Source organism: Thermus aquaticus (genome assembly GCF_001280255.1).
Taxonomy (GTDB): domain Bacteria; phylum Deinococcota; class Deinococci; order Deinococcales; family Thermaceae; genus Thermus; species Thermus aquaticus.
Genome location: NZ_LHCI01000106.1, coordinates 2,013,832 through 2,068,586, shown reverse-complemented (window position 1 = coordinate 2,068,586; position 54,755 = coordinate 2,013,832). Strand labels below are relative to the sequence as shown.

At 68.4% G+C, this 54,755-nt stretch carries 52 protein-coding genes and 2 pseudogenes (1 of these 54 running past the window's edge); 29 read left to right on the top strand and 25 right to left on the bottom strand.

All coding sequences use genetic code 11. The features are described 5' to 3' along the window. The 3 genes in view from BVI061214_RS11885 to BVI061214_RS11875 are tightly spaced (at most 8 nt apart) and all read left to right on the top strand, a layout consistent with a single transcriptional unit that may run on beyond the window. Positions 1-774, top strand: partial view of an RluA family pseudouridine synthase gene (locus BVI061214_RS11885; protein ID WP_156303321.1) — the 3' portion only. The gene continues 141 nt to the left of window position 1, outside the view; the window shows 774 of its 915 coding nt (coding positions 142-915); its start codon lies beyond the left edge, outside the window; its stop codon occupies positions 772-774. A gap of 8 nt (positions 775-782) precedes the next feature. Then, positions 783-1,673: a DNA-methyltransferase gene (locus tag BVI061214_RS11880; RefSeq protein WP_053768536.1), complete on the top strand. Its 891-nt coding sequence runs from the start codon at positions 783-785 to the stop codon at positions 1,671-1,673. Between the two features lie 2 nt (positions 1,674-1,675). Beyond that, positions 1,676-2,338: a hypothetical protein gene (locus BVI061214_RS11875; RefSeq protein ID WP_248841770.1), complete on the top strand. Its 663-nt coding sequence runs from the start codon at positions 1,676-1,678 to the stop codon at positions 2,336-2,338. Here the strand turns inward: BVI061214_RS11875 and BVI061214_RS11870 are convergent. Further along, complete coding sequence (locus BVI061214_RS11870) at positions 2,335-3,429, bottom strand: 5-(carboxyamino)imidazole ribonucleotide synthase (RefSeq protein WP_053768535.1); 1,095 nt, start codon at positions 3,427-3,429, stop codon at positions 2,335-2,337. The genes BVI061214_RS11875 and BVI061214_RS11870 overlap by 4 nt on opposite strands. Then, complete coding sequence (gene purE, locus BVI061214_RS11865; protein WP_053768534.1) at positions 3,426-3,920, bottom strand: 5-(carboxyamino)imidazole ribonucleotide mutase; 495 nt, start codon at positions 3,918-3,920, stop codon at positions 3,426-3,428. Before purE ends, BVI061214_RS11870 begins: the two co-directional genes overlap by 4 nt. Positions 3,921-3,967: 47 nt before the next feature. Here purE and BVI061214_RS11860 point away from each other — a divergent pair, with 47 nt between their 5' ends. Both BVI061214_RS11860 and BVI061214_RS11855 read left to right on the top strand, forming a co-directional pair. After that, positions 3,968-4,924, top strand: a complete 957-nt coding sequence (locus tag BVI061214_RS11860; protein WP_003045054.1) for a sodium-dependent bicarbonate transport family permease — start codon at positions 3,968-3,970, stop codon at positions 4,922-4,924. 3 nt (positions 4,925-4,927) lie between these two features. Then, positions 4,928-5,230 carry a P-II family nitrogen regulator gene (locus BVI061214_RS11855; protein WP_003045051.1) on the top strand — a complete coding sequence of 101 codons (303 nt, stop codon included), beginning with the start codon at positions 4,928-4,930 and terminating at the stop codon, positions 5,228-5,230. A 98-nt stretch (positions 5,231-5,328) separates the two neighbouring features. On the opposite strand, the gene BVI061214_RS11850 is transcribed toward BVI061214_RS11855, so the two are convergent. After that, on the bottom strand, positions 5,329-6,024 hold the full coding sequence (locus BVI061214_RS11850; protein WP_053768533.1) for a TerC family protein: 696 nt from the start codon (positions 6,022-6,024) through the stop codon (positions 5,329-5,331). 159 nt (positions 6,025-6,183) lie between these two features. Between BVI061214_RS11850 and BVI061214_RS11845 the strand changes: the two genes are divergently transcribed. The 8 genes from BVI061214_RS11845 to gcvPB all read left to right on the top strand — a co-directional run bounded on the left by BVI061214_RS11845 (position 6,184) and on the right by gcvPB (position 15,371). Continuing rightward, positions 6,184-6,534 (top strand): metal-sulfur cluster assembly factor, encoded by a 351-nt coding sequence (locus tag BVI061214_RS11845; RefSeq protein ID WP_003045045.1) that lies wholly within the window; start codon positions 6,184-6,186, stop codon positions 6,532-6,534. Between the two features lie 50 nt (positions 6,535-6,584). Continuing rightward, positions 6,585-8,315, top strand: coding sequence for an NAD-dependent malic enzyme (locus tag BVI061214_RS11840; protein WP_053768532.1), 1,731 nt, complete (start codon positions 6,585-6,587; stop codon positions 8,313-8,315). A gap of 4 nt (positions 8,316-8,319) precedes the next feature. Beyond that, positions 8,320-9,204 (top strand): DNA double-strand break repair nuclease NurA, encoded by an 885-nt coding sequence (locus BVI061214_RS11835; RefSeq protein WP_053768531.1) that lies wholly within the window; start codon positions 8,320-8,322, stop codon positions 9,202-9,204. Continuing rightward, a complete protein-coding gene (locus BVI061214_RS11830) occupies positions 9,204-10,928 on the top strand; it encodes an ATP-binding protein (RefSeq protein ID WP_053768530.1) in 1,725 nt (574 codons plus the stop codon). Before BVI061214_RS11835 ends, BVI061214_RS11830 begins: the two co-directional genes overlap by 1 nt. A 146-nt stretch (positions 10,929-11,074) precedes the next feature. After that, positions 11,075-12,124 (top strand): glycine cleavage system aminomethyltransferase GcvT, encoded by a 1,050-nt coding sequence (gene gcvT / locus BVI061214_RS11825; RefSeq protein ID WP_053768529.1) that lies wholly within the window; start codon positions 11,075-11,077, stop codon positions 12,122-12,124. 18 nt (positions 12,125-12,142) lie between these two features. After that, positions 12,143-12,526, top strand: a complete 384-nt coding sequence (gene gcvH / locus BVI061214_RS11820; RefSeq protein WP_003045028.1) for a glycine cleavage system protein GcvH — start codon at positions 12,143-12,145, stop codon at positions 12,524-12,526. A gap of 110 nt (positions 12,527-12,636) precedes the next feature. Further along, positions 12,637-13,962 (top strand): aminomethyl-transferring glycine dehydrogenase subunit GcvPA, encoded by a 1,326-nt coding sequence (gene gcvPA / locus BVI061214_RS11815; protein WP_053768528.1) that lies wholly within the window; start codon positions 12,637-12,639, stop codon positions 13,960-13,962. Beyond that, positions 13,947-15,371 (top strand): aminomethyl-transferring glycine dehydrogenase subunit GcvPB, encoded by a 1,425-nt coding sequence (gcvPB, locus tag BVI061214_RS11810; RefSeq protein ID WP_053768527.1) that lies wholly within the window; start codon positions 13,947-13,949, stop codon positions 15,369-15,371. The genes gcvPA and gcvPB overlap by 16 nt, the downstream gene beginning before the upstream one ends. Here the strand turns inward: gcvPB and ribF are convergent. Together ribF and BVI061214_RS11800 are read right to left on the bottom strand one after the other, a co-directional pair. After that, a complete protein-coding gene (ribF, locus tag BVI061214_RS11805; RefSeq protein WP_053768526.1) occupies positions 15,368-16,252 on the bottom strand; it encodes a riboflavin biosynthesis protein RibF in 885 nt (294 codons plus the stop codon). The genes gcvPB and ribF overlap by 4 nt on opposite strands. Beyond that, positions 16,230-16,718 carry an NUDIX hydrolase gene (locus BVI061214_RS11800; protein ID WP_053768525.1) on the bottom strand — a complete coding sequence of 163 codons (489 nt, stop codon included), beginning with the start codon at positions 16,716-16,718 and terminating at the stop codon, positions 16,230-16,232. The genes ribF and BVI061214_RS11800 overlap by 23 nt, the downstream gene beginning before the upstream one ends. A 115-nt stretch (positions 16,719-16,833) precedes the next feature. On the opposite strand from BVI061214_RS11800, the gene BVI061214_RS11795 reads away from it, so the two are divergent. Then, positions 16,834-18,207 (top strand): amidohydrolase, encoded by a 1,374-nt coding sequence (locus tag BVI061214_RS11795; RefSeq protein WP_053768524.1) that lies wholly within the window; start codon positions 16,834-16,836, stop codon positions 18,205-18,207. Positions 18,208-18,224: 17 nt separating this feature from the next. Next, entirely contained in the window at positions 18,225-18,719 is a 495-nt protein-coding gene (locus BVI061214_RS11790; RefSeq protein WP_053768523.1) for a 2'-5' RNA ligase family protein, read from the top strand. A 97-nt stretch (positions 18,720-18,816) separates the two neighbouring features. Here BVI061214_RS11790 and rpoD read toward each other — a convergent pair whose 3' ends face one another. Together rpoD and BVI061214_RS11780 are read right to left on the bottom strand one after the other, a co-directional pair. Beyond that, the gene (gene rpoD / locus BVI061214_RS11785) at positions 18,817-20,133 is read right to left on the bottom strand and encodes an RNA polymerase sigma factor RpoD (RefSeq protein ID WP_053768522.1); all 1,317 of its coding nucleotides are present in this window, start codon (positions 20,131-20,133) and stop codon (positions 18,817-18,819) included. Beyond that, on the bottom strand, positions 20,130-21,254 hold the full coding sequence (locus BVI061214_RS11780; protein WP_053768521.1) for a class I SAM-dependent methyltransferase: 1,125 nt from the start codon (positions 21,252-21,254) through the stop codon (positions 20,130-20,132). The genes rpoD and BVI061214_RS11780 overlap by 4 nt, the downstream gene beginning before the upstream one ends. 87 nt (positions 21,255-21,341) lie before the next feature. On the opposite strand from BVI061214_RS11780, the gene BVI061214_RS11775 reads away from it, so the two are divergent. Together BVI061214_RS11775 and BVI061214_RS11770 are read left to right on the top strand one after the other, a co-directional pair. Further along, the gene (locus BVI061214_RS11775; protein WP_053768520.1) at positions 21,342-22,559 is read left to right on the top strand and encodes an aspartate kinase; all 1,218 of its coding nucleotides are present in this window, start codon (positions 21,342-21,344) and stop codon (positions 22,557-22,559) included. A 38-nt stretch (positions 22,560-22,597) separates the two neighbouring features. Then, a complete protein-coding gene (locus tag BVI061214_RS11770) occupies positions 22,598-22,891 on the top strand; it encodes a hypothetical protein (protein ID WP_428843229.1) in 294 nt (97 codons plus the stop codon). A gap of 100 nt (positions 22,892-22,991) precedes the next feature. Here BVI061214_RS11770 and BVI061214_RS11765 read toward each other — a convergent pair whose 3' ends face one another. The 8 genes from BVI061214_RS11765 to BVI061214_RS11730 are packed head-to-tail and all read right to left on the bottom strand — an operon-like array spanning position 22,992 to position 32,894. Further along, complete coding sequence (locus BVI061214_RS11765; protein WP_053768519.1) at positions 22,992-23,975, bottom strand: malate dehydrogenase; 984 nt, start codon at positions 23,973-23,975, stop codon at positions 22,992-22,994. 40 nt (positions 23,976-24,015) lie between these two features. Continuing rightward, the gene (gene dnaG / locus BVI061214_RS11760; RefSeq protein WP_053768518.1) at positions 24,016-25,749 is read right to left on the bottom strand and encodes a DNA primase; all 1,734 of its coding nucleotides are present in this window, start codon (positions 25,747-25,749) and stop codon (positions 24,016-24,018) included. Then, the gene (locus BVI061214_RS11755) at positions 25,728-28,313 is read right to left on the bottom strand and encodes a zinc-ribbon domain-containing protein (protein ID WP_053768517.1); all 2,586 of its coding nucleotides are present in this window, start codon (positions 28,311-28,313) and stop codon (positions 25,728-25,730) included. Before BVI061214_RS11755 ends, dnaG begins: the two co-directional genes overlap by 22 nt. Before the next feature lies 1 nt (position 28,314). Then, positions 28,315-28,725: a hypothetical protein gene (locus tag BVI061214_RS11750; RefSeq protein WP_003044988.1), complete on the bottom strand. Its 411-nt coding sequence runs from the start codon at positions 28,723-28,725 to the stop codon at positions 28,315-28,317. A gap of 9 nt (positions 28,726-28,734) precedes the next feature. Next, on the bottom strand, positions 28,735-30,936 hold the full coding sequence (locus BVI061214_RS11745; protein ID WP_053768516.1) for a DEAD/DEAH box helicase: 2,202 nt from the start codon (positions 30,934-30,936) through the stop codon (positions 28,735-28,737). Next, complete coding sequence (locus BVI061214_RS11740) at positions 30,937-31,146, bottom strand: heavy-metal-associated domain-containing protein (protein WP_003044982.1); 210 nt, start codon at positions 31,144-31,146, stop codon at positions 30,937-30,939. A gap of 4 nt (positions 31,147-31,150) precedes the next feature. Continuing rightward, positions 31,151-31,576: a DUF1999 family protein gene (locus BVI061214_RS11735; protein WP_003044980.1), complete on the bottom strand. Its 426-nt coding sequence runs from the start codon at positions 31,574-31,576 to the stop codon at positions 31,151-31,153. A gap of 7 nt (positions 31,577-31,583) precedes the next feature. Continuing rightward, positions 31,584-32,894, bottom strand: coding sequence for a vWA domain-containing protein (locus BVI061214_RS11730; protein WP_053768515.1), 1,311 nt, complete (start codon positions 32,892-32,894; stop codon positions 31,584-31,586). Positions 32,895-32,945: 51 nt separating this feature from the next. Between BVI061214_RS11730 and tsaD the strand changes: the two genes are divergently transcribed. Both tsaD and secA read left to right on the top strand, forming a co-directional pair. Then, on the top strand, positions 32,946-33,914 hold the full coding sequence (gene tsaD / locus BVI061214_RS11725; protein ID WP_053768514.1) for a tRNA (adenosine(37)-N6)-threonylcarbamoyltransferase complex transferase subunit TsaD: 969 nt from the start codon (positions 32,946-32,948) through the stop codon (positions 33,912-33,914). 38 nt (positions 33,915-33,952) lie between these two features. Further along, positions 33,953-36,946, top strand: a complete 2,994-nt coding sequence (gene secA, locus BVI061214_RS11720; RefSeq protein WP_053768513.1) for a preprotein translocase subunit SecA — start codon at positions 33,953-33,955, stop codon at positions 36,944-36,946. Between the two features lie 40 nt (positions 36,947-36,986). On the opposite strand, the gene BVI061214_RS11715 is transcribed toward secA, so the two are convergent. Together BVI061214_RS11715 and BVI061214_RS11710 are read right to left on the bottom strand one after the other, a co-directional pair. Then, on the bottom strand, positions 36,987-37,721 hold the full coding sequence (locus tag BVI061214_RS11715; RefSeq protein ID WP_053768512.1) for a YebC/PmpR family DNA-binding transcriptional regulator: 735 nt from the start codon (positions 37,719-37,721) through the stop codon (positions 36,987-36,989). Beyond that, the gene (locus BVI061214_RS11710; RefSeq protein WP_053768511.1) at positions 37,708-39,243 is read right to left on the bottom strand and encodes a cation:proton antiporter family protein; all 1,536 of its coding nucleotides are present in this window, start codon (positions 39,241-39,243) and stop codon (positions 37,708-37,710) included. The genes BVI061214_RS11715 and BVI061214_RS11710 overlap by 14 nt, the downstream gene beginning before the upstream one ends. 64 nt (positions 39,244-39,307) lie before the next feature. Between BVI061214_RS11710 and BVI061214_RS14235 the strand changes: the two are divergent. The 3 genes and pseudogenes from BVI061214_RS14235 (at position 39,308) to BVI061214_RS11695 (ending at position 42,691) form a co-directional block, all read left to right on the top strand. After that, positions 39,308-39,968: pseudogene (locus tag BVI061214_RS14235) on the top strand (transposase family protein). A 51-nt stretch (positions 39,969-40,019) separates the two neighbouring features. Beyond that, positions 40,020-41,144: a BMP family lipoprotein gene (locus BVI061214_RS11700; protein WP_053768510.1), complete on the top strand. Its 1,125-nt coding sequence runs from the start codon at positions 40,020-40,022 to the stop codon at positions 41,142-41,144. Positions 41,145-41,200: 56 nt separating this feature from the next. Continuing rightward, entirely contained in the window at positions 41,201-42,691 is a 1,491-nt protein-coding gene (locus tag BVI061214_RS11695) for an ABC transporter ATP-binding protein (RefSeq protein ID WP_053768509.1), read from the top strand. Positions 42,692-42,788: 97 nt separating this feature from the next. Here the strand turns inward: BVI061214_RS11695 and BVI061214_RS11690 are convergent, their stop codons facing one another. Genes BVI061214_RS11690 through BVI061214_RS11670 form a run of 5 tightly spaced genes read right to left on the bottom strand, consistent with a single transcriptional unit; the run spans position 42,789 to position 46,930 of the window. Beyond that, on the bottom strand, positions 42,789-43,706 hold the full coding sequence (locus tag BVI061214_RS11690) for a hypothetical protein (RefSeq protein WP_053768508.1): 918 nt from the start codon (positions 43,704-43,706) through the stop codon (positions 42,789-42,791). Next, positions 43,706-44,563, bottom strand: a complete 858-nt coding sequence (locus BVI061214_RS11685) for an LptA/OstA family protein (RefSeq protein ID WP_053768507.1) — start codon at positions 44,561-44,563, stop codon at positions 43,706-43,708. Before BVI061214_RS11685 ends, BVI061214_RS11690 begins: the two co-directional genes overlap by 1 nt. After that, positions 44,560-45,126, bottom strand: a complete 567-nt coding sequence (locus BVI061214_RS11680) for a hypothetical protein (RefSeq protein WP_003044947.1) — start codon at positions 45,124-45,126, stop codon at positions 44,560-44,562. The genes BVI061214_RS11685 and BVI061214_RS11680 overlap by 4 nt, the downstream gene beginning before the upstream one ends. A gap of 28 nt (positions 45,127-45,154) precedes the next feature. Beyond that, a complete protein-coding gene (locus BVI061214_RS11675; protein WP_053768506.1) occupies positions 45,155-46,177 on the bottom strand; it encodes a lipid II:glycine glycyltransferase FemX in 1,023 nt (340 codons plus the stop codon). Between the two features lie 3 nt (positions 46,178-46,180). Continuing rightward, on the bottom strand, positions 46,181-46,930 hold the full coding sequence (locus BVI061214_RS11670; RefSeq protein WP_053768673.1) for a response regulator: 750 nt from the start codon (positions 46,928-46,930) through the stop codon (positions 46,181-46,183). Between the two features lie 53 nt (positions 46,931-46,983). Between BVI061214_RS11670 and pheA the strand changes: the two genes are divergently transcribed. Further along, positions 46,984-47,805 (top strand): prephenate dehydratase, encoded by an 822-nt coding sequence (pheA, locus tag BVI061214_RS11665; protein ID WP_053768505.1) that lies wholly within the window; start codon positions 46,984-46,986, stop codon positions 47,803-47,805. Here pheA and BVI061214_RS11660 read toward each other — a convergent pair. Next, positions 47,802-48,434 carry a CBS and ACT domain-containing protein gene (locus BVI061214_RS11660; RefSeq protein WP_053768504.1) on the bottom strand — a complete coding sequence of 211 codons (633 nt, stop codon included), beginning with the start codon at positions 48,432-48,434 and terminating at the stop codon, positions 47,802-47,804. The genes pheA and BVI061214_RS11660 overlap by 4 nt on opposite strands. An 87-nt stretch (positions 48,435-48,521) precedes the next feature. After that, the gene (locus BVI061214_RS11655; protein WP_248841767.1) at positions 48,522-48,932 is read right to left on the bottom strand and encodes a hypothetical protein; all 411 of its coding nucleotides are present in this window, start codon (positions 48,930-48,932) and stop codon (positions 48,522-48,524) included. Positions 48,933-49,060: 128 nt separating this feature from the next. Between BVI061214_RS11655 and BVI061214_RS11650 the strand changes: the two genes are divergently transcribed. The 5 genes from BVI061214_RS11650 to BVI061214_RS11630 are packed head-to-tail and all read left to right on the top strand — an operon-like array spanning position 49,061 to position 54,211. Then, on the top strand, positions 49,061-49,552 hold the full coding sequence (locus BVI061214_RS11650; RefSeq protein ID WP_053768502.1) for an OmpH family outer membrane protein: 492 nt from the start codon (positions 49,061-49,063) through the stop codon (positions 49,550-49,552). 58 nt (positions 49,553-49,610) lie between these two features. Then, complete coding sequence (locus BVI061214_RS11645; protein WP_053768501.1) at positions 49,611-52,199, top strand: DNA translocase FtsK; 2,589 nt, start codon at positions 49,611-49,613, stop codon at positions 52,197-52,199. Positions 52,200-52,218: 19 nt separating this feature from the next. Further along, a complete protein-coding gene (gene speD, locus BVI061214_RS11640; RefSeq protein WP_040684224.1) occupies positions 52,219-52,617 on the top strand; it encodes an S-adenosylmethionine decarboxylase in 399 nt (132 codons plus the stop codon). A gap of 2 nt (positions 52,618-52,619) precedes the next feature. Continuing rightward, positions 52,620-53,564: a polyamine aminopropyltransferase gene (gene speE, locus BVI061214_RS11635; protein ID WP_053768500.1), complete on the top strand. Its 945-nt coding sequence runs from the start codon at positions 52,620-52,622 to the stop codon at positions 53,562-53,564. A gap of 20 nt (positions 53,565-53,584) precedes the next feature. Beyond that, on the top strand, positions 53,585-54,211 hold the full coding sequence (locus tag BVI061214_RS11630) for a DsbA family protein (RefSeq protein WP_053768499.1): 627 nt from the start codon (positions 53,585-53,587) through the stop codon (positions 54,209-54,211). A 59-nt stretch (positions 54,212-54,270) separates the two neighbouring features. Here the strand turns inward: BVI061214_RS11630 and BVI061214_RS13025 are convergent. Continuing rightward, positions 54,271-54,501 (bottom strand): annotated as a pseudogene (locus BVI061214_RS13025) (IS701 family transposase); the annotation flags it as partial. Between BVI061214_RS13025 and BVI061214_RS11625 the strand changes: the two are divergent. Beyond that, a partial coding sequence (locus tag BVI061214_RS11625) for a DUF4277 domain-containing protein (RefSeq protein ID WP_156303320.1) occupies positions 54,471-54,755 on the top strand: 285 nt, incomplete at its 3' end. The pseudogene BVI061214_RS13025 and the gene BVI061214_RS11625 overlap by 31 nt on opposite strands.

Here is a 54,755-nt window from a genome sequence, read left to right as displayed (position 1 = left end):
CGCCTCAAGGGGGAGGAGGTGGTGGTGGAGCCCAAGGAGGAGCGCCCCCTGGTGGTGCCCGAGGACCTGCCCCTTCCCATCCTTTACGAGGACGAGGACCTCCTGGTCCTCAACAAGCCCCCGGGCCTCCTCACCCACCCCGCCCCCGGGGTCTACACCGGCACCGTGGTCAACGCCCTTCTGGGCCGCTACTACGAGCCCCAGGCGGTGGAGCGCCCGGAGATGATCCGCCCCGGCATCGTCCACCGCCTGGACAGGGACACCAGCGGGGTCTTGGTGGTGGCCAAGCACGGGGGGGCCCTCGAGGCCCTCTCCCGGGCCTTCCGCGACCGCCTGGTCATGAAGCGCTACCTGGCCCTCACCGAGGGCCACCCCAAGGAGGGGACCCTCATCGCCCCCATCGGCCGCCACCCGGTGGAGCGGCACAAGATGCACGTGGGGGGCGTGGCCCCCCGCTACGCCGAGACCCACTTCCGGGTCCTGGCCACCGCCGGCCCCCACGCCCTGGTGGAGGCCAGGCCCCACACCGGCCGCACCCACCAGATCCGGGTCCACCTCAAGCACCTAAGGGCCCCCATCTTAGGGGACGAGGTCTACGGCAAGAAGAGCCCCGTCATCCCCCGCCAGGCCCTCCACGCCTACGAGCTCCGCCTGCCCCACCCCCGCACGGGGCGGATCCTGGAGTTTCTGGCCCCCGTCCCCGCCGACATGGCCCGGGCCTGGGAGGCCCTGGGGGGCGCGTGGCCGGAGGGGATCGCCCTGGAAGGGGTATAATCCCCAGGATGGAAGCCGCCGCGGACCTCTTCGCCCAGGAAGCGGCCCCCTCCTACCCCAGGGCCCGCCTGTACGTGGGGGATGCCCGGGAGGTTCTGGCCCGCCTTCCCGAGGCCTCCGTCCACCTGGCCATCACCTCGCCCCCCTACTGGACGCTAAAGCGCTACGAGGACGTGCCCGGCCAGATGGGCCATATTGAGGACTACGAGGCCTTTCTGGACGAGTTGGACCGGGTCTGGCGGGAGGTCTTTCGGCTTCTGGTGCCCGGGGGGCGGCTCATCATCGTGGTGGGGGACGTGGCGGTGGCCAGGAAGCGCTTCGGGCGGCACCTGGTCTTCCCCCTTCACGCCGACATCCAGGTGCGGTGCCGGAAGCTGGGCTTTGACAACCTGAACCCCATCATCTGGCACAAAAAGACCAACGCCACCCTCGAGGCGGACCGCCCCGGCTTCTTCCTGGGCAAGCCCTACGAGCCCGGGGCCATCATCAAGACCGAGATTGAGTACATCCTCATGCAAAGGAAGCCCGGGGGCTACCGCAAACCCACCCCCGAGCAGAGGGAGAAAAGCCGCATCCCCAAAGAGGACTTCGCCCGCTTCTTCCGCCAGATCTGGGACGACATCCCCGGGGAGAGTACCAGGGCCCACCCGGCCCCCTTCCCCCTGGAGCTCGCCGAAAGGCTGGTGCGCATGTTCAGTTTCGTGAGGGACGTGGTCCTAGACCCCTTCGCAGGCACCGGCACCACCCTGCTGGCGGCCCTCAAGTGGGGGAGGGAGGCCATAGGGGTGGAGCTCGTCCCCCGGTACGCGAAGCTGGCCGAGGAGCGCTTGGCCCGGGAGCTTCCCGGGGCGGAGCTCAAGGTAGCCCCTACGGGGCGGACCCAGGTGGTGGAGGGTTAGCCGTGGGCACCGGGGCCCTAGTCCTTGAGCTTCAGGAGGCCCTGGGGAGGGTTCTCCACGCCGCCAAGCAGAGTAGCGGCCGCCAGGATCCCGTGGCGGACTACCTGCTAAACCGCCTCCGCCATCGGCTTCCCGCCCACCTCCACGCCCATCTGGGGCGGGAGGTTCAGGTGCCCGGCCTGGCCCGGTCCAAGTCCTGGGACCTGGGCCTGGTCTACCCCGAGGGGCCGGTGCGCAAGCCCAGGCTTCTCCTTTCCCTGAAGTCCATCCTGAAAAACCCCTCGGGGTCCTGGCCCAACCGCTTGGACGACCTGGTGGGGGAGGTTTCCTCGGTCCAGATGCTTTTCCCGGAGGTGGTGGTGGGCTACGTGGCGGTGCTGGACTACGGGGCCCCCACCAAGCGGAAAGAGGGGTACAAGTACCCGGTGGGGGACGAGCTCAAGCCCCTATACGAGCGCTTTGTGGAGGGCCTGCGCGCCCTCTCCCAAAGAAGGCCTCCCCTCTGGGCCCAGGGCCTGGTGGAGGGGCACTGGGTGGTCTTCGTGGACAGCCGGAAGGAGGCTTTCCTGCTGGACCCCGAGGCCACCGTGGAGCGGGGGGAGGCCTTCCTGGACGCTCTGGTAAGCGCCTTGCGGGAGCGGGAACCCCTTCTCTTCGCCAGCTAAGCGCCCTGGGCCAGCTGGAGGAGAAGGGGCAGGGCCTCCTCCGGGGCCTCCCGGCTATCCCGCCTCAGGGTGATGTGCCCCACCTTCCGCCCCGGGCGCACCGCCTTGCCGTACCAGTGGAGGTGGGCCCCGGGCACCTTCAGGACCTCCTGGAAGTCGGGCCTGAGGCCGATCAGGTTCACCATGGCGCTGTGACCCCTGGGGGCGGTGCTCCCCAGGGGGAGGCCCAGGAGGGCCCGCAGGTGGTTCTGGAACTGGCTGGTCTCCGCCCCCTCAATGGTCCAGTGGCCGGAGTTGTGGACCCGGGGGGCCATCTCGTTGAAAAGAAGTTCCTCACCCACCTGGAAGAACTCCAGGGCCAGGACCCCCACGTAGCCCAGGGCCTCGAGGGCCTTCCTCGCATACCCCTCCGCCTTCTTCCGCAGGGCCTCGGAAGCCCCCGGGGCGGGGGCCAGGGAGAGGCGGAGGATGCCCCCTTGGTGGCGGTTTTCCACCAGGGGGTAAAAGGCCACTTCCCCGGTGGTTCCCCGCGCCGCCAGGATGGAAAGTTCCCGGTCAAAGGGCACGAAGCCCTCCAGGATGAGCCCCTTCCCTCCCAGGGCATGGAAGGCGGCCTCCGCCTCCCCCCACGACCGCACCAGGGCCTGCCCCTTGCCGTCGTAGCCGCCCCTTCGGGTCTTGAGGAGGGCGGGAAGCCCTACGTGCCTCAGGCCCTCCTCCAGGTCAGGGAGGCGGTCCACCGGGTGAAAGGGGGGCGTGGGCACCCCTAGACCCCGGAAAAAGGTCTTCTCCAAAAGGCGGTCCTGGGCCACCTCGAGGGCCTTGGGCGGCGGGTAAACGGGAAGGAGGCCTTCCAGAAACCGCGCCGCCGCCACGGGCACGTTCTCAAACTCGTAGGTGACGAGGTCCAGCCCCTGGGCGAAGCGCTCAAGAAGGCCCTTGTCCTCAAAAGGCCCCACCAAAAGCTCCCCCACCTGGCCCGCGCAGGCCTCGGGCGAGGGGTCCAGGAAGCGGAAGGTAAGCCCCAAGGGGTAGCCCGCAAGGGCCAGCATCCGCCCCAGCTGGCCCCCTCCCAGAACACCGATCCTCACGCCTCCTCCCTGGGGTCGGGGTGGGCCAGGACGGCCTCGGTCTGGGCCTGGCGGTAGGCCTTGCCCCTTTCCAGCCCCCCCGGGTGCCTGAGGCCCACGATGCTGGCGGCAAGCAGGGCGGCGTTCACCGCCCCCGCCTTGCCGATGGCCAAGGTGCCCACCGGTACGCCTGCGGGCATCTGCACGATGGAAAGGAGGGAGTCTAGGCCCTTCAGGGCTTGGCTTTCCACGGGCACCCCTAGGACCGGCAAGGGGGTGTGGGCTGCGGTCATTCCCGGGAGGTGGGCGGCCCCCCCGGCCCCGGCGATGATGACCATAAGGCCCCGGGCCTCCGCGGTTTTGGCGTACTCCGCCATGAGGTCCGGGGTGCGGTGGGCGGAGACCACCCGCACCTCGTAGGGGACCCCCAGGGCCTCGAGGGTCTCCGCCGCGTGGCGCATGGTGGCCCAGTCGGAGCGGGAGCCCATGATGACGCCTACCAAAGGCCGCATCGTACCGGATTGTACAAGGGCGGGCCCTCTGGTAGAAGGGGAAGGCTATGGACGCCCTGGAACTCCTCCGGCAGAACCTCCTTTCCCCCATGGTCCTGGCCTTCTTCCTGGGGGTGGCGGCGAGGCTCTTAAGGAGCGACCTGGCCTTCCCGGAGGCCATGTACACCGCCCTTTCCATCTACCTCCTCTTCGCCATCGGCCTGAAGGGCGGGGTGGAGCTCGCCAAGACCCCTCTCGCCCTTCTCCTTCTGCCCCTCCTGGCTACCCTTTTCTTGAGCCTGGTGAGGCCCCTTGTGGGCTACCTGGCCGCCAGGAGGCTTCTTGGCGTGGGCCGGGCGGACGCCGGGGCTCTCGCCGCCCACTACGGCTCGGTCTCCGCCGTCACCTTCCTGGCCGCCCTCACCTTTGCCCAGGGGGCGGGCCACCGGCCCGAGGGGTTTTTGCCCACCCTGGTGGCCTTTTTAGAGGTGCCGGGCATCGTCTTGGCCCTTCTCCTCGCCAACCGGGGTAGGGGTAACCTGAAGGAGGCGGCCCGGGAGGTCCTGACGGGCAAGAGCGTGGTCCTCCTCCTGGGGGGCCTTGCGGTGGGGGCCCTTTCGGGGGAGGCGGGGATGGAGCGGGTAAAGCCCTTCTTCGTGGAGCCCTTCTACGGGGTCCTCACCCTCTTCCTCATGGACCTGGGCATGGTGGCGGCCTCGAGGCTCACCGCCTTGCGCCAGGTGGGCTTCCGCCTGGTCCTCTACGGGGTAGGCCTGGCCCTCCTCCACGGGGCCCTCGGGGTCTACCTGGGCCACCTGGTGGGGCTTTCCGTGGGGGGGGCCACGGTTCTTGGGGCTATGGCGGCCAGCGCCAGCTACATCGCCGCCCCGGCGGCGGTGCGCATCGCCCTGCCCGAGGCCAACCCCAGCCTGTACCTAGCGGCGAGCCTGGTGGTGACCTTCCCCTTTAACCTGATTGTGGGCATTCCCCTCTACCACGTCCTGGCCCGGACCATCGGGGGGTGAAGCATGGACCTGGTGCCCTTGAAGCTGGTGACCATCGTGGCGGAAAGCCTTTTGGAGAAGAAGCTGGTGGAGGAGATCAAGCGCCTAGGGGCCAAGGGGTACACCATCACCCCGGCCCGGGGGGAGGGCTCCAGGGGCCTGAGGAGCGTAGACTGGGAAGGGCAAAATATCCGCCTGGAGACCATCGTCCCCGAGGAGGTGGCCCTGAAGATCCTCCAAAGGTTGCAGGAGGCCTACTTCCCCCACTACGCGGTCATCGCCTACGTGGAAAACGTCTGGGTGGTGCGGGGGGAAAAGTACATCTAAGTACCCCACCGCGGCTTTTGCCGCGGTGGGGGCCCCAGGAAAGCCCTTCCACAGCCCCGGCTTGGGCACCCCATGTTGCGAAACCAAAGTGCGGGCACTTAGGGGGTCTGGGGTACGGGCTTCCTCAGGGCCCAGAGGCTACCCAGGAGGAGGACCGCCAGGATGAGGAGGCTGAAGGCCTCCTTGTCCAGCCCCAGGGCCAGCTCGGGACGGTGCAGGGCCTCCTTGGCCAGCTTGTCCCAGCCCCCAATGGCCAGCTTCACCCCCGCCAGGCCCACCACCACGTAGGCCAGGTGCTTGAACCGGGGGTAGCGGTCCAGGAGGGTCACCACCAGGCTGGCCAGCATCCTGAGGGCCAGGATGCCCAGGAAGACCCCGGTGTAGATGACCCAGAGCTTGTCGGAAAGGGCCACGGCCACCAGGACCGAGTCCACGGCGAAGGCCAGGTCCATGAGTTCCACCTGGGCCACCACCTTCCAGAACTGGGCGGCGGTGGCCTCCAAGGGTGGGGGGGCGTGGGCCTCCTCGGGCTTGAGGAAGTGCTTGAGGGCGATGTAAAGGAGGTAGGCGGCCCCCAAGGCCTGGACCCACCAGAGCTTGATGACCAAGGCGGCGAAGAGGAGGGCGAGGCCCCTGAGCACATAGGCCCCCAGAATCCCGTAGAAAAGGGCCTTGCGCCTCAGGTGCACGGGGAGCTTCTGCACCAAGACCCCCAGGATGAGGGCGTTGTCCGCGGAGAGGATCACCTCCAGGACGATCAGGATCAGGATCACGGAGATCACGCCGGCTTCCATGCTGGCCTCCAAAGAAAAGGACCACCGCTAAAGCGGTGGTCTTGCCCGGGCTTTAGGCCCCCGGCCCCCCGGGGCCAAGGCCCGTCTTGACGGGAGGCCGGCTTGGGGCTACTCCCCACCCACCGCCATTCTAGCACAAGGGGCGCGTATACTAGGGGCATGGACGAGGTGCGCCAGGAGGCTCCTCAGGCGGAGTTGCCCACCAAGGAGCAGGTCCTCGAGGCCCTCAAGGTGGTCTACGACCCGGAGATTCCCGTCAACATCGTGGACCTGGGCCTGGTCTACGACGTGGAGGTCCACGAGAACGGCGTGGTGGACATCACCATGACCCTCACGGCCATTGGGTGCCCGGCCCAGGACGTGGTGAAGGCCGACGCCGAGATGGCCGTCATGCGCCTTCCCGGCGTCCAGGGGGTCAACGTGGAGTTCGTCTGGACCCCGCCCTGGACCCCGGCCAAGATGACCGAGGAGGGGAAGCGCATGATGCGCATGTTTGGCTTCAACGTTTAGGCCCTGCCCGGGCTTGGGGGGGACGCCTGTCCCCCCTTTAAAGTAAAGGCATGCCGGTCAGCCGCTACTACGACGTCAAGCGGGACGAGAAGGGGGAGAGGTACCTGGAGCCCTACGTCTCGGGCTTCCTCCTCCTCAGGCTTCCCCTCCTCAACAAGGGCACGGCCTTCACCGAGGAGGAGCGAAGGGCCCTGGGCCTTCTTGGCCTTCTTCTTCCCCACGTCAACACCCTGGAGGAGCAGAAGGAGCGGGTCTACCGCCGCTACCGCCTGCAGGCCTCGCCTTTGGAGAAGCACATCTACCTGAGGAACCTCCAGGACCGGAACGAGGTCCTCTTCTACGCCCTCTTGGTGGACCACCTGGAGGAGATGCTCCCCATCCTCTACACGCCCACGGTGGGGGAGGCGGTGCGGGAGTTCTCCCACATCTACCGCTACCCCCGGGGCTTCACCGTCAGCACCAAGGACATTGACCGGGTGGAAGAAGCCCTGGGGAACGTGCCTTTGGAGGAGGTGCGCCTTATCGTGGCCACGGACTCCTCCGCCATTTTGGGCATCGGGGACCAGGGCTACGGGGGCATGGCCATCAGCATCGGCAAGCTCACCCTTTACACCGCCGTGGGGGGCGTGGGGCCCGACAAGACCCTGCCCGTGGAGCTGGACGTGGGGACGGACCGGGAGGACCTCCTCAAGGACCCCCTCTACCTGGGCGTGCGGCACAAGCGCCTCAAGGGCGAGGCCTACTACCGCTTCCTGGACCGCTTCGTGGAGGCGGTGAAGAAGCGCTACCCCAAGGCCCTCATCCAGTGGGAGGACTTCGGCAAGGAAGCGGCCTTCAACGTTCTGGAGCGCTACCGCAAGGTGGTGCCCTCCTTCAACGACGACATCCAGGGCACGGGGGCGGTGGCCCTGGCCGGGGTCCTCTCCGCCTGCCGCCTGAAGGGGGAGAGGCTTTCGGAGCAGGTGGCGGTGGTCTACGGGGCCGGGGCCGGGGGCATCGGGGTGGCCTGGGCCTTGGTGGAGGGGATGAAGCGGGAGGGCCTCTCTGCGGAGGAGGCCCGGGCCAGGGTTCTGGTCCTGGACTCCAAGGGGCTTTTGGTGGAGGGGCGGGCCATGGAGGACTACAAGAAGCCCTTCGCCCAGAGGGCGGAAAGGATCGCCGGTTGGCGCTTCTCTGGCGCCTACCCCAACCTTCTGGAGACCGTTGAGAACGCCCGGGCCACGGTCCTGCTGGGCCTTTCCGGCCAGGGGGGAAGCTTCACCGAGCCCGTGGTGCGGGCCATGCTGGAGAACACGCCCCGCCCCGTCATCTTCCCCCTCTCCAACCCCACCTCGGCCACCGAGGCCCTGCCCGACGACCTCATCTACTGGACCGAGGGGAAGGCCCTGGTGGCGGCGGGAAGCCCCTTCCCCCCGGTGGGCTTCAAGGGGCGGACCATCCCCGTGGGCCAGGGCAACAACGCCTTCATCTTCCCCGGGCTTGGCCTGGGGGCCATCCTCTCCCGGGCCCGGAAGGTGACGGACGGGATGGTCCTCGAGGCCGCCTACGCCCTCCACGACTTCACCCAGGCCCACTTCCCCGACCTCCTCTACCCCCCGGTGGCCAGGCTCCGGGAGGTCTCCCCCTACGTGGCCGCCCGGGTCATGGCCAAGGCCCTGGAAGAGGGGGTGGCCGAGGAGGAGCGGATCCGGGGGCTGGACCTGGAGGGGCTTTTGGCCTTCGTGCGGAGCCGTTTCTGGGAGCCCAGGTACCTGCCCTACCGACCGGCCCCGGTAATCTAAGAGCGTGTGGCGGCTCCTCGCCCTGAGGCCCGGGGCCCTGGCCCGGGAGGAGGCCTTTCAGGGGCTTGCGGCTCCCGAGGCCTTCCGACCCCTGGAGTCCCCCTGGGAGGCCAGGAGGGCCGATCCCAGGCCCTGGCCCGAGCCCCTTTACTTCGTAGACGGCAAGGAGCGGGAGGAGGCCCTTCTCGCCCAGGGAGAGCGGGTGGCCCTCCTGGGGAGCGTGGCCGCCGGGGCCCTGGTCCACCAGGGGGGGAGGATGACCCTCCTCTCCCCGGTGGTGCGCCGGGTGGGGGTGGGCCTCAGCGAGCCCTTGCAGGTGGGGGAGCTCCTTTACGAGCCCGTGGAGGCGGAGGGGACGGACTACCCCTCCTTGCGGGCCGGCCTGCAGAAGGTCCGGGAAGACCTGGAAAAGAGGGTGGCCCAGGGGCTTTCCGGGGGGCTTTTGGTGGTGGACGGACCCGTGCGCTTCCCTAGGCCAGGGGGGGCCCTTCTCGGCTACATCAAGACCCACTGGGTCCGCTACCTGCCCGAAGAGGAGGAGGCCCTCCTTCACGCCCTCAGGCCCGGGGAGCGGACCCCGGCCTTCCAGGTGTCCAGGGAGGAGCAGGCCCTGGCCAGCTGGTATGTGCGCCTGCCCCTGGCCCCTGAGGGCCTTCGCCCCCCCCAGGCGGGGCTTCTTCGGGTGGAAACCCCGCTAAAAGGGCCCTACCTGGAGCTTGCGGACCTCTCCTTGAGCCTTTTCCCTGCCCTGGCCTCCCACCCGGTCAAGGACCCCCGGGCCCCCCAGAACCTGACCCCCATCGGGGCCCTGGAGCGGGAGCTGGCCCGCAGGATGGGTAGCCAGGAGGTGGTAGACCGCCTTCTGAGGCGGCACCTGGGAGGTGGATAGTGGAGCGCATCGGCGTGGTGCTGGGCAGACGGGAGGCCACTCCCCTGGAGTTCTGGGTGGGGGTGGAGGGCGAAGGGCTTTTGAGGCTGGACGACCTGGTGGTGGTGAAGGGCTTCCACCCCCGGCTGGGGGAGGTGCTTTACTTCGGCATGGTGGACCACGTGGCCAAGCTCCACGAGGGGGAGGCCTACGACACCGACACCTTTTTGGCGGTGGAGGGGCAGATCCCGGTGAGCCTGGCCTACGTGGCCCACGTGAGCGTGACCCGGATCCTGCCGGAGGAGTTCTTTCCCCCAGACCCGGGCTCCCCGGTCTACCTGGCCCAGGGAGAGGACCTGGAACGGGCCCTCTACTACGACGCCATGAAGAACCAGAGGGGGAGTACCAAGCTCCCCGCCGGGTTCTTGAAGAACGGGGAGGTGGCCTACCTGAACCTGGAGTTCCTGAACGGGGTCAAGGGAGGGCACGTCAACATCTCCGGCATCAGCGGGGTGGCGGCCAAGACCAGCTACGCCACCTTTCTCCTGAAAAGCCTTCTGGAAAGCGGGGTTTTGGAGGACGCCCACCAGGCCAGGGTCCTCCTCTTCAACGTCAAGGGGGAGGACCTCTTCTTCCTGGACAAGCCCAACGCCCGCCTGCAGGAGAAGGACCGGGCGGAGTACGCCCGCCTAGGCCTTCCCGCCACCCCCTTCCAGAGCGTGGCCTTCATGGCCCCGCCCAAGAAGGAGGGGTACGTGCCCGACCTGGACACCCGCCTCGAGGGCGTGCGGGCCTACCACTGGGACCTGGTCCAGTTCTGCCAACGGGGGCTTCTCCCCTTCCTCTTCGCCGACCGCACGGCCATGACCAACCTGGGCTTCCTCCTGGCCCACGTGACGGAAAAGCTAAAGGAGCTGGCCCAGGGGCAGAAGGGGCCTAGCCTCCTGGTGGAGGACTGGCCGGAGGAGGACCTGCCCGAGGAGGTGCGCTTTGACCAGCTGGGCAAGGTGCGCCTCAAGACCTTCGCCCAGCTGGTGCGCTACGTGGAGTACAAGCTCCTGGGCCCGGAGACGGGGGAGGGCGAGGGGGATAGGAGGTGGACGGCCCGGCAGGCCCGGCCCACCCTCGAGGCCTTCGTCCGCCGCCTGCGCTCAAGCGTGGAGAACCTGAGCCACCTGGTCCGGGGAGACCGCCCCGGCAACCCCCCGGACCCCCTCAAGGGGGAGCAGGTCCACGTGGTGGACCTGGCTAAGCTCTCCCCCCAGGGCCAGATGTTCGTGGTGGGAAGCCTCCTCAAAGACCTCTTTGAGCGCAAGGAGCGGGGGCAGTACCGGGGCCGGGTCTTCATCGTCCTGGACGAGCTCAACAAGTACGCCCCCCGGGAGGAGGAAAGCCCCATCAAGGACATCCTCCTGGACATCGCCGAAAGGGGCCGCTCCTTGGGGGTCATCCTGATCGGGGCCCAGCAGACGGCGAGCGAGGTGGAACGAAGGGTGGTGGGGAACGCCGCCATCCGGGTGGTGGGCCGCCTGGACGCCGCCGAGGCGGAAAGGCCCGAGTACCGCTACCTGCCCACCTCCTTCCGCCAGCGGGCCCTCATCCTCCCCCAGGGGGCGGTGATCCTCCACCAGCCGGAGATCCCCGTGCCCCTCCTCCTCCGCTTTCCCTTCCCCGCCTGGGCCACCAAGCGGGAGGAGGTCCTGGAGGACAACTCCGCCGAGGCTTTGAGGCGGGAGTTTTTCTAGGGGAAAGCGGGCATCATACCACCCCCGGCAAAAGGTTCTTTGGGGAAGTTACCAGGCATGGTTGGCCGAAGGAAACAGGCAACAAGGGGATCAAGGGCACCTCTTCGCCCCCGAATCCCGTGCGCCCGGGAGTATGCTGGCCCTGTATGAAGACGACCCCGCTCTACCAGGCCCACCTGCGCCACGGGGGGCGCATGGTGGCGTTCGCGGGCTACGCCCTGCCCCTCCAGTACACCTCCATCGTGGAGGAGCACCTGGCCGTGCGGAGGAAGGCCGGCCTCTTTGACGTGAGCCACATGGGGGAGTTCCTGATCCGGGGCGAGGAGGCCCTGCCCTTTCTGCAGTGGGCCACGGTCAACGACGTGGGCAAGCTCAAGGTGGGCCGGGCCCAGTACTCCATGCTCCCCAGCGAAAGGGGCGGCGTGGTGGACGACATCTACCTCTACCGCCTGGGCGAGGCGGTTTACCTGATGGTGGTCAACGCCGCCAACATCGCCAAGGACCTGGACCACCTGAAGGCCCTGGCCCGGGGTTTCCGGGTGGAGGTGGAAGACGTTTCCGAGGCCACCGCCCTTCTGGCCCTCCAGGGGCCCGAGGCGGCGGCGATCCTCCAGAGCCTCACCGGGGCGGACCTCTCCGCCCGCAGGAAGAACGACGTCTTTGAGGCCCAGGTGGCGGGGCGCCCCGCCCGCCTCGCCCGCACTGGCTACACCGGCGAGGACGGCTTTGAGCTCTTCCTGGCCCCCGAGGACGCCGAGGCGGTCTTTGAGGCCCTTCTGGCGGCGGGGGCGAGGCCCTGTGGCCTTGGGGCCCGGGACACCCTGAGGCTCGAGGCGGGCTTTCCCCTCTACGGCCACGAGCTCACCGAGGCCACCAACCCCCTCTGCACCCCCTGGGCCTGGGTGGTGAAGAGGGAAAAGGACTTTTTAGGCAAGGAGGCCATGCTCGCCTCGCCTTGCCGGGAAAAGCTTGTGGGCCTGGTCCTGGAGACGGGGATTCCCCGGGAGGGCTACGCCGTCCTTTCCGAAAAGGGCCCCGTGGGCCGGGTGACCAGCGGGGGCTACTCCCCGCTTCTGGAGAAGGGGATCGCCCTGGCCTACGTGGAAAAGGAGGCCGAGGGCCCCTTCTTTGTGGAGGTCAGGGGGCGGGCCGTCCCCGCCTCCATTAGCCCGCTGCCCTTTGTGCCGCTAAAATAGCGGGGGTTAGGAGGCGCTATGGACATACCCAAGGACCGCTTTTACACCAAGACCCATGAGTGGGCCCTGCCCGAGGGGGACACGGTGCTGGTGGGCATCACCGACTACGCCCAGGACGCCTTGGGGGACGTGGTCTACGTGGAGCTTCCCCAGGTGGGGCGGGTGGTGGAGGCCGGGGAGGCCGTGGCCGTGGTGGAGAGCGTGAAGACCGCTTCCGACATCTACGCCCCCGTGGCGGGGGAGGTGGTGGAGGTGAACCAGGCCCTGGAGAAGACCCCGGAGCTCATCAACCAGGACCCCTATGGGGAGGGCTGGATCTTCCGCCTGAGGCCCCGGGACATGGCCGACCTGGACGGCCTTCTGGACGCCGAGGGCTACCAGGCGACGCTGGAAAACGCCTAGGAGGCGCCGTGGGTTTGGCGGGCCTTCCCCGCGCCCGCGCCTTAGGGCGGGAAGGCCCCTCTGTGGCCCCGGGTCCAATGGCCCGGGGGTTTTGTTGAGAGGATGGCGTTATGGATTACACGCCCCACACGGAAGAGGAGATCCAGGCCATGCTGGAGAAGGTGGGGGTGGAGACCCTGGAGGACCTCTACGCCCACCTGCCCGAGGAGATCCTAAACCCCCCCATCCACCTCCCCGACCCCATGCCGGAGTGGGCGGTTTTGGAGGAGCTTTCCCGCCTGGCCGGGGAAAACCTTCCCGCCAGAAAGGCCTTTTTGGGGGGCGGGGCCCGCTTCCACCACGTTCCCCCCGTGGTCCAGGCCCTGGGGAGCCGGGGCGAGTTCCTGACCGCCTACACCCCCTACCAGCCCGAGGTGAGCCAGGGGGTCCTGCAGGCCACCTTTGAGTACCAGACCATGATGGCCGAGCTCACGGGCCTGGAGGTCTCCAACGCCTCCATGTACGACGGCTCCACCGCCTTGGCGGAAGGGGTGCTCCTGGCCCTTCGGGAGACGGGGAGGATGGGGGTTCTGGTCTCCCAGGGGGTTCATCCCGAGTACCGGGAGGTCCTCAAGACCTACCTGGAGGCGGTGGGGGCCAGCCTGGGCACCATCCCGCTGGAAGGGGGAAGGACGCCCCTGGTGGAGGTGCCCGAGGAGGTGGGGGCGGTGGTGGCCCAGAACCCCAACTTCCTGGGGGCCCTCGAGGACCTCGCCCCCCTGGCCGAGGCCGCCCACCGGGCCGGGGCCCTCTTCGTGGCCGTAGTGGACCCCCTCTCCCTGGCCCTGCTCAAGCCCCCCGGGGCCTACGGGGCCGACATCGCCGTGGGGGACGGCCAGGTTCTGGGCCTGCCCCTGGGCTTTGGCGGGCCCCACTTCGGCTTTCTGGTCACCAAGAAGGCCTTCGTCCGCCAGCTTCCCGGGCGGCTGGTCTCGGAGACCGTGGACGTGGAGGGGAAGCGGGGCTTTATCCTCACCCTTCAGGCCCGGGAGCAGTACATCCGGCGGGCCAAGGCCAAGAGCAACATCACCACCAACGCCCAGCTCACCGCCCTCATGGGGGCCATGTACCTGGCGGCCTTGGGGCCCGAGGGCCTGAAGGAGGTGGCCCTGAAGGGGGTCTACATGGCCCACCGCCTCCAGGAGCTCCTCCTCACCCTCCCCGGGGTGGAGGCCTTCACCCCCAAGCCCTTCTTCCAGGAGTTCGCCCTGAGGCTTCCCAAAGACCCCTTGGAGGTGCGGAGGGCCCTCGCCAAGCGGGGCTTCCACGGGGCCACGCCCGTGCCCCGGGAGTACGGGGAAAACCTGGCCCTCTTCGCCGCCACCGAGCTCCACGAAGAGGAGGACCTCCTGGCCTTCCGGGAGGCCCTGAAGGAGGCGCTATGGACTACCCGCTGATCTACGAGCGTAGCCGGAAAGGCCGGCGCGGCCTCAGGCTGGTGAAGGCCGTGCCCAAGGCGGAAGACCTCATCCCCAAAGGCTTTTTGCGGGAGGCCCCTCCCCGCCTCCCCGAGGTGGACGAGCTCACCCTGGTGCGCCACTACACCGGGCTTTCCCGCCGCCAGGTGGGGGTGGACACCACCTTCTACCCCTTGGGAAGCTGCACCATGAAGTACAACCCCAAGCTCCACGAGGAGGCGGCCCGCCTCTTCGCCCACCTCCACCCCTACCAGGACCCGGCCACGGTCCAGGGGGCTTTGAGGCTCATGTGGGAGCTGGGGGAGTACCTGAAGGCCCTCACCGGCATGGAGGCCATCACCCTGGAGCCCGCCGCCGGGGCCCACGGGGAGCTCACGGGGATCCTCATCATCCGGGCCTACCACGAGGACCGGGGGGAGGGGAGGACGAGGCGGGTGGTCTTGGTGCCCGACTCGGCCCACGGCTCCAACCCCGCCACCGCCAGCATGGCCGGCTACCAGGTGAAGGAGGTCCCCTCGGGGCCCGACGGGGAGGTGGACCTCGAGGCCCTGAAGCGGGAGCTCTCCCCCCACGTGGCCGCCATCATGCTGACCAACCCCAACACCCTGGGCCTCTTTGAGAGGCGGATCCTGGAGATCTCCCGCCTGGCCAAGGAGGCGGGGGTCCAGCTCTACTACGACGGGGCCAACCTGAACGCCATCATGGGCTGGGCCAGGCCCGGGGACATGGGCTTTGACGTGGTCCACCTGAACCTGCACAAGACCTTCACCGTGCCCCACGGGGGCGGGGGGCCGGGTTCGGGCCCCGTGGGGGTCAAAGCCCACCTGGCCCCCTACCTGCCCGTGCCCACGGTGGAGCGGGGGGCGGAGGGCTTCTACCTCTCCTTTGACCGCCCAAAGAGCATCGGGCGGGTCAGGAGCTTCCACGGGAACTTCCTGGCCCTGGTGCGGGCCTGGGCCTACATCCGCACCCTGGGGCTTCCTGGCCTCAAGAGGGCCGCCGCCCTTTCCGTGCTCAACGCCCGCTACCTGAAGGAGCTTTTGAAGGAGCGGGGCTACCGGGTGCCCTACGACGGCCCCACCATGCACGAGTTCGTGGCCCAGCCCCCCCAGGGCTTCCGGGCCCTGGACATCGCCAAGGGGCTTTTGGAGCTAGGCTTCCACCCGCCCACGGTCTACTTCCCCCTGATCGTCAAGGAGGCCCTCATGGTGGAGCCCACGGAGACCGAGAGCAAGGAGACCCTCGAGGCCTTCGCCGAGGCCATGGGCGAGCTTCTGGCCAAGCCCAAGGAGTGGCTGGAAAACGCCCCCTACACCACCCCAGTTCGCCGCCTGGACGAGCTCAGGGCCAACAAGACCCCGAAGCTCACCTACTTTGACGAGGCCTAAAGCCCGAAGTACCGCCTGGCCTCGGCCACGTCCTGGGCGATCTGGGCCTTCAGGCCCTCCAGGGAGGGGAAGCGCCTTTCTTCCCGTAGCCTCTTCAGGAAGCGCACCCGCACCTCCTCCCCGTAGAGCTCCCCCAGAAAGCCCAGGAGGTGGACCTCAAGCCGCCTTTCCTCGCCGCCCAAGGTGGGCCGAAAGCCCACGTTGGCCACGCCCTTGTACCGCCCGAAGGCCCCTTCTGCCTCCACCGCATAGACTCCAGGGGGGAGGACCTTCAGGGGGTGAACGGCCAGGTTGGCGGTGGGAAAGCCCAGCTTCCGCCCCATCCGGTCCCCCTCCACCACCACCCCGTAGGCGCTGTAGGGCCTTCCCAAAAGGTGCCGGGCCTCCTCCACCTGGCCCGCCTTGAGGAGGTCCCGGATGCGGCTGCTTTTCACCGGCTCCCCCCCGAGCTCCAAGAGGGGGATGAGGCGCACCGGGGCCACCTTCTTTAGGCCTTCCGGCGTCCCGGCCCGCCCCTGGCCGAAGCGGAAGTCCTCGCCCACGTAGATGGCCTCGGCCTCCAGGGCCCTAAGGTCCTCCAGAAAGGCCTCGGCGCTCCTTTGGGCGAAGGTCTCGTTGAAGGGGACCGCCAGGATCAGCTCCACCCCCAAAGACCTCAGGGCCTCCACCTTCTCCTCCAGGTCCATCAAAAACCCCTCCCCCCGGGTGAAGACCTTGGTGGGGGGGTCAAAGGTGTAGACGAGAAGGGGCAGGCGGCGGGCCTTGGCCTCGGAGAGGGCCTGGCGCAGGAGGTGCTGGTGGCCCAAGTGCACCCCGTCAAAGGAGCCCACGGCCACCACCTTGGGCCCCTTGGGGACGTCAGCGACCTCGGAGAAAAGCATGGTAGTAGAGGCCCCCCACGACCCCCGTGGCCGAGAACCCCAGCTCGCCCCGCCGGTGCCGGAAAAGGGCCTCCTCGGGGGGCATCCAGACCACTTCTATGGCCTCGTCCTCGTCGGGGGTGGCTTGGGATTCTTCCAGGTTTTCCGCCAGGAAGACGTGGGTCTTCTCGTCGGTGAAGCCGGGGGAGACGTAGTAGCTGAAGAGGTAGGTGAGGTCTCCCTTTAGCCCCGTTTCCTCGGCCAGCTCCCTTCGGGCGGCCTCGAGGGGGTCCTCGCCCGGCTCTATGAGCCCGGCGGGAATCTCCAAGGGGGCGAGGCCGACGGCGGGGCGCATCTGGCGCACGAAGAGCATCTTGCCCTCCTTGAGGGCGATGACGGCCACGGCGGGCTTGTGCTCCACGATCTCGTAGCGGCCCTCGAGGGCCAGGTTCAGGATGCGGCCCCGGTAGAGGTAGGTGCGCTCCACAAGCCCATGTTACGGGAAAGGCGGGGCTGGTTACCCCGCCTTGGCTCTTGCCACGGCGGGGTGCTTAAGACAAAGAGGTGGAAGAAGCCGTGGGATGTCCCGGTACACTGGGTCCATGTGGCTCACGGACGGCAGGAGGAGCCTCCTGGTGGAGGGGGAGCGCCTGGCCCGGGTGGAGGAGGGAGGGCGGGGGCGGCGCTTTGAGGCCATCACCCCGGGCCTGCAGGACGCCCACGCCCACCCCCTCTACTGGGGCATGGCCCTTCGGGGCCTGGACCTCTCGGGCCTGAAGGACCCGGAGGAGGTGGCCCTGAAGGCGGCGGAAAGGGCCAAGGCCCTGCCCCGGGGGGCTTGGCTCGAGGGCCAGGGCTTCCTCTTCCCCAAGCCCCCGCCCCCAGGCCTCCTGGACCGGGCGGCCCCGGAAAACCCCGTCTTCTTCCGCAGCCGGGACTACCATTCCGCCTGGATCAACCGCCTGGCGGCGGAAAGGGCGGGGCTTACCGCAGAAACCGCGCCCCCGGAGGGCGGGGCCTTCCTCCGGGGTGAGGATGGCGTTCCCTACGTCCTCCTGGAAAGGGCGCAAGAACTGGTTGTCCCTCACCTTCCCCCACCCTCCCCCGAGGACCTGGAGCGGGGCCTTAGGGACTTCGCCAGGCGGGGGTACACCGCGGTCCACGCCATGGGCTACGAGCCTCCTGAGGCCCTGGACTGGGCTTTGGGGCTGGAGCTTCCGGTGAGGCTCTGGTGGGCCCTTCCCCGGGGCACCTGGCGGGGGCGGACCCCGGGCTGGCAGGGGGACCTCCACCTGGCCGGGGTCAAGTTCTTCGCCGACGGGGCTTTGGGAAGCCGCACCGCCTGGATGCACACGCCCTACCCGGACGGCTCCACCGGCATGCCCCTGGACTCCCTGGAGGCCATCCTGGAAGAAGGGGAGGCCGCCCTTAGAGCGGGGTTCACCCTGGCCGTCCACGCCATCGGCACCCGGGCGGTGGAGGGGGTCCTGGAGGTCTTCCACCGCCTGGCCCCTCTGGCCCGGGAAAAGGGCCTCCGCCTGCGAATGGAGCACGTCCAGCACGTGCGGGACGAGGCCCTTCCCCTGTTTTCCGGCCTGCCCCTGGCCCTTTCCCTCCAGCCCCTTCACCTTTTGGAGGACCAGCACCTGGTGCGGACCTTTGGCCTTCCCGCCCGGGAGGCCTTCCGCTTCCGGAGCCTCTTGGCCACGGGCCTGCCCCTGGCTTTGGGTTCCGACGCCCCCGTGGCCCCGCCCCAGTACGCCCTCAACCAGGAGGCGGCCACCCGCCACCCCCTCACCCCGGAGGAGAGCCTTTCCCCGGAGGAGGTCCTCCTGGGCCACACCCTGGGGGCGGCGCAGGCGGCGGGCTGGGCGGACTACGGAAGGCTCCAGGCGGGGATGCGGGCGGACCTCACCCTGTGGGAGGGGGGTAGGCCCGTGGGCCGGGTCTACCGGGGGAATCTGGAGCTCTTTTAGGGGGGTATACTGCCCTTGTGTACGGGGTCCTGGTCTGGCCGCCCGAGGACCTCCGGGCTTTTATGGAGGGCCTGCAGGCGGCTCGTGGGGTGCGGGGCTTTGGCCCGCCTCACATGAACCTGCGCCAGCCCTTTGACTGGCCTTATGAAGAGGAGGCCTTGAAGCTGGCCCTCCTGGGCCTCCTCCGGGGCCAGGCTCCTTTCCGGGTGCGCCTTGGGAGGTGGGGGTACTTCCCCCAGGGGGTGGTTTACCTGAGGGCCTACGGAGGGAGGCCCTTCCAGGGGCTTTACCAGGCCCTCGAGGCCCTGGCCCCGCCCCTTAAGGAGATTGAGGGCCCCAGCTACATCCCCCACCTCACCCTGGCCCTGGGGCTTTCCGAGGAGGCGGCGAGGGACCTGGCCCAAAGCCTCCCCCCGCCCCCGCGCCGGTCTTTTCTGGTGAAGGAGGTGGCCCTGGTCAGGAGCCAGGACGAAGGGGGGTTCCTGGAGGTGGCCCGCTTTCCCCTCGGCTAAGTGCCCCGCCGTGGCAAGAGCCACGGCGGGGGCCCCAAAAGGACGTACCGGAGCCTTAGGGAAGGCTTTCCGTGTTGAAAAAGCGATGGGTGGCCACTTAGTCCAAGAAGTCCCGGAGCTTGCGGGTGCGGGACTCGTGGTACTTGAGCTTCCTTAAGGCCTTGTTCTCAATCTGGCGGATGCGCTCCCGGGTCACGCCAAAGTAGGCCCCCACCTCCTCGAGGGTGTGCTCCCGGCCGTCAATGAGCCCTTTCCGGAGCTTCAGCACCATGGCTTCCCGCTCGGAGAGCTTGGAAAGGGCCTTCTCCAGCTCCTCGGAGAGGAGGCTCTGGGCCGCCGCCTCCACGGGGGAGGGCAGGTTCTCGTCGGGGATGAAGTCGCCGTAGAAGCTGTCCTTCTCGTCGCCGATGGGGGTTTCCAGGGAGACGGGCTCCTGGGCGATCTTTAGGGTCTCCTCCACCCGCTTGGCGTCCCAGCCGGGGCCCATGGCCTCGGCGATCTCCTCGTAGGAGGGCTCCCGGCCCAGCTCCTGCTGGAGCTGTCTGGCGGTGCGGGAGAGCTTGTTGATGGTCTCCACCATGTGGACCGGGATGCGGATGGTGCGGGCCTGGTCGGCGATGGCCCGGTTGATGGCCTGGCGGATCCACCAGGTGGCGTAGGTGGAGAACTTGAAGCGGCGCTTGTACTCAAACTTCTCCACCGCCCGGATGAGGCCCTGGTTGCCCTCCTGGATGAGGTCCAGGAAGCTCAGGCCCCGACCGGTGTACTTCTTGGCGATGGAGACCACGAGCCTGAGGTTGGCCTCAATGAGGTGCTGCCTGGCCGCCTCCCCCTCCCGGGCGATGTGCAGGTAGCGCTTGAGCTCCTTGGGGAGGCTTTTCAGCTTCCCGTCCACCTCCTCAACCGTCTTGGGGTCCGGCTTCTCCTTGAGGCCGGGGATCTTTTGGATCCGGGCCGTGCCCAGGATCTTGGCCCGCACCACCTCGCGGATGAGTTCCTGGTCTAGGCCCGTGGCCTCGGAGAGCTTCTTGATGGCCTCCATGCCCTCCTCCACCTTCCTGGCCAGGTCAATCTCCTCTTCCAGGGTGAGGAGGGGCACCTGGCCGATCTCGTGGAGGTACTGGCGCACGGGGTCGGAGGTGGAGACCTTGGGGAGGGAAAGCTCCTCCTCTTCCTCCTCCAAAAGCCCCTCCTCGGGCAGGAGATCGGCCTCCAGGGGGCCCTCGAGGTCCAAAGGATCGGCCAGGTCCTCCAGCTCGGGCTCCGAGGCCAGGAGCTCGGGGTCGGGCTCGGGGAGGTCCTGGAGGTCCTCGGCCGCCTCCAGCTCGGGGAGGGGCTCGGGCTCCTTGACGGGTTCCTTCACCTCCACCTCCTGGGCCTTGGCCGCCTTCTTCTTGCTCTTGGACTTTTTCAACGTCCTCCCTCCTTCTTGGCGAAAAGCACCTTGTACTCCCTCACCAAGAGGGTCTTGAAGTTGCCGAAGCGCGCCTCCAGCAGGCTCTCGTACTTGAGAAAGGGGTTAGCCACCAGGAAAAACCCACCGCCCGGCTTCAGCCGAGCCGCCGCCGTTTCCACGAAGGCCTGGGCCACATCTAAGATGACCGCGCCCCCCACGTGAAAGGGGGGGTTCGTAACTATGATGTCAAATCGCTCCTCCGGCGTCAAGGCCTCGTCCACGTCCGAGTGAAGGGCCCGGGCCTCGAGGCCGTTCTCCTCCAGGCTCCGCCTCAAGGAGAGCACCGAGACCAGGTCGTCCTCCACCGCCGTCACCTCGGCCCCCAGGCGGGCCAGGGGCAGGGTGAGGGCCCCGTACCCGGCCCCCAGGTCCAGGACCCGCCTGCCCTTTAGGGAGGGGACCGCCGTAACCAGGGCCTCCAGAAGGAGGAGGGAGGCCTTGTCCACCCGCCCGGCGGAGAAGACCCCGGGGAGGTGGTAAAAGGTGTAGGCCTGGCCCAGGATCCGGGCCTGGAAGCTCTGCCACAGGGGGGGAGGGGGGGGAGGGGCCTTCTCCTTCTCCAGGAGGGCCACCCGGTAGGCGCCTTCCCGGGCCACCACCTCCCCGTAGCCCAGGAGGGCCTTGGCCTCCCTGAAGTAGCGCTCAAAGCCCTTGTTCTTGTCCCCCGCCAGATAGACCCGGCCCAAAGGCCTCAGGGCCCGGGCGGCGGCCAGGAGGCTTAGGGCCACGTACTGGGAGCCCCGGCCCGCCGGCAGGGCCAGGACCACCAGGTCATAGGCCCCTTCCTCCGCCTCCCAGGGGGGGGCCAGGCGGGCGCGCAACCCGCTTCGCTCCAAGCAGCGGAAGGCGGCCCGGGAGGTCTCCAGGCGCTCCACCTCCATCAGGCCTTCCAGGGGCAGGCTTCCCCAGCCCACCCCCGGGTTCAGGTCTAAAGCCCTCCCGCCGTAGGGGGCCACGTGCCTTTGCAATAGCTCGTAGACCGGGTCCCGGTAGCCCCGGGCCCCGGGCTTCACGTAGAGCACCCCCCCGGGGTAGGGCAGGGGGGTGAGGCGGTGGTACTCGGCTAGGCTAAGGCCCACGCCTTCCCAGAATACGCCCCTTGGCGAGGAAGGGCAAATGGGCTAAGATGCCTCTTCAAACCGCCCGGGGGGCGGGAAGGAGGGAACGTGGCCCTGGTGGTTCAAAAGTACGGCGGCACCTCCGTGGGTGACCTGGAGCGCATCCACAAGGTGGCCCAGCGCATCGCCCACTACCGGGAAAAGGGGCACAGGCTGGCGGTGGTGGTCTCGGCCATGGGGCACACCACCGACGAGCTGATCGCTTTGGCCAAGCGGGTGAACCCGAGACCGCCTTTTCGGGAGTTGGACCTCCTCACCACCACGGGGGAGCAGGTCTCCGTGGCCCTTCTTTCCATGCAGCTATGGGCCATGGGCATTCCCGCCAAAGGGTTTGTCCAGCACCAGATCGGCATCAAGACCGACGGGCGCTACGGGGACGCCAGGATTTTAGAGGTGGACCCGAGCCGGATCGTGAAGGCCCTGGACGAGGGGTACGTGGCGGTCATCGCTGGCTTCATGGGCACCACGGAGGAGGGGGAGATCACCACCTTGGGCCGGGGCGGGTCCGACACCACCGCGGTGGCCATCGCCGCCGCCTTGGGGGCCAAGGAGTGCGAGATCTACACGGACACGGAGGGGGTCTACACCACCGACCCCCACCTGATCCCCGAGGCTAGGAAGCTAGAGGTCATCGGCTACGACCAGATGCTGGAGATGGCGGCTTTGGGGGCCAGGGTTCTCCACCCCAGGGCGGTCTACTACGCCAAGCGCTACGGGGTGGTCCTGCACGTGCGCAGTAGCTTCTCCTACAACCCCGGTACCCTGGTGAAGGAGGTAAGTATGGAGATGGGCAAGACGGTGACGGGGGCGGCTTTGGACCTGGACCACGCCCAGATCGGCCTCATCGGCATACCCGACCAGCCCGGTATCGCCGCCAAGGTCTTCCAGGCCCTGGCCGACAGGGGCATCGCCGTGGACATGATCATCCAGGGGGTGCCCGGCCACGACCCTTCCCGGCAGCAGATGGCCTTCACGGTCAAGAAGGACTTCGCCCAGGAGGCCCTCGAGGCCCTGGAGCCCGTTTTGGCGGAGATCGGGGGGGAGGCCCTCCTCAGGCCGGACATCGCCAAGGTGTCCATCGTGGGCGTGGGCCTGGCCTCGGCCCCGGAGATCCCCGCCAAGATGTTCCAGGCGGTGGCCTCCACCGGGGCCAACATTGAGATGATCGCCACCAGCGAGGTGCGCATCTCCGTCATCATCCCGGCCCAGTACGCCGAGGCCGCCCTGAGGGCCGTGCACCAGGCCTTTGAGCTGGACAAGGCCTGATAGAGCGCCTTCACCTTTCCTGGGAGGGCCTTCTCGCTTTGGCCCGCCGCCTGGCGGAGGCCCTTCGGGAGGAGGAGTTTGACCTCATTCTGGGTATCGCCCGGGGCGGCCTCATCCCCACGGCCCTCCTGGCCCTCTCGGTCCGGGACATCCTGACGGCGGCGGTCATGTTCTACGAGGGCGAGGAAACCCTGCCCGAGCCGGTCTTTTTGCCGTTCCCCCGGACCCCCTCCTCTTCGGCAAGCGGGTTTTGGTGGTGGACGACGTCTGGGACTCGGGGCGCACCGCCTGGGCGGTGGAGGTGTGGGGAAAAGCCTAAAGGCCAGGGCTAAGGGTCCAGAGCCCGACCTTGGACCCTAACCTTGGACCCTAATAGTCCCGGTACGCCCTTTTGGGAGCCCCCATGCTGGCTTGGGCCAGCATGGGGTGGTATCAGATCAGCCCCAGGGCCTTCACCTGGGCCATCTCGTCCAGAAGCTCCTGGGCGGTGATCTCCATGCGCTTTCGGGCGAACTCGTTGATCTCTAGGCCCTCCACGATCCGGTAGACCCCGTCCTTGGCGGTCACGGGGAAGGAGTAGACGATCTCCTCGGGGATGCCGTACTCCCCCTGGGAGGGGACGGCCATGGAGACAAAGTCCCCCTCGGGGGTGCCCAGGGCCCAGTCGCGGATGTGCTCAATGGCGGCGTTGGCGGCGCTGGCGGCGGAGGAGGCCCCCCGGGCCTGGATGATGGCCGCCCCCCTCTGGGCCACGGTGGGGATGAAGACCTCCTCGTACCACTTCATGTCCACCAGCTCCAGAGCGGGCCGCCCGTCCACCTCGGCGTGGAAGAGGTCGGGGAACATGGTGGAGGAGTGGTTGCCCCAGACGGTGATCCGGCGGATCCGGTCCACGCTCACCCCGGTCTTCTTGCTGAGCTGGGCCTTGGCCCGATTGTGGTCCAGGCGGGTCATGGCGGTGAAGTTCCTGGGGTTGAGGCCGGGGGCGTTCTTGTAGGCGATGAGGGCGTTGGTGTTGGCGGGGTTGCCCACCACCAGCACCTTCACGTCCTTCTTGGCCACCTCCGCCAGGGCCCGGCCCTGCTCGGCGAAGATCCTGCCGTTCAGCTCCAGGAGGTCCCGCCTCTCCATGCCCGCCTTCCTGGGGGCCGCCCCCACCAGGAGGGCGTAGTCGGCGTCCTTGAAGGCCACCTTGGGGTCGTCGCTGGCCTCGAGGCCGGCCAGGAGGGGAAAGGCGCAGTCCTCCAGCTCCATGACCACGCCCTCCAGGGCTCTCATGGCCTGGGGGATTTCCAGAAGCTGCAGGATGATGGGCTGGTCCTTGCCCAGCATCTCTCCCGCGGCGATGCGGAAGAGGAGGCTGTAGCCGATCTGGCCTGCGGCGCCGGTTACCGCCACGCGAACGGGGCTTTTCATGCTAACCTCCTTCGGGCCTTCGCCCAAGGGGATTCTACCCCTAAAGGCCCCGGTAGATGCGCCTTTCCGCCTCTATGGCCTGGTCTAGCTCCTGGATCTCCCTTAGGAGTTCCTGGCTGGGGTTTTGCAGGAAGATCTCCTTCAGCTTGGCTCGGCGTTCCAGGTAGTAGGCCTCCCTCAGGCGGGCTAAGGCCTTGTCCATGACCTCGGGGAGGCGGGAGGGGTCCACCTCGGGGGCCAGCATGAGGCGCTCCAGGAGGATGCCCCCCGCCTCCTTGCGGCTCAGGACGCTCCGCAGGTAGTCCTTGCGGGGCTCCTTGCGAGCCAGCTCCAAAAACTCCGCCAGAAGGGAGCCCTCGGGGGGCCAGACGTGGTCGGCGGCGTAGAGGACCCAGTTTAAGAAGCTCTCCTCGGGCAGGGAGAGGAGGAGGGCCATCACGTCCAGCTCCAGGAGGAGGGTACGGTTTCTGGGCTCGGCCTTGGGGGGCGGGGGGGGCGGGAGGGGCCTGCCCCGCTTGCGGGCCTGCAGGTAGTCGGCGAGCTCCTTGGGGGAGAGGCCCAGGCGCTCCACCACCAGGGCCTTCAGGCGCTCGGCCACGGGGTCAAAGGGCTCGGGGGAGAGCATCCTGGGGGTGAGGGCCTCGAGGACCTTCCGCTTGTGCTCGGGCCGGGAGAGGTCCAGGCCCTTGGCGGCCTCCTGGAAGCGGAACTCCACCTCGGGAAGGGCCTCCTCCAGGGCTTTCCCGAAGAGGGCCCGGCCCTCGGGGTGAAGGAGGAGCTCTCCCGGGTCCTTGACGGGGAGGCGGACGGCGTAGAAGAGGAACTTCCGCGCCATCTCCAGGTCCAGGCTCTGCAGGGTGGCCTTCTGCCCGGCCTCGTCGGCGTCAAAGGCCAGGTAGACCTCCCGCACCTCCTGGGTCTTCAGAAGCCTCGCCTGCTCCTCGGAGAGGCCCGAGCCCAAAACGGCCACGGTCTCGGAAAAGCCCAGCTGGTGGAGGGCGATGGCGTCAAAAAGCCCCTCCACCACGATGGCCCGCCCCTCCCGGAGCCTGGCCTTGGCCTCGGGAAAGGCGAAGAGGACCTCCCGCTTGCGGAAGAGGGGGGTCTCCGGGGAGTTCAGGTACTTGGGGGCCTCGTCCCCCAGGGCCCTGCCGGTGAAGGCCACGATGCGGCCCAGGTGGTCCTTGATGGGGAAGGTGATGCGGTTTCGGAAGCGGTCGTAGTACCGCCCCTCCTTCTCCGCCAGAACCCCCGCCTTTAGGCCCTCCTCGGGGCTCACCCCGTGGCGAGAGAGGTAGGTGAGGAGGCCGTCCCCTTTGGGCGGCGCGTAGCCCAGGCCGAAGCGCCCTACGCTTTCCCCGGAAAGGCCCCGGCCCTCCAGGTAGGCCATGGCCTCGGGGTGGGCCCTTAGGCCCTCCTGGAAGTAGGCCTGGGCCAGCTTCAAGACCTCGTAGAGCTCCTTGCGCCGCTCCCCGCCCAAGCGCCTGGGGAGCTCCACCCCGGCCTCCTCCGCCAGGCGCTCCAGGGCGGTCTGGAAGTCCAGGCCCTCTATCCGCTCCACGAAGGCGATGAGGTCCCCCCCGGCCTTGCAGCCGAAGCAGTGGAAGAGGCCCTTCTCCTCGTCCACGTAGAAGGAGGGGGTCTTCTCCTGGTGAAAGGGGCAGAGGCCCTTCCACCGCCCCCGGCCCGCCGGCTTCAGGGCCACGTAGCGGGAGACCACCTCCTTGAGGGAGAGGCGGCGCTTGATGGCCTCTACCACCTGGACCAAATCCATGTTATCCCCCGGCTACGCCACAGCTGGCGAACCCACCGCCCCAGCATACCGTACCCCTGGAGGCCCTCGGGCTCCTCCCCCAGAAGGGCCGCCTTCCAGGCCCGGGTCAGGGGCAAAGAGGGGGTGAATCCCAGGAGGTGCTCCACCTTTTCCCCGGCCTCGAGGAGGAGCTGGGCCCTCAGGAGCCTGGCCACCTCCAGGTGCACGGCGAAGCCGGTGCGGTGGGTCTGGTAGAGGAGGTGCTGGGAGAGGACCTGGGCCTTTTTGGGGGCCCGGGGCCAGAGGTAAAGGGCCAGGGAGGTGAGGGTCAGGTGGTGGACGTAGGGGTTGGCAAGCCGCCGGGCCTCCTTCAGGGCTTCCTTGAGGAGGCTCATGGGGTTTTCGCCCCGAAGCCAGCGGTGGTGGGCCATGGCCAGGAGGGCCAGGCCCCGGCCGTCCTTGTGCTTGAGGGCCTCCTGGAAGAGGTCTTCGCGGAAGCGGCCCCTCACCGCCCAGGCGGTGAGCAAAGCCGCCGCCAGCCAGGGGTGGGGGGCCTTCCGGTAGGCGGCCTCGCCCTCGGCCAGGGCCTCCTGGAGGCGGCCCGTCTCCAGAAGAAGCCGGATTCGCGTGGCCTGGTGGCGGACCTGGGCCTCCAGGTCCCCCGGTTCGGCTTCCAGGAGGAGGGCCTCGGCCTCGGCGTGGCGGCCCAGGTCCATGAGGAGGCCCGCCTCCAGGCTTCGGCGGTGGAGGAGGAGGCTTTTGGGGGCCTGGGGAGGGAAGGGGGTGAGGACCTCGAGGGCCTTCAAGGGCTGGAAGCGCCGCCACAGGGCCCCGGCCGCCTGGAGCCTGGCCTTGGCCTCCTCCAGGGGGTAGGGCCTGAGCCCGGGGAGAAGGGGGAGGAGGTCCAGGGGGTCTTTGGCCTCCCGGAAGGCCGTGAGGACCGGGTCTTCGCGCCTGGGGCCCGCCTCGGCCTCGAGGGCCAGCCCCAGGGAGGCCAGGGCGTCCTGAAGCTCGGGCTTCAGGGCTTCCTCCAGGGCGGGGTCGGCCCTAAGGGCCTCCTGGTAGAGGGGGATGGCCTCCTCCGGATGGCCTTCCCGCCAGGCCTTCTGCGCCAGGAGGCGGAGGGTGAGGGCCGCCTGCCGCCCCTCGCCCGCCCGGTGGAGGTGCCGGGCCATGGGGAGGAGCTGGCCCCGCTTTTGGTAGAGCCTGGCCGCCTCCAGGTGCCAGGCCCGCTGGGTTTCGGCGGGCACGAGGCGGAGAGCGGCCTCGCCCACCTCCTCGAGGGGCCGGTTCCCCTCAAGGAGCCCTTCCCGAAAGAGCCTCTCCCGGGAAAAGGCTCCCACCAGGCCCGTTAGCGCCTCCTCGGGAACCTCCCCCAGAACCCCCCAGGCCAAAAGGGCCTGGCGCTCCCGGGAGGGGAGGGCGTCCAGGGCCGGCTGGAGGGCGAGGAGGAGGGGGACCTCGCCCCTTTTGAGGCCCAGGTGGGGGGAGAAGAGGGGCCTGCGGCTTTCCAAAAGGAGGAGGAGGTTGGGGAAGGGGTGGAGGAGGAGGCGCTCCAAGGTGAGGTCCGGGGCGTGGAGGTCCTTGAGGACCAGAAGGAGGGGCGCTTTCAGGGAGAGGAGGACCCGCCGCCAGGCCTCGAGGATGGCCCCCTCCAGGGCCTCCCGGCTCCAGCTGGGGCGGGGAAGGAGGCCCAGGCTGTAGCGCCAGGCGGTTTCCAGCTTAGGGGGTAGCCCCGCCTGGGCCAGGAGGACCTCCGGGCTTCCAAAGGCCTTCTCCACGGCCTCAAGAAGGGTAACCCGCAGGGGGGTTTCGGGGCCCATTCGCTCCAGGACCACGGCGGGGAAGGGGGGGTCCTCCAGGAACCTGTCCAGGAGGAGGCTTTTCCCACTCCCTGGAGGGCCCACCAGGTTGAGCCGGGCCGGAGGAGCCCGGAAGGTGTGGCGGAGGCGGGCGAGGAGGGCTTCACCCTCGGGGTCCAGCTCCAGGCGGACCTCCAGCAGCCGGTAGGCCTCCACCGGGCCCAGGCCCCGGGCCTCGAGGGGGCCCACGGCCTCCCCCCGGGCCCCCCGGGCCAGCTCCAGGGTGAGGCGGTCGGTGAGGACCTCCCCCGGCCTTCCCAGCTTGGAGAGCCGCTCGGCCAGGACCACGGGGGGGCCCAGGGCGGTGGGGTCCCCCGCCTGGCCGTCCCCCAGGGGGGTCCAGAGCACCTCCCCGCTGGCCACCCCCACCCGGGCGGGAAGGGGGGAGGCCCGGACCATGCCCAAGGCGGCTTCCAGGGCCCGCCAGGGCTCCCGGCCCCGGGCCCTGGGGGCCCCGAAGAGGACCAGAACCCCGTCGCCCAAAAACCGGTGGACGAAGCCCCCGTGCTCCCTAGCGATGCGGGCGGCCTCCTCCAGGACCCCCTGGAGGGCCTGGTAGGCGGCCTCGAGGCCCTCCCGGAAGCGCTGGCTGGAGCCCACCAGGTCAAAGAAGACCACGCTGACAAAGCGCCTCTCTGCGGACAGAAGCACCCCCAGGGCCCGGCCGCAGGCCATGCAGAACCGGGCCTCAGGGGGGTTTTTCTGGCCGCAGGCGCAGCGCATCTCACTCCCGGAAGAGCATCAGGGGGGGCCAGAGGTGGACCTGGGCCCGGCTGGGCAGGGGGGTTTCGCTGTAAAGGAGGAGGGGGATGGGCTCCTCCAGGAGGTAAAACCCCTCTCCCAGAGGCCTCGCCTTCCCCCCGATCCGGTAGGCGGGGCCCATGAGCTCCAAGAAGGCCTCACCCTCCCAAGGCTTCACCTCCCGGGCCACCCCGTGGAGGAGGGCCCGGACCCGGCCCGTGGGGGCCGGGGGAGCGCCCCGGTCAAAGGCGTAGAGGATGAACCCGCCCACGCCCACCTCCAGAAGGGGGCTTCCCCAGGGCTCGGGGAAGAGGTGGACTTCCACGGCGTGGGCCTGGAAGCGGGCGAAGAAGGTTTCCGGGCTTTCTTCCAAGGCGGTCCCCTCCTGGCTCATAGGAGGAGTTTAATGCACCACCCTGGGGGGGAGGGAGAGGACCAGGTTGGCGCAAAGCAGGAGGGCCGCCTTCTTGTCCAGGTACTGGTTGCCGTTGCCGCACTTGGGGGAGAGGATGCACCGGGGGCACCCTTCCTCGCAGGGGCAGGCCTTCAAAAGCTCCAAAGTGGCCCGAAGCCACTCGGGAAAGCGGCGGGCCGCCGCCCGGGCGCAGCCCACGCCCCCGGGGTAGCCGTCGTAGATGAAGACCGTGGGCCCCCCGCCCGAGGGGAGGGGACGGGGGTAAAAGGGGTAGGAAAGCCCCCCGATGTCCTGGCGCTCCGCCAGGACGAAAAGGGGCAGAAGGCCGATCATGGCGTGCTCCAGGGCGTGGATCCCCCCGGGGATCTGGTGGGGGGGGACCACCTCGGGGGGGTGGAACCAGAGGGCCTCGGTGGGGAAGGCGATCTCGGGCATGAGGAGGGGGACCTCCTCCAGGACGCTTCCCGTGAAGAAGCGCTTCTTCACATAGCCCACCACCCTTTCCCTGAGGACCACCCGGCCCACGTAGACCCCGTGGCCCACGGGCTCCCCCGAAAGGACCTCCAGGTCGCTCTCCGCCCTGGGCTCGGTGTAGTAGTCCTCGAGGGCCGGAAGAAGCCAGACCTCCCGCCTCTTTAGGTCCACGTTCCGCACCAAATAGCTTTCCCCCTGGTGCAGGTAGATGGCCCCCGGGTGGGCCTCCCAGTAGGCCTGGCGCTCGTCCAGATAGCCCAGGACCTCCCCCTCGGGACCCCTCAGGGTGAAGGTGGTCCCAAGCCCCCTCAGGGTGATCTCCCGGTGGGGGCGGCGCTTTTGGGTGTAGAGGCGGCCCTCCTTCTCCTTGAGCTCCGTAAGGGCCTCCTGGCAGAGAACCTCCTCCCGCCTAAGGGGCATCTCGTAGGCGGCGGCGTGGAGGTGGAGGGGGCAGAGGACGGGGTTCTTGGGGTCGGCGATGGCCTCCTCCGGAGGGGACTTGAGGAGGAGCTCGGGGCGGTGGAGGAAGTACTCGTCCAGGGGGTCCTCCCGGGGGATGAAGACCACCAGCGCCCGCCTCTCCCCCCGGCCCGCCCGTCCCGCCCGCTGCCAGAAGGCGGCCACGGAGCCCGGGTAGCCCACCAGGGCCACGGCGTCCAGCTCCCCGATGTCCACCCCCAGCTCCAGGGCGCTGGTGGAGACCAGGACCCGCACCTCCCCCCGCTTCAGGGCCTCCTCCAGCCGCCTCCGCTCCTTGGCCGTGTAGCCCGCCCGGTAGGGGCGCACCCCGGGGTGGGCGGCGTAGCGGGCGATGAGCTCGGCGCTTTTGCGGCTGTTGGCGAAGACCAGGCCCTTAAGCCCCTCGTCGGCCAGGGCCCGGGCCAGGTAGGCGGCTTCCAGGAGGGGGCTTCGCCGCCTTTCCCCCTTTGGGTCCAAAGGCTTAGGCAGAAGGACCAGAAGCTCCCTTTCCGAGCGGGCCACCTCTTCTTTTAGCTCCACGAAGGGAAGGCCGGTGAGGGCCTCGGCGTGCTCCTTGGGGTTCTTGATGGTGGCGCTGGCGGCGATGACCTGGGGGTTTGCCCCGTAGTGGCGGGCCAGGCGCAGGAGGCGGAAGAGGACCAGGGCCACGTGGGTGCCGAAGACTCCCCGGTAGGCGTGGAGCTCGTCCAGGACCAGGTAGCGGAGCCGGGAGAGGAAGGAGGCCCACTCCCCGTGCCGGGGGAGGAGGCCAAAGTGGAGCATGTCGGGGTTGGAGAGGAGGACGAGGCCCTCCTCCCGGGCCTTCCGCCTTAAGGGGCTTGGGGTGTCCCCGTCGTAGGGGAAGACCCCGGGGATTTCCAGGGCCTTGGCCATGGCCTTGAGGCGCCTCAGCTGGTCGTGGGCCAGGGCCTTGGTGGGGAAGAGGAGGAGGCTGGTTTCCCCTTCCAAAGCCGCCTTCAGCACGGGAGCCTGGAAGACCAGGCTCTTGCCGGCGGCGGTGGAGTAGGCCATAACCAGGTTCTTCCCCTCTTCCAAAACCTCCAGGGCCCGCTTCTGGTGGGCGAAGGGGACGAGGCCCAGGGCTTCCAGAACCCCGGCGAAGCTTCCCCGGTAGGGGGCGGGCTTTGGGGGCGCTTTGGGGATGGTCCTGGCGAAGACCAGGCGGCCCCGAAACTCCTCCAAAGACTCCAGCCACTCCCGGTAGCTGGAAAACCCCTTCAGGGCCTCGGGCAACATCTAAAGCATCCCCGCCAAAAACCCCTCTTCGCGGATGGTGCGGATCAGGTCCATGACCGTGAGGCTCTGGGGGTCGTAGGTGACCTGGAGCTGGGCGGGGCCCGTGGCCTGGGCCTCCTCCACCCCTTCTAGAGCCCTCAGGGCCTTCAGGATGCGGTCCATCCCCTCCGGGGTGGGCTCCCCGCGGATGCCGATGAGGACGCGGTTCATGCCCCTATTCTAAGACCCCCCGCCTCTCGCCCCTGGCCCCCCGGCTTCCCAGGACCCTTACGCAAAGGACCAGAGGCCCCACGGCGAAGCCCTCTTCCAGAAGGGCCCGTTCCAGGGCCTTCCGGCTTGGGTCCAGGTGGAGGGCCACCTCGTAGACCCCGGCATCGTAGGCGCTCTTGACCACCGCCCTCAGGAGGCCCTGTAAGACCTCCTCGCCCTCCCCCTCTATACGGGTGATGAGGACCGTGGTGGCCTCCCCCTGCCAGACCGCCTGGGCCAGGGCGAAGCCCAGGGGCCTTTCCCCCTCCTCCGCCAGGAAGGAGTGGCCGGTGCGGGCGAAAAAGCGGAGGGCCCCAAGGCTTAGGGGCCTTTCCCCCGCCACCTGGTTGAGGCGGTCCAGGTCTTCCTCGGTGAAGGGGCGAAAGCGCATGGGCCCATTATCGCCTGAAGAGGAGGGCCTCGAGGAGGAGCACCAGGGCGGCCAGGAGGGCCAGGTACCGGCCCGCGCCTCCTTGGCCTTTGGGGAGGAAGCTCTTTTCGGGCGTGGGGAGGAGGGTCTCTTCCGGGGCCAGGAGGCCCACCTTCACCTCCCGGTAGGGCCTGAGGAAGTTGTAGACCAGGAGGGGGAAGAAGGGCCGGTCCTGCAGGGCGGAAAGGGACGGCAGGTAAAGGCCCCCTTCGGTGAAGTAGAGGAGGCCCACCCCCTCTTCCCCCTCGGCCAAGGCGCGCCAGGGGCCTTGGGGCCTTGGGGGCGGGGGGAGGCGCTCCCCCAGGAGGGCCACGCCCTCCAGAAGGGGGTGGGGGGCGGTGAGGAGGACGGGGGTGGGGCTTCCCCCGGAAGGGGCCAGGTAGAGGCTGGGCCTGGCGGGGGGGCCTTCCGGGACCCCGATGCGCACCTGGACCTCCTCCCCAGGGGCGGCGCCCAGCAGGCGGAAAAGCCGCTCCAGGGCGGGAAGCATCGGGTAGTCCACCCCCAGGCGCCTCAGGGCCAGGCCGGCCTCGTCGTCCAGGGGGAGGGCGTCTTGGCCCAAAAGGCGGGCGGTGAAGGGGGTGGGGAGGCCCGGGAGGGGGGCGAACCCCCTGGGGGGGACCTGGACCTCCCAAACCTTCCCCCCCGCCTCCACACGGGCCAGGAAGGCGCGGTTTGCGCTATTCCCCAGGGCCAGAAACCCCGGGGCCACGGCCACGAGGCCCAGATTCTCCCTGGGGCTTCCCACCCCCAGGTAGCCCTCGGCCCCGGGCGGGGGCGGGCCGTCGGTGGCCACCACCACCGGGGCCTTGAGGCGCCTCCTCCCCAGGGCCATGGCCCCTTCCAGGTCCGCCCCTTTGTCCCCCGCCTCCAGGGCGAGAAGCCTTGGCCGGAGGGCCACCCCGGGGGCGGGGCCAAAGGCCTCCGGGCGCTCCCCGGCCCGCACCAAGACCGCCTCCGGGGCCCTTTCCAGAAGGGGCAGGAGCCTCTCCTTGGCCAGGTCCAGCCGGGTCTTCCCGCCTTCGTCGGCGGCCATGCTGGCGGAGGCGTCCACCACCAGGACCAAAGGAGGGGGGGCCAGGGGGGGGTCCTCGAGGGCCAGCACCATGAGGGCGGCCGAGAGGAGCAGGAGGAAAAGCCTCAGGTCCAGCCGGGGCCTAAAGCGCCGGGCCCTTCCCTTCCGCCAAAGCCACACCCCCGCCCAGGGCCTGGCCCTGGGGGCCCGCCTCCGGTAGAGGAGGTAGGTGAGGAGGAGGACGGGGAGGAGGAGCCAGAGCACCTTCCCTTGAGCCTAGCCGCCCTTGGGGGGTTTTGCTAGAGTGCGGGGAGGATGTGGGTCCTGGGCGTAGACACCTCCTGCGACGACACCGGGGTAGGCCTGGTGCAAGACGGCCAGGTGGTGGTGAACCTGGTCCAGAGCCAGACCCTCCACGAGGCCTATGGCGGCGTGGTGCCGGAGCTGGCGAGCCGGGAGCACCTCAAGGTCCTCCCCCGCCTCACCCAGGAGGCCCTGAGGCGGGCGGGGATCGGCCCCAAGGACCTGGACCTGATCGCCGCCACCCGCGGGCCCGGCCTGATCGGGGCCCTCCTGGTGGGCTACACCTTCGCCAAGGGCCTGGCCTGGGCCCTCACGCGCCCCTTCTACGCCATCCACCACCTGGAGGGCCACATCGCCGCCGCCTGGCCCGAGGGCCTCAAGCCCCCCTTCCTGGCCCTGGTGGCCTCGGGGGGGCACACCCACCTCTACGAGGTCCTGGACCTGGGGCGCTACCGCCTCCTCGGGGCCACCCGGGACGACGCCGCCGGGGAGGCCTTTGACAAGGTGGCGCGGCTTCTTGGCCTCGGCTTTCCCGGGGGGCCGGAGATTGAGCGCCTGGCCAAGGAGGCGGAGGAGCCTGTTTCCTTTCCCCTCCCCCTCAAGGACCAGGAGGGGTACGAGTTCAGCTTCTCCGGCCTCAAGACCAAGGCCCTGCAGCTCTTGGAAAAGGGCCTTCCCAAGCCGGGGCTCGCCCGGGGCTTCCAGGAGGCGGCCATCGGGCACCTGGCCCAGGTGGTCCTGAGGGCGGCCCGGGACACGGGGCACCGGGTCCTCCTGGTGGCCGGAGGGGTGGCGGCCAACCAGGTCCTCCAGGCCCGCTTCAAGGAGGCGGGGTTGGAGGTCCACTTCCCCCCCAAGGGGCTTTCCCAGGACAACGGGGCCATGATCGCCCTGGCCGCCTGGCGGCGCTTCCAGGCGGGCCTCCCCCCAAGCCCCCTCTCCTTGGGGGCCACCGCCTACTGGCCCCTCGAGGCCCCCTGAAGGGTTTCTCATCCAAGCGGGGTACAATCGGGCTTAGGATGCTGGCCCTCATACGGAAGCTTTTTGACAACAACGAGCGGGAGATCGCCCGCTACTACAAGCAGGTCGTGGAGCTCACCAACCGCCTCGAGGCCGAGGTGGAGAAGATCGCCGACCTGGCCGCCGCCTACCGGGAGCTTAAGGAGAAGCACCAGCAGGGCGCCAGCCTGGACGAGCTTCTGCCCATGGCCTTCGCCCTCACCCGGGAGTCCGCCAAGCGCTACCTGGGCATGCGCCACTTTGACGTGCAGCTCATCGGCGGGGCGGTCCTCCACGAGGGCAAGATCGCCGAGATGAAGACCGGGGAGGGGAAGACCCTGGTGGCTACCCTAGCCGTGGCCCTCAACGCCCTCACCGGCAAGGGCGTCCACGTGGTCACGGTCAACGACTACCTGGCTCGGCGGGACGCCGAGTGGATGGGGCCCGTTTACCGGGGCCTGGGCCTTTCCGTGGGGGTCATCCAGCATAGCTCCACCCCCGAGGAGCGCCGCAAGGCCTACCTCTGCGACGTCACCTACGTCACCAACTCCGAGCTGGGCTTTGACTACCTGCGGGACAACATGGCCATCAGCCCGGACCAGCTGGTCCTGCGCCACGACACCCCTCTCCACTACGCCATCATTGACGAGGTAGACTCCATCCTCATTGACGAGGCCCGCACGCCTCTCATCATCAGCGGCCCCGCCGAAAAGGCCACCGACATGTACTACAAGATGGCGGAGATCGCCAAGAAGCTGGAAAGGGGCCTGCCGCCGGAGCCCGGGGTGCGCAAGGAGCCCACGGGGGACTACACCGTTGAGGAGAAGAACCGCTCCGTCCACCTGACCCTGCAGGGCATCGCCAAGGCGGAGAAGCTCCTTGGGGTGGAGGGGCTTTTCAGCCCGGAGAACATGGAGCTGGCCCACATGCTGATCCAGGCCATCCGGGCCAAGGAGCTCTACCACCGGGACCGGGACTACATCGTCCAGGACGGCCAGGTCATCATCGTGGACGAGTTCACCGGCCGCCTCATGCCGGGGAGGCGCTATGGGGAGGGCCTCCACCAGGCCATTGAGGCCAAGGAGGGGGTCAAGATTGAGCGGGAGAACCAGACCCTGGCCACCATCACCTACCAGAACTTCTTCCGCCTCTACGAGAAGCGGGCCGGGATGACGGGCACCGCCAAGACCGAGGAGAAGGAGTTCCAGGAGATCTACGGCATGGACGTGGTGGTGGTGCCCACCAACCGCCCCATGATCCGCCAGGACTTCCCCGACGTGGTTTACCGCACGGAGAAGGGGAAGTTCTATGCCGTGGTGGAGGAGATCGCCGAGAAGTACGAGCGGGGCCAGCCCGTGCTGGTGGGCACCATCAGCATTGAGAAGTCGGAGAGGCTCTCCCAGATGCTCAGGGAGCCCCGCCTCTACTTCCCCCGGCTGGAGATGCGGGTGGAGCTCCTAAAAAAGGCCAGCGCCAAGCAGCAGGGGGAGGCCTGGGACCGCCTGAGGAAGCTCTTGGAGAGGCCCACGGCCCTCAAGGACGAGGACCTGGCCCCCTTTGAGGAGCTCATCCCCAGGAAGGGGAACCTGCGCACGGCCTGGGAGGGCCTGAAGCGGGCGGTGCACACCCTGGCCATCCTGCGCCAGGGCATCCCCCACCAGGTGCTAAACGCCAAGCACCACGCCAAGGAGGCGGAGATCGTGGCCCAGGCGGGCCGCTCCAAGACCGTCACCATCGCCACCAACATGGCGGGGCGGGGCACGGACATCAAGCTGGGGGGGAACCCCGAATACCTGGCCGCCTCCCTCCTGGAGAAGGAGGGGTTTGACCGCTACGAGTGGAAGGTGGAGCTCTTCATCAAGAAGATGGTGGCGGGGCATGAGGAGGAGGCCCGGGCCCTAGCCCAGGAGCTTGGGGTGCGGGAAGAGCTTATAGAGAGGATCCGCCAGATCCGGGAGGAGTGCAAGGCTGACGAGGAGCGGGTGCGGAGCCTGGGAGGGCTTTTCATCCTGGGCACCGAGCGGCACGAGTCCCGGCGCATTGACAACCAGCTAAGGGGCCGGGCCGGGCGCCAGGGGGACCCGGGGGGAAGCCGCTTTTACGTCTCCTTTGACGACGACCTCATGCGCCTCTTCGCCTCGGACCGGGTCATCGCCATGTTGGACCGCATGGGCTTTGACGACTCCGAGCCCATTGAGCACCCCATGGTGAGCCGCTCCATAGAGCGGGCCCAGAAGCGGGTGGAGGACCGCAACTTCGCCATCCGCAAGCAGCTTTTGCAGTTTGACGACGTGATGGCCCGCCAGCGGGAGGTCATCTACGCCCAGCGCCGCCTAATCCTCCTGGGTAAGGACGAGGAGGTGAAGGAGGCCGCGTTGGGGATGGTGGAGGAGACGGTGGCCTCCGTGGCGGAGAACTTCTTAAACCCCCAGGTCCACCCCGAGGACTGGGACCTCGAGGGCCTGAAGACCGCCCTTCTGGACGTGGTGCCCCAGCTTGCGGACTTCCCCTTTGAGGAGCTTAGGGGGCTGAAGCCGGACGAGGGGGTGGAGCGCCTGGTGGAGGCGGCCCTCAAGGCCTACGAGGCCCGGGAGGCGGAGCTCTCCCCTCCGCTGATGCGGGCCGTGGAGCGCTTCGTGATCCTCAACGTGGTGGACTCGGCCTGGAAGGAGCACCTCCACAACCTGGACGTGCTGCGGCAGGGCATCTTCCTCAGGGGCTACGGCCAGAAGGACCCCTTCCAGGAGTACAAGATTGAGGCCACCCGCCTCTTCAACGAGATGGTGAGCTTCATCAAAACCGAGGTGGCCAAGTTCCTCTTCCGCCTCAAGGTGGAGGCCGAGCCCGTGCGGCCCGCGCGAGAGGCCCCTTACGTGCCCGTGCCGGAGCCCAGGCCTCAGGCGGAAGGGTTCACCGAGCGGAAGCGGCCCACCACGCCTCCGCCCCAGCCGGGCCTTTCCCGGGCGGAGCGCCGCCGGCTTATGCGGGAGGAGAAGAAGCGCAAGAAGGGGTAGCCCCCCAGGGTCCCCATCCTGGCGCAAGCCAGGACGGGGATTAGGCCTCCACCTGGAGGCTTTCGGGGTCCAGGTTGGTGTAGACGTTCTGCACGTCGTCCAGGTCCTCGAGGGCCTCCACCAGCCGCAGGACCTTGGCCGCCTCCTCGGGGGGAAGGGCCACCACGTTCTGGGGACGCTGGATGACCTCGGCGTCCTCCACCCGGATGCCCCGGGCCTTCAGGGCCTCGGCGATGCGGAAGACCTCGCCGGGCTCGGTGTAGATGGTGAGGCTTTCCCCTTCCTCCTCGAGGTCCAGGGCCCCCAGCTCAATGGCGGCCTCCTGGGCGGCCTCGGTGTTCTCCGAGACGATGACCCCCCGCTTCTCAAACTGCCAGGCCACGCTCCCGGAGGTGCCCAAAGAGCCCCCGTACTTGCCGAAGACGTGGCGCACCTCGCCGGCGGTGCGGTTGCGGTTGTCGGTGAGGGCGTAAACCAAGACGGCCACGCCCCCCGGGGCGTACCCCTCGTAGACGATCTCCTCGTACTGCTCGGCGCCCTCGCCGCCTCCTTGGAGCTTGGCGAGAAGGCGCTCAATGTTCTCCATGGGCACGTCGTCGGCCCGGGCGGCCTCAATGGCGTTGCGTAGCTGGACGTTGGCCTCGGGGTAGGGGCTTCCCCCCGCCCGGGCGGCCGCTTGGATGGCCCGGAGGTGCTTGGAGATGATCTTGCCGCGCTTCAGGTCGTTGGCGGCCTTTTTGCGTTTGATCTGCGCCCACTTGCTATGACCGGCCATGGCTCACCCCATCCATTATAGCCAGTTCCTCCAGAACCCTTTCCGCCAGGCGCTCCCCCGCCTCGCGCAAGGGGTGGAAGAGGAGGTCCACGCCGGCGGCCTTCAGGGCGGGGTCCTCCTCCAGGTGGAAGCTGGTGGCGGCCACCAGGCCCCCGAAGCCCCGCTCCTTGATCCAGCGGGCGGCGAGGAGCTTGGCCTCCAGGTCGGGCAGGGCCAGGACCACCGCCTTGAGCCCCGAGAGGTCCAGCCTCTCCCAAAGCTCCGGGTCCTCGGCGTCGCCGTAGAGGACCCTCCGGCCCTTGGCCCGGTGGCGCTCCACCTTCTCCGGGTCGGCGTCCAGGCCCACGGGCCTTTCCCCCCTCGCCTCCAGGATCCGGTAGACGGCCCCTCCGGTGCGGCCCATACCGACGATGAGGGCCGTGGCCCCGTCCAGGCCTTGGGGCTCCTGGTCGGGGTGGGGGCCTCGGCGCTCCAGGCGGAGGAGGAGGGGCTCCAAACGGCGGTAAAGGGAGTGGCTGTGGCGGGCCGGGGGGGCCGAGAGCACCATGGAAAGGGCCACCGTCAGGGCCAGGGTGGCCAGGCCCAGGGGCAGAAGCCCCGCCCGCTCCAGGGCCACGCCCACGATCAGGGCGAACTCCGAGTAGTTACCCAGATAGACCCCGGCCACGAAGCCCGTGCGGGCCCGGAGGCCCAGGAGGAGGAAGAGGAGGAAGAAGAGGGGGGCCTTGAGGAGGGAGAGGAGGAGAAGCCCAAAGAGAGGCCCCACCTCCACGTCCGCCAGGCCCTGCTTCATGCCGATCTCCAGGAAGAAGGCCACCAAAAAGGCCTCCTTGAGGCTCCAGAGGGCCTTGGCCATCTCCGCCCCCTTGGCGTGGCCCGAGAGGAGGGCCCCCATGAAGAGGGCCCCCAGCTCGGGGGAAAGCCCGAGCTGGCGGAAGCCCTCCCCGCCCAGGAGGGCCAGGCCCAGGCCGAAGAGGACCAGGAGCTCGTCGTGGCCGCTTTTTTCCAGGAGCCAGGCCAAAAGGAAGCGCAGGAGGGGAAAGAAGAGGAGGAGGAGGGCCCAGGGGCTCACCGCCTTGGCCCCGTAGAGGGCGAGAAGGCCCACGGCCACCAGGTCCTGCAGGATGAGGATGCCGATGGCCAGCCGGCCGTGGTAGGCGGTGAGCTCCCTTTTGTCCTCCAGGAGCTTGAGGACCATGACGGTGCTAGAGAAGCCCAGGGCCAGGGCCAGAGGGAAAAGCCCCACGAGGGGCAGGGCCAGAAGGCTGAAGAGGAGGAGGGAAAGCCCTCCCACGCCCAGGACCCGGGCCTCGAGGAGGTCCTTGAGCCTGAGCTTCAGGCCCACGCTGAAGAGGAGGAGGAGAACCCCCATCTCGGCGGCGTGGGCCAAGAACTCGGTCTCCCGGAAGCCCAGGGTGTGCAGGCCAAAGCCCGCCCCCAAATACCCCACCAGGGGGGGGAGGCCCAGGCGGTTAGCCAGGAGGCCGAGGGCGAAGGCGGCGGCCACCCAGAGGGCCTCCATGCCCCAAGGGTAGCATAACCCAAGTTGCTACCTACCCCCTGGGCCAGAAAAAATAGTGGCCGCTATGCTTTCGCGCACCATAGCGGCCTTTTGCATCATAGACGACGCCCTCCAGGCAATGGGCCACAAGGACGAGCCCCAGACCAAGGTTCCCTCCAGCGTCATCCTTACCCTCGCCATACTCGCCGCCATGGAACTCGGTGGCAAGCACAACAAAGCCCTGGCCCTCGCCAAAGACCTGAACCTCTTCACCCACGTCCCCTCCCCAAGCCGCTTCAACCGCAGGCTCCACGCCCTCTACCCCCTCTACCCCCTCTACCCCCTCTTCCTGCCCCTCCTTCACCTCCTCTCCCAGGTCTGGAAGAACCTCCACCAGGCCCAGGCCTACGCCTTGGACACCTTCCCCCTCCCCGCCTGCGGGAACATCCGCGCACCCCGCTCCCGACTACGCTGCTTTCCCGTCAGGGAAACACCTGGAGGACCTGCTTCGGGAGGCGCAGGGGATCGTTCCCATGGTCATCCGCAGGGGGAACAGTCGGCGGTATGTGCCCTGGTTGCAGTACCTGGCCATCGTGGGGCGGAGGGTGGTGGAGAATGTGAGGGGCATGTTGCACGCCATGTTTCCCCGGCGCATTCACGCCGTGACCCAAGAGGGCTTCGTCATCAAGGTGCTCTCCTTCGTCTTGGCCCACAACCTGAAGCTTCTAACTCAGGAAATGGCTTAGGTAGCAACTTGGGTTATAATAGCCCCCGGCGAAGAGCCATGGGAGGTGGAGATGAAACGGGTTTTGACGCTTATCGCGGTGCTGGCCCTGGGCCTGAGCCTGGCCCAGGTTCGGGTAGGGATCGCCTTTGACGCCGGCGGCAAGTTTGACCGCTCCTTCAACCAGTCCGCCTGGGAAGGGGCGCAGAAGGCGGCCAAGGAGCTCGGGGTCAAGCTCTTTGACTTTGAGCCCGCCGACCCCTCCCAGGTGGGGCAGGGCATCCGCACCTTCGCCGAGGAGGGGTTTGACCTGGTGATCGGCGTGGGCTTCGCCAACGAGCCCGCCATCACCGCCACCGCCAAGGAGTTCCCCAAGGTGAAGTTCGCCGTCATTGACGCCGTGCCCGGGGAAGGGAAGCTACCCAACGCCGTGGGCCTGGTCTTCCGCGAGCACGAGGGGAGCTTCCTGGTGGGCTACATCGCCGGCAAGATGACCCGCACCGGGGTGGTGGGCTTCATCGGCGGCATGGACATCCCCCTCATCCACAAGTTTGAGGCGGGCTTCCGGGCCGGGGCCGAGTACGCCTTCAGGGAGGACAAGATCCAGGGCAGGGTCCTGGTGGGTTACGTGGGCAACACCCCCGCCGCCTGGAACGACCCCGCCAAGGCCAAGGAGATCGCCGCCAGCCAGGTGCGCCAGGGGGCCGACATCATCTACGCCGCTGCCGGCGGCTCGGGCCTGGGCCTCATTGACTACGTGAAGCAGGCCAAGTGCCTCAGGGAGGGGGGCAACGTCAGGTTCGTCCGCAAGGCCGACCCCTACGCCAAGGTGCCCAAGTACGCCGACTACGAGAGGGCTTGTGGCAAGGACGGCACCAAGGCCACACCCCTCTTTTTCATCGGCGTGGACGCCAACCAGAACTACCTGGGGGACACCGACAACAACCCCGCCACCCTGAACCACGGCCTCACCTCCATGCTGAAGCGGGTGGACGTGGCCACCTACGAGGTCATCAAGAGCGTGGTGCAGAAGACTTTCAAGGGCGGGGTCAGGGAGTTCGGCCTCGCCAACAACGGGGTGGGCTACGCCCTGGACCAGTACAACAAGGCCCTGATCCCCGCAGGCGTGGTCAGCAAGCTGGAACTCCTGAAGCAGCAGATCATCAAGGGCCAGATCAAGGTTCCTGAGAAGCGCTAGCGCTTTGGCCAGGCCGGGGGCCTAGGGGTCCCCGGCCTTTGCCTTATACTTCAGCCGTGTCTAAGGCGCTTCTCCTTAGGGACATCACCAAGCGCTTCCCCCTGGTCCTGGCCAACGATCGCATCAGCCTGGACCTGGAGTGGGGGGAGGTGCTGGCCTTGGTGGGGGAAAACGGGGCGGGCAAGTCCACCCTGATGAAGATCGTCTACGGCCTCCAGCCGGCGGACGAGGGGGAGATGTGGGTGGACGGGAAGCCCTACAAACCCAGAAGCCCCCAGGATGCCATCCGGGCGGGGATCGGCATGGTGCACCAGCACTTCATGCTGGTGGAGCCCTTCACGGTGCTGGAGAACCTGGTCCTGGGCCTGGAGCCGGGAAGCTCCCTCTTCCTGAACCTGGAGATGGCCCGGGAAAAGGCCCAGAGGCTCATGGAGGAGCTGGGCTTCCAGGTGCCCTTGGACGAGAAGGTAGAGAACCTCCCCGTGGGCCTGCAACAGCGGGTAGAGATCCTCAAGGCCCTCTACCGGGAGGCCCGGATCCTGATCCTGGACGAGCCCACCGCCGTACTCACCCCCCAGGAGGCCGAGGAGCTTTTCCGCTTCCTCAGGACCTACGTGGCCAAGGGGAACGCCGTCATCTTCATCAGCCACAAGCTCAAGGAGGTCCTGGAGGTCTCGGACCGCATCACCGTGGTCCGGGACGGCAGGGTGGTGGGCACGGTGAAAACCCGGGAAACCTCGGTGGAGGCCCTGGCCCGGATGATGGTGGGCCGGGAGGTGGTCCTCAGGGTGGAAAAGGGCCCCGCCAGGCCGAAAGAGGTGGTCCTGGAGGTGGAGGGCCTCGAGGCCCCGCCCCGCCTCAAGGGGGTGAGCTTCAGCGTGCGGGCTGGGGAGATCGTGGGCATCGCCGGCGTGGAGGGCAACGGCCAGACGGAGCTGGTGGAAGCCCTCACCGGGCTCCGCCGCTACCGGGGGGTGGCCCGCTACCTGGGCAAGCCCCTTCCCTCCTCGGCCCGGGAGGTGCGGGCGCTTCTGGTGAGCCACATCCCCGAAGACCGCCTAGCCCGGGGCCTGGTCCTGGACTTCTCCGTCAGGGAGAACGCCATCCTAGGGGACCAGCACCGCCCTCCCTTCCGGGGCTTCCTGGGCTTCCTGGACGAAGGCGCCATGGAGGCCCACGCCAGGGCCCTGGTGGAGGAGTTTGACGTCCGCCCCCGCTCAACCGAGCTCTCCGCCAGGCGCTTCTCCGGGGGCAACCAGCAGAAGATCGTGGTGGGGCGCGAGCTCCTCAGAGGCCCCAGGCTCCTCATCGCCGCCCAGCCCACCCGGGGCGTAGACGTGGGGGCCATTGAGTTCATCCACAAGGAGCTGGTGGCGGCCCGGGACCAGGGCCTGGCGGTGCTTCTGGTCTCCGCCGACCTCTCCGAGATCCTGGCCCTCTCCGACCGCATCCTGGTCATGTACGGGGGCCGGATCATGGGGGAGCTCACCCCCCAGGAGGCCACGGAGGAGCGCCTGGGCCTCTTGATGGCAGGTATCTCCGCCTAAGTGCCCGCGCTTTGTTGCGCACCATGGGGTGCCCAAGTCGGGGCTGGGGAAGGGTTTTTTGGGGCCCCCACCGCGGCGAAAGCCGCGGTGGGGTACTTTAGTCGCGGAACTCCCCCTGGACCCCGAAGAGGACCACCACCTCCCCCGTCCTCAGGCTGTAGCGGACCCTTTCCCCCCGCACGAACCCCTTCTCGTCCCGGCTCTCCACCCCGCCAAAGAGGTAGGCGTACCCCTCCTTCTCGTGAAGGAGGGCCCTTTGGGCCTTGGTGGTGCGCCCGCCCTGGGTGAGCTCCACGCCCCCCAAAAGCCAAAGTCGGTCCTCGTCCAGGAGGTAGCGGAGGCTTCCCGCCCGGCCCTTTAGGGGCTTCTCTCCCTCCCTTTGGACCTCGAGGGGGCCTTCCAGAAGGGCCTCCCCGGTCTCATTCCGGTAGAGGAGGCGGCTTCCCTTGACCCGCACCGCCCCTTGGGCCACCAGGACCTCCCCGGGCCTGGGGTCCACCTGAAGCCGCCCCTCCTCCTCCAGGTACCGGGCCTCCCCGCCGGAGAGGAAGAGGTTCTCCTCCCCGCCCCGCTCTACCACGCCCAGGCTTCCCCGGGCCTCCACCTCCTCGCCCAGGCGCACCTCCACGCCCTTGGGGTCGTAGAGGACGAGGCGCAGGTAGCGCTCCCCCTCCTTCCCCGCCCGCCTTAAGCGCATGAGGTAGGGCAGGCCCTCCCGCTCCCAGTCCGGGTTGTAGGCGGCCTCCACCTCCTCCCCCACCTGCAACCCTTCCTCCACGGCGCTTCCCCCATCTCGGAAGAAGACCCTCTCCCCCACCCGCACCCGGTCTTCCGAAAGGGCAAGGAGCGTTCCTCGGTAGAGGTCCCCGTAGTCGGCGTAGAAGAGGCTTCCCTCCTCCCCGCTCACCCAGGCCACCACCTTCTTTTCCTTGCGGGTTAGCTCCACCTGGGGCCGGAAGATCTCCTGGGCCAAGGCCAGAGCTACGACCAGGGCGAGAAGGAGGATTCGGCCCACTACTTCTCCCCGAGCTTTTTAAAGTCCTCGAGGGGCAGGCGGAAGGGCTTGCCGTAGACCCGAACCTGGCGCCGGTTCACGTTGTGGAGGAGGGTGGAGCCGGAAAGCCTGAAGCCTTCCTTCTTGTTCTCGCTCACCGCCGGCCTGCCCAGGACGATGGCCTCCCCGGTGGTGTCGTCGTAGTACAGGCTATCCCCGGTGGTCAACAGGTCCCCGTCCTGGAGCCGCACCCCCCCGGTGGCGATGAGCCTCTTGGGCCCGGTGAGACTTCGCACCTCCTTGGCCCGGATCACCAGGTCCCCCTCCCTGCGCTTGCGGGTGAGGACCACCTCCTTGGCATCGGTGAAGACGGCCAGGCCCTTCTCCTCCTCGTAGTAGACGAAGCCCGCCCGGCCCTCCTGGTTGCCGCTTTTTAAAAGGGCGTTTTCGCTGGTGGAGGTGTCGGTGTCCACCTGGAAGGTCATGCGGTCCGCCGCCACCTCCACCGGGTCCTCCCCGGGCCTGGGTTCCTGGCTCATCCTGGCGGGGCCTAGAAGCTCCCCTTCCCCCGTCTTCTCCCGGTAGACCAGGGTGGGCCCCCGGGCCTCCACCCGGCCCCTTCGCACCACCACGCCCCCCTCAAAGCGGGCCTCCCTCTCCCCTTCCGCCTCCTGCATGGTCTTGCCCTTGGGCGCGAGGAGGGTGGCCCTGGGGGCCTGGATCTCCAGGTCCTTGACCCGCCCCCTCACCCCCCCCTCAAAGGTCCAGGGGCCAAAGCGCAGGTCCCCGGAAAGCCTTCCCCCCTCCACCTGGATGACCCGGACGCTGGAGGCCGCCAAACTGACGCCGAAAAGCAACAGCCAGAAGGCCTTTCTCATGAGCTTCCTCCTTCCACGGTGCAAGGACCAAACGCCCCCCCTGCGGGGAACTCAAACCGGGGGCTCCCCGCCTCTATCCTCTGCAGGGCGAAGTCGGAGCGGAAGTCCAAAGCCTCCCCCCGGAGGTTGGGGGCCTCTATCCGCACCCAGGGGGCGGCGAACCCCTCCTTCTGCCGGATGAGGACCTCCCCCCTCCCGGGGGCGGAAAGCTCCAGGCGGTAGCACCCCTTGAGGATCTCCACCCGGGCGTAGGGGGCGCGGAGGTTGTCGCCCGCCTCCACCACCACCTCGGGGGCGAAGAGGCGGAGGTCCAGCCGCCCCTCCACGTACCGGGCCCCGGAAAGCCCCCCCCGGATGCGGAAAAGCCCCTTTTCCTCCACCATCTCCTGGGCCGTGAAGCGCCACTCCACCCCCTTTTCCTCGGGGAAAAGGGTGAACTCCACGCCCAGCAGGCGCACCTCCGGGCGCGCCTCGGGCGCCTGGGGAGGGCGGGCCAAAAGCGCCAGGACCAGGGCGAGGAGAAGGGCCAGGGGGAGAAGATAGCGCCCCACGCCCCTCACCATAGTCCAAACTCCTTGAGAAACATGACGCCTAGCCCAACACGTCCCTGGGATTCCCCCGCACCCGCAGGTTGACCCAGGTCTTGCGCAGGCGAAGGAGGGCCTTCAAGGGACGGTAGAGGGGGGAGAGGGGCAGGGCGTAGGCGGGGAACTGGACCCTTTGGCCCCCAAAGCCTTCCTTAAAGCGGAAGATCCCCTCGGCGTGGCTCCCCTCCGGGTTTCTGGGCACCCCCCAGAGGTCGTAGATGCGGTAGCCCCGGGCCAGGCCGTGGCGGATGGCCGCCAGGTGCATCCCCATGGGGGCCTTGGCCTCGAGGTGCTTGCGGGCGCTTCCCCCATAGAGGTAGTCCACTTTGCCGGCGAAGGCTACGAAAAGGCCCGCTGCCAGGGCCTCCCCGTCCTTCCTGGCCAGGGCCAGAAAGGCCTCGCCCAAAGGCTGGTTCATCTCCCTCAGGACGGCCCGGTAGTAGGCCTCGCTGTGCTGGAGGAGCTTGGCCCGGCGGTTGGTCTCCTCAAAAAGGCGGAAAAACTCGGGGAAGGCCTCTTCGCCCTCTATGGAAAGCGCCACCCGCTTCGTGGCCAGGCGGGCGTTCCGGCGGTGCATCTCCTTCATGCCCTTTAAAAGGGCCTCCTCCCCCTGGGTGAGGTCCAGCCAGAGGGAGTAGCCGGGCTGGACCGGCTCCTCGGGCAAGAGGCCCGGGAAAGCGGGTGGGGCCTCCTCGGCGGGAAGGCCCGCCTCCGGCTCCAGGACCAGGTGGGTACCCCTCACCCCCTGGGCCAGGGCCCGGGCTACCCGGGGAAGGTCCTCCAAGGCGAGGAGGGCGGGCCCCCTGGGGGCGTAGGCCAGGCAGAGACCCCCCGGCAAAGCCTTGAGGAGGACCTGGGCGGCCCCTATGGGCCTTCCCTCCTCCAGGACCAAAAGGCGCTTGGGCTCCCAGCCGGAGAGGCGCTTGACCTCCCCCCAGCCCCAGGACTGCAGGGCGCTGGTGATGGGGAAGCCCGCCACCACCTGGTTCCAGGCCTCGGGTTCGCGGATCTCCAAAAGCTCCGGCACCCCTCAAGCATAGAGAAGGGAGGCCAGCTCTTCCACCAGGCCGTTCCCCTCCAAGGGAAGCCTCTTGGCCTCCAGGTAGGCCTTCAGGGCCCCGGCCAGGCGGGGGTCCTGGACCCGGGCAGCCCGCTCGGCGATGGGCACCAGGGGCCAGCCGTAGGCCAGGTGGCCCAGGAGGTCGTAGAGGTCGTAATCCCCGGGGAGGACCCGCCTCACGAGGGCCTCGGTCCAGCCCTTGGCCATGAGGTTCTGGATAAGGGCCTTCCGGCTTGCGGTCTTGCGCCAGAGGGCCTGGAAGCGGCCCTCCTCGGGCATGGCCTGGCGCAGGCGGGCCCGCACTTCCTCCAAGGAGGCCGCCCGCTCCCCGCCGGGGAGGAGGTAGCCCTCCCGGGCGAGGAGGCCTTCCACCGCCTGCTTCAGCCTGCGGCCCGAGATGGGCTTTTCCAGAAAGAGGTCGGCCCCCAGGGCCTTGCCCGCCCCCTCCAGCTCCCGCCCCCCGCCCGTGAAGAGGATCACGGGCACCCTGGCAAGCCGCCGCACCGCCCGGATGCGGCCCAGGAGGGTGAGGCCGTCCATATCCGGCATCATGATGTCCAGGATGATGAGGTCCGGGGTCTCCTCTTTGAGGCGGGCCAGGGCCTCCCTGGCGCTTTCCGCCAGAACCACCTCGTGGCCCGAGCCCGAAAGGAGGACCTCGAGGAGGTACCGGATCCCCGGATCGTCATCCACCACCAAGAGCCTCGCCACCTCCTCCATGGTATGAGGGAAAAGGCGAAGGCGCAAAGAAAGGGCCGTGTACCATGGAGGGTATGAGGATCGCCTTCCAGGGCACCGAGGGCGCCTACAGCGAGGAGGCCCTCCTGAAGACCTTTCCCGGGGCCATGCCCCTGGGCTTTCCCACCTTCCACCAGGTCTTTGAGGCGGTGGAAGGCGGCGAGGCCGACCTGGGCGTGGTGCCCGTGGAGAACACCACCGCCGGCAGCATCAACCAGACCTACGACCTTCTCCTGGAAAGCGACCTCCACGTGGTGGGGGAGATCGTCCACCGGGTGGAGCACTGCCTCCTGGCCCCTAAAGGCACGGAGCTCAAGGACCTGAAGGCGGTGAAGAGCCACCCCCAGGCCCTGGCCCAGTGCGACGGCTTCCTGGCCCGGCTCCGCCTCACGCCTATCCCGGTCTTTGACACCGCCGGGGCGGCCAAAAGCCTGGCCGAGGCCCCCGAGCCCGGGGTGGGGGCCATCGCCTCGAGGCGGGCCGCCGAGCTTTACGGCCTGGAGATCCTGGCGGAAAACATTGAGGACTACCCCCACAACTACACCCGCTTCTTCGTCATCGGCCGGGAAGAGGCCAAGCGGGGGGAAGGCCCCTACAAGACCAGCGTGGTCTTCGCCGTGCGCCACCGCCCCGGGGGGCTTTTAGAGGCCCTTTCCGCCTTCGCCGAGGCAGGGGTGAACCTCACCAAGCTGGAGTCCAGGCCCAGGCGGGACAAGCCCTTCAGCTACCTCTTCTACCTGGACCTGGAGGGCCACGTGGAGGACCCGGGGCCCGCCCAGGCCCTCCTCACCCTCCTCCGCCGGGCCGCCTTCCTGAAGGTGCTGGGCTCCTACCCCGCCTACAAAAACGGGGGCTAGCCGGGGCGCACGTCCACCACCCGCTTCCCAGCGGCCTTCAGGCGCTCGGGCACCCCTTCCACATCCTCGCCCACCACCCTCATGACCAGGCGCTGGTACCCGTCCAGGTGGGCGGCGGTGGCGATGGAGACGATGTTGGCGGGGGGAACCGCCTGGGCCATCTGGGCCAGGGCCCCGGGGATGTCGGGGATGTCCACGGTGATGCGCAGGCCGCCAAGCCGGAGGCCCAGCACCTCAATGAAAGCCCGGAGCACGTCGGTGACGGTGATGATCCCCACCAGCTTGTCCCCTTCCATCACCGGCAGGCCCCCGATTTTCTTCTCCTCCATGATCAAAGCGGCCTTCTCCAGGGGCTCGTCGGCCCCCACGGTGACCACCGGCTTGGCCATCACCTCCTCCACCGTGAGCTTGGAGAGGAGGTAGTTCATCTCCCAGACGGAAAGGGTGGTGGCCTTGGAGGGCATGGCGTCCTTGAGGTCCTTGTCGGTGACCAGGCCCAAGAGCTTCCCGTCCTTGACCACCGGGAGGCGGCGGAACTTCTTCTGCTTCAACAGGTTAATGGCCTCCAATACCGGGGTATCCGGGCTCACGGTGAGGGGGTCCTTGGTCATCCAGTCCCTGACCAGCATGTTCCACCTCCGATTCCAATCTATACCTGGTCCCCGGTGAAAAATGTCCCCATCCGGGGATCCCGGACGGGGGAGGAAGGTCTGGGGCTAACGCAGGTTGGCCCCGATCACCGTGCGGCCGAAACGCCCGCCGCCAAAGGCGTAGAAGTACTCCCCATCCACGAAGAAGCCGGTGCGGGGGTCAAGGAGGAACTCCACCCCCAAGGAGAGCTGGAGGCCCAAATCGGCGTTCCCCCCACCGGGGAGGAGCATGCCCAACCCCCCGCCGAAGTAGGGGCGGATGCCCCTCAGGTCGCGGTTCACCTGGCCCAGGTCGGGCTTGAAGAGGACCTCTCCTGCCGCCAAGAAGCTGGGGCCAGAGGGGAAGAGGTCCCCATAGCCCCGGAAGGCCAGGTTCCGCTCCAGGGGAGCCTCGAGGCCCACCCCCAGGCCCGCCGGGGGCAGGGAGAGGCGGAAGGACACCGCCCGCTGGGCCAAGCCCAGACCGCTCAGAGCCAAAAGGGCCAAAAGCAAGAGACCTTTGCGCTCAATCCCACCTCCACCCGCATCCTACCCCCGGCGTTCCTTTAGGCGAAAGGGGGACCGCTCTCACCCTGGGCTAACCGAAGCCCCCTAAGCTTAGGCCCATGAAGCGGCTTCCCTTAGCGGCCCTCTTCCTGGCCTTAGGCGCTCTCCTCACCCCCATGCTGGCCCAGAACAAAAACGTGGCCACCCGCATTGGCTTCGTGGACGCCGACGCCCTGGTCCAGGCCCACCCCGACTACAAGAAGGTGCAGGACGTCCAGGCCCAGGCCCGCAAGGAGCTTTCCCCTCTGGAGGAGAGGCTCAAGCCCCTGGACCAGAAGGTGCGCAGCGGCCAGGCCAGCGCCAAGGAGCGCCAGGACTACGAGGCCCTGGCCAAGACCTACCAGGACACCCTGAAGAAGTGGCAGGACCGGCAGAACACGGTGCTGAAGCCCATCCTGGAGGACGTGGACCGGGCCATCGCCAAGGTGGCCAAGGCCCAGGGCTTCGCCGTGGTCATGAGCCGCCAGGTGGCGGCCCAGTCCGGGCTGGTGGTCTACGCCGACGAGGACACCGACCTCACCCAGGCCGTCATCAAGGAGCTGAAGCGCTAAAGCCTTCCCCAACCTTCGCCGTGGCCCCGGCCACGGCGAAGCTTTTATAATGCCTCCGATGGCCAAGCGGAAGCCCGCCGTCAAACCCGACCGCGACCTCGAGGCCCACGCCGCCCTCATAGGCGCGGTGGGCTTCTTCCTCCTGGCCCCCCTCTTCCTCCCCACCGCCCTCTTTGGCACCTTTCTGCGGGAAAACTTCTACGGCTTCCTGGGGCTTCCCGCCTACCTCCTTCCCCCAAGCCTCTTCCTGATAAGCTACGCCCTCCTCCGCCACCGCCCCTTAAAGCCCCTCCTTCGCCACCTCCTCTTGGCACACCTCCTGGCCCTCACCCTAACCCCCCTCCTCCCCCTGGGAAGCCTGGGCCTGGGGCTCAGGCGGGCCCTCGAGGCCCAGGCGGGGGTCCTGGGCCTCCTCCTCCCCCTCCTCCTCGCCAGCCTGGTCCTGGACCTCTGGCTGAACAAGCGCCCCTTCCACCTCCTCCTCACCCTCTTCCGCCTGGGGGTGGAGGGCGTGCGCCGGGTCCGCTACGCCTTGAAGACCCTCCTCCTCAGGGCCAGGATCCACCAGCTGGGCCGCCTCTACCCCGAGCACACCGCCCTCAAGGCCTTAGCCAAGACCCTCTCCCCCGAGGAGCTCCCTGAGGTGGAAAAGGCCCTCAAGGCCTTCCTGGAAGAGCGGGCCCGGGAGCTGGAAAAGCGCCTGGCCGAGGAAGCGAGGCCCCTGGAGCCCAGGCTCCAGGCCCTCCTCCAGGCCCTAAAGAACCCCATCCCCGGGGAAGGCCCCCTGAGGGACGCCCTAGAGGAAAGGCGGGCCGCCCTTCACCTAGAGGCCCAAGCCCTCATGGCCCGGCTCAAGCGGCTCCAGGACCCTCCCAAGGTGACCCCCAGCCTGCGGGGCCTCCTGAAGGGGCGCCGCCTCTTGGAAGAAAGGCGGGCGCTCTGGGAAGAGGCGGCGGGCCTCCTTCAGGACCTGGAGGCCCGCCAGGGTGAGCTGGCCCGCTTCTTCTCCTACCTGGAGGCTTCGCCCCAGGTAGCCAAGGAGGCCCTGCGGGCCCTCCTCACCGGAAGCGAGCCCCCCATCATCCCCAAGGCGGAAGCCCCCCCTCCTGAGCCCGAGGCCCCGGAGCCCTTTGACCTGGACCTAGTCTTCCCCGAACCCGAGCCTAGGCCCAAGGAGGCCAAGCCCAGGCGCCAGGAGGCCCCCGCCACCGTGGCCAGCCTGGCCCTGCCCACGCCGGATCTCCTGGACCCCTCCGAGCCCAAGGCCAAGAGCCGGGCCCTGGAAGAGGAGGCGGAGAGGATGCGGCAGGCCATCGCCGAAACCCTGAGGCAGTTCGGGGTCCAGGCGGAGGTGGTGGGGTACGCCCGGGGTCCCTCCGTGACCCGCTACGAGCTCCTCCCCGCCCCCGGGGAGAAGATCAGCCGCATCCAGAGCCTGCAGAACGACCTGGCCCGGGCCCTGGCGGTGGGCGCGGTGCGGATAGAAGCCCCCATCCCCGGCAAGAACACCGTGGGCCTCGAGGTCCCCAACCCCAAAAGGGAGCTGGTCCGCTTTTCCGAGGCCGTCCTCTCCCCCGCCTTCCAGAACGCCAAGGGCCTCCTACCCCTGGTCCTGGGCAAGAGCATTGAGGGGGAGATCTGGGTGCGGGACCTGGCCAAAATGCCCCACCTCCTCATCGCCGGCTCCACGGGAAGCGGCAAGAGCGTGGCCATCAACACCCTGATCACAAGCCTCCTCTTCAAGCACCTCCCCACCTCCTTGCGCCTCCTCCTCATTGACCCCAAGATGGTGGAGCTCACCCCCTACGAGGGGATCCCCCACCTGGTGCGCCCGGTGGTGACGGCCCCCGAGGAGGCGGCCGGGGTCCTGCAGGGGGCGGTGGCCCACATGGAGAGGCGCTACCGGCTGATGAGCCAGGTGGGGGCCAGAAACCTGGAGCAGTACAACGCCAAGGTCGGTCCCGAGGAGGCTTTGCCCTACCTGGTCATCGTGGTGGACGAGCTGGCGGACCTCATGATGACCGCCCCCAAGGAGGTGGAAAGCGCCATCCTGCGCCTGGCCCAGATGGCCCGGGCCACGGGGATGCACCTCGTCCTGGCCACCCAGCGCCCCAGCGTGGACATCCTCACCTCCCTCATCAAGGTGAACATCCCCGCCCGGCTGGCCTTCGCCGTCTCCAGCGGCTTTGACTCCCGCACCATCCTGGACACTCAGGGAGCGGAGAAGCTCATCGGCCAGGGGGACGCCCTCTTCCACCAGCCGGGCCTGCCCAAGCCCGTGCGCCTCCAGGTGCCCTACATCTCCGAGGAGGAGGTGGCCCGCCTGGCGGGCTTCCTGCGGGCGCAAAGCTACGAGGACCGCTTCGCCGAGGCCTACGCCGCCGACTTTGAGCCCCCCAAGGCCCCTGAGGGCGCCGTGGGCGAGGTGGACTTCTCCGACCCCCTGCTCAAGAAGGCGGCGGAGATCGTGGTGGAGGAGGGCTACGGCTCCGTGAGCCGCCTCCAGCGGAGGCTCTCCGTGGGCCACGCCCGAGCCGGGAAGCTCATGGACGCCCTCGAGGCCATGGGCATCGTGGGGCCGGCCCGCGGGTCCAAGCCCAGGGAGGTCCTCATCACCAAGGAAGAGCTCAAGGACTTCTTCGGCTAGTGTGCTAACATGGACCCTTGTGGAAACGGTGCCGGGCGGGCGCTGGGTGGCGGAGATCTACGGGTGCGACCTGGACGTGCTGGAAAACCCCAGGATGGTGGAAGCGGCCCTTTTGGATGCGGTGATGCGCCTGGGGGCCCCCAAGGGCTCGGCCCAGTCGGTGGTCTACAAGTTCCACCCGCAGGGGCTCTCGGCGGCGGTGGTGAGCCCCGTGGCCGCGGTGATGATCCACACCTGGCCCGAGGATAACGCCTCCGCCACCTTGGACCTTTACTTCTACCGGGACGGCGTGGACCCCGAGGAGGTGCTGAAGGGCCTCTCCCGGGCCTTCGGGGCCAAGGAGGAGTCCGCCTTCCGCTACTGGCGGGGCACCGAGCACGCCATCAAGCGCCGCGGTTTTGGCGGGAAGGAGGGTTAGCCATGGACTACGGCATGTACTTCTTTGAGCACATCACCCCCTATGAGACCCTGGTGCGCCGCATGGAGCGGGTCATCGCCTCGGGGCGCACCCAGTATCAGGACTACTTCCTCTTTGAAACCAAGGGCTTCGGCAAGGTCCTGGTCCTGGACAAGGACGTGCAGAGCACGGAAAAGGACGAGTACATCTACCACGAGACCTTGGTCCACCCCGCCATGCTGGCCCACCCCGACCCCAGGCGGGTCCTGATCGTGGGGGGCGGGGAGGGGGCCACGCTAAGGGAGGTCCTCAAGCACCCCAGCGTGGAGCGGGCGGTCATGGTGGACATTGACGGGGAGCTGGTGGAGGTGGCCAAGGCCCACATGCCCGAGTGGCACCAGGGAGCCTTTGAGGACCCCCGCACGGTCCTGGTCATTGAGGACGCGCGGGCCTACCTGGAGCGCCACGAGGACACCTACGACGTCATCCTCATTGACCTCACCGACCCCGTGGGAGAGGACAACCCGGCTAGGCTCCTCTACACCGTGGAGTTCTACCGCCTGGTGAAAAGCCGCCTGAACCCCGGGGGGGTCATGGGCATGCAGGCGGGAATGATCCTGCTCACCCACCACCGGGTCCACCCCGTGGTCCACCGCACGGTGCGGGAGGCCTTCCGCTATGTCAGGAGCTACAAAAACCACATCCCGGGCTTTTACCTGAACTTCGGCTTCCTCCTGGCCTCGGACGCCTTTGACCCGGCGGCCTTCTCCGAGGGGGTCATAGAGGCCCGGATCCGGGAGCGGAACCTGCCTCTGCGCCACCTCACCTCCCGCTACCTCGAAGCCATGTTCGTCCTGCCCAAGGACCTGGAAGAGGCCATCGCCGAGGAGACCTTGGTCTCCACCGACCAAAACCCCTTTTACGTCACCCCTGAGGGTGAGGCCCGGCAGGCCCCTTACCGGGGCTAGGAACGTGGTAGAGTGAGCCCATGCCGCGCGCCATAGTGGCCGTAGTGCTCCTCCTGGCCCTTCTGGGCCTGGGCTGGATCTTCTTTGGACCTAAGGGGAAGAACCTGGACCCCGCTCAGGGGGCCCGGTTCGCCCTGGGCCGGGAGGACGCCCCCATCGTGGTGGTGGACTTCTCCAACTACCTCTGCGGCTTCTGCCAGCAGCACGCCCTAAACGTCCTCCCTCGTCTCAAGGCCGAGTACGTGGACACCGGCAAGGTGCGCTACCTCTTCCGCGACTTCCCCTTCCCCGGCCAAGACCAGGTGATCCGGGCGGGCGAGGCGGCCGCCTGCGCCCACGAGCAGGGCCGCTACTACGAGTACCACGAGGTCCTCTTCCGGGCGGCCCAAGCCTGGGGCAACCTCCGGGGCCAGGCCCTGGACCGCTACCTGGTGGATCTGGCGGGCCAGCTGGGCCTGGACACGGGGGCCTTCCAGAGCTGCCTGGCCTCGGGCAGGATGCGCCAAGGGGTCCTGGGCGACCAACAGCTAGCCCAGGACCTGGGCCTCACCGGCACCCCCACCTTCTTCATCGCCGGGGAGAAGCGCACGGGCTTCATGCCCTACGAGGAGTGGAAGGCCCTCCTGGACAAGGCCTTGGCCAAGTAATACCACCCCATGCTGGCCCAAGCCAGCATGGGGGCCCCGGCAAAAGGTTCCTGCTGGACTTACGCGGCCTCCACCTGCACCGGTAACAGAGGGCTCAGATCCAGGCTCAGCTTACCTGCGATGAGTCTCCGTCGGCATTGGTAGAAACTCAACCCCAGCCCCTCCCGCTGCCGCTCGGTGAGCCCATAGGCCACCAACCCCAAGGCCAGATGGGCCACCGACATTCCGCACCCCTCCCCCCATGCCTTAGGATTTTGGGATGGAAACCCCACCCAACCTACAGGTCTACGACCTGGGCCACCTGGGCCTGGTGGCTAGCGTGCTGGACAGAATCCGGCTGGTGGAGACCGTGGACCGCCTCGTGGGCCCTAGGCCCGGGGAAAAGGTCTCCACCGGGATGGCCCTCAAGGCCGCCCTCTTGAACGCCCTGGGCTTCGTCGCCTCCCCCCTCTACCTCTTCGGCCACTTCTTCCAGGGCAAGCCCACCGAGCACCTCCTGGGGAAGGGCATCACCCCCGACCTCCTCAACGACGACCGCATGGGC

Excerpts from the sequence above, each read along its gene's own strand:
- BVI061214_RS11880 (WP_053768536.1), top strand. The coding sequence starts at position 783 with ATGGAAGCCGCCGCGGACCTCTTCGCCCAGGAAGCGGCCCCCTCCTAC.
- purE (WP_053768534.1), bottom strand. The coding sequence starts at position 3,920 with ATGCGGCCTTTGGTAGGCGTCATCATGGGCTCCCGCTCCGACTGGGCC.
- BVI061214_RS11860 (WP_003045054.1), top strand. The coding sequence starts at position 3,968 with ATGGACGCCCTGGAACTCCTCCGGCAGAACCTCCTTTCCCCCATGGTC.
- BVI061214_RS11855 (WP_003045051.1), top strand. The coding sequence starts at position 4,928 with ATGGACCTGGTGCCCTTGAAGCTGGTGACCATCGTGGCGGAAAGCCTT.
- BVI061214_RS11850 (WP_053768533.1), bottom strand. The coding sequence starts at position 6,024 with ATGGAAGCCGGCGTGATCTCCGTGATCCTGATCCTGATCGTCCTGGAG.
- BVI061214_RS11845 (WP_003045045.1), top strand. The coding sequence starts at position 6,184 with ATGGACGAGGTGCGCCAGGAGGCTCCTCAGGCGGAGTTGCCCACCAAG.
- BVI061214_RS11840 (WP_053768532.1), top strand. The coding sequence starts at position 6,585 with ATGCCGGTCAGCCGCTACTACGACGTCAAGCGGGACGAGAAGGGGGAG.
- gcvT (WP_053768529.1), top strand. The coding sequence starts at position 11,075 with ATGAAGACGACCCCGCTCTACCAGGCCCACCTGCGCCACGGGGGGCGC.
- gcvH (WP_003045028.1), top strand. The coding sequence starts at position 12,143 with ATGGACATACCCAAGGACCGCTTTTACACCAAGACCCATGAGTGGGCC.
- gcvPA (WP_053768528.1), top strand. The coding sequence starts at position 12,637 with ATGGATTACACGCCCCACACGGAAGAGGAGATCCAGGCCATGCTGGAG.
- gcvPB (WP_053768527.1), top strand. The coding sequence starts at position 13,947 with ATGGACTACCCGCTGATCTACGAGCGTAGCCGGAAAGGCCGGCGCGGC.
- ribF (WP_053768526.1), bottom strand. The coding sequence starts at position 16,252 with ATGCTTTTCTCCGAGGTCGCTGACGTCCCCAAGGGGCCCAAGGTGGTG.
- BVI061214_RS11795 (WP_053768524.1), top strand. The coding sequence starts at position 16,834 with ATGTGGCTCACGGACGGCAGGAGGAGCCTCCTGGTGGAGGGGGAGCGC.
- BVI061214_RS11765 (WP_053768519.1), bottom strand. The coding sequence starts at position 23,975 with ATGAAAAGCCCCGTTCGCGTGGCGGTAACCGGCGCCGCAGGCCAGATC.
- dnaG (WP_053768518.1), bottom strand. The coding sequence starts at position 25,749 with ATGGATTTGGTCCAGGTGGTAGAGGCCATCAAGCGCCGCCTCTCCCTC.
- BVI061214_RS11755 (WP_053768517.1), bottom strand. The coding sequence starts at position 28,313 with ATGCGCTGCGCCTGCGGCCAGAAAAACCCCCCTGAGGCCCGGTTCTGC.
- BVI061214_RS11750 (WP_003044988.1), bottom strand. The coding sequence starts at position 28,725 with ATGAGCCAGGAGGGGACCGCCTTGGAAGAAAGCCCGGAAACCTTCTTC.
- BVI061214_RS11745 (WP_053768516.1), bottom strand. The coding sequence starts at position 30,936 with ATGTTGCCCGAGGCCCTGAAGGGGTTTTCCAGCTACCGGGAGTGGCTG.
- BVI061214_RS11740 (WP_003044982.1), bottom strand. The coding sequence starts at position 31,146 with ATGAACCGCGTCCTCATCGGCATCCGCGGGGAGCCCACCCCGGAGGGG.
- BVI061214_RS11735 (WP_003044980.1), bottom strand. The coding sequence starts at position 31,576 with ATGCGCTTTCGCCCCTTCACCGAGGAAGACCTGGACCGCCTCAACCAG.
- tsaD (WP_053768514.1), top strand. The coding sequence starts at position 32,946 with ATGTGGGTCCTGGGCGTAGACACCTCCTGCGACGACACCGGGGTAGGC.
- secA (WP_053768513.1), top strand. The coding sequence starts at position 33,953 with ATGCTGGCCCTCATACGGAAGCTTTTTGACAACAACGAGCGGGAGATC.
- BVI061214_RS11715 (WP_053768512.1), bottom strand. The coding sequence starts at position 37,721 with ATGGCCGGTCATAGCAAGTGGGCGCAGATCAAACGCAAAAAGGCCGCC.
- BVI061214_RS11710 (WP_053768511.1), bottom strand. The coding sequence starts at position 39,243 with ATGGAGGCCCTCTGGGTGGCCGCCGCCTTCGCCCTCGGCCTCCTGGCT.
- BVI061214_RS11700 (WP_053768510.1), top strand. The coding sequence starts at position 40,020 with ATGAAACGGGTTTTGACGCTTATCGCGGTGCTGGCCCTGGGCCTGAGC.
- BVI061214_RS11685 (WP_053768507.1), bottom strand. The coding sequence starts at position 44,563 with ATGAGAAAGGCCTTCTGGCTGTTGCTTTTCGGCGTCAGTTTGGCGGCC.
- BVI061214_RS11680 (WP_003044947.1), bottom strand. The coding sequence starts at position 45,126 with ATGGTGAGGGGCGTGGGGCGCTATCTTCTCCCCCTGGCCCTTCTCCTC.
- BVI061214_RS11670 (WP_053768673.1), bottom strand. The coding sequence starts at position 46,930 with ATGGAGGAGGTGGCGAGGCTCTTGGTGGTGGATGACGATCCGGGGATC.
- pheA (WP_053768505.1), top strand. The coding sequence starts at position 46,984 with ATGAGGATCGCCTTCCAGGGCACCGAGGGCGCCTACAGCGAGGAGGCC.
- BVI061214_RS11660 (WP_053768504.1), bottom strand. The coding sequence starts at position 48,434 with ATGCTGGTCAGGGACTGGATGACCAAGGACCCCCTCACCGTGAGCCCG.
- BVI061214_RS11650 (WP_053768502.1), top strand. The coding sequence starts at position 49,061 with ATGAAGCGGCTTCCCTTAGCGGCCCTCTTCCTGGCCTTAGGCGCTCTC.
- BVI061214_RS11645 (WP_053768501.1), top strand. The coding sequence starts at position 49,611 with ATGGCCAAGCGGAAGCCCGCCGTCAAACCCGACCGCGACCTCGAGGCC.
- speE (WP_053768500.1), top strand. The coding sequence starts at position 52,620 with ATGGACTACGGCATGTACTTCTTTGAGCACATCACCCCCTATGAGACC.
- BVI061214_RS11630 (WP_053768499.1), top strand. The coding sequence starts at position 53,585 with ATGCCGCGCGCCATAGTGGCCGTAGTGCTCCTCCTGGCCCTTCTGGGC.